We start from the raw sequence: 55300 nt of genomic DNA, 5'->3' as shown, positions 1-55300 counted from the left end.
CGGCATGCGCGAGCGCGTCCGCGACCTGCGGCACGGCGGGCAACGACGGCATCCCGAGCAGGACCGTCGTGCCACGCGAGGTCAGTGCGGACAGGGCGGCGAGCTGCCCGCTGTCGAGCGAGGTCGGGCTGTCGATGGCGACCAGCGCCGGCATACGCCGAGCGCCCACGAGCCGGAGCGCCTCCGCGACGTCGCCGACGAGAGCGGCCCGGGCGCGTACCGCGCCCGCCTCCTCCGGCAGCAGCCGGTCGAGCACGACGAGCTGACCGGCGAAACCGAGCCGCCCGGTGAGCGCCGCGAGCGCAGCAGATCGCGCGACCGGGTCAGCCCCGTGGACGATCCCGAGCCCTCCCGGCCGCAGGTGAAGATCGAGCGGCGCGAGCGCCCCCGACACCTCGACCTGCCGCGCGCGGACCGCGACCTCACCGTTCGAGGCGACGTAGTCGGCGTGCTCGAGGTGGTGGATGAGCGCCTCACCCTCGATGTCGAGGACCGGCATCCGCCGGTCCAGCCAGCCCGGCAGCCACCAGGCACCCCGCCCGAGCAGGGCGAGCACCGCCGGCACCAGCGTCATCCGCACGAGGAACGCGTCCACGAGCACACCGACGGTGAGCCCCAGCGCCATCGGCTTCACGATCGGGTCGCCGTTGGGCACGAAGGCCGCGAAGACGGCGATCATGATGATCGCAGCGGCGGTGACGACGCGGGCGCTGGCGGCGAAGCCGGTGTCCACGGAACGCCGGGCGTCGCCGGTGTGGACGAAGTCCTCCCGCATCCGGGAGACCAGGAACACCTCGTAGTCCATCGCGAGCCCGAAGAGCACGCCCATCAGGATGATCGGGAAGAACGCGATCACCGGGCCGACCTTGGCGACGTTGAACAGGTCGGCGCCCCAGCCCCACTCGAAGACCGCGGCGACCACCCCGAACGAGGCCGCCACCGACAGCACGTAGCCCAACGTCGCCTTCAGCGGGACCGCGATCGAGCGGAACACGATCGTCAGCAGGATCAGCGACAGCCCGACGACGACGGCCCCGAACGGCAGGATCGCGCCGGACAGACGAGCGCTGACGTCGATCGCGACCGCGGTCTGCCCGGTGACCATGACGTCCTCGATCCCGAACCGCTTCTCCAGGTCGGCCGAGTCCGCGCGGATCTCCTTGACCAGCGAGGCGGTCGCCGGGTCGCTCTTCTCGGTGGTCGGGTAGATCACCACGAGCCCGAGGTCGGCGGTCCGGTTCGGTGTGGCCAGCGCGACCTTCTGCACCCCGTCATAGGTCCCCAGCGCCTTGCCCAGAGAGTCCATCACCCCGATCGGGTCGGTGGTGTCGATGATGTCCGCGGTCACGAACAGCGGCGCGTTGTAGCCCGGCCCGAAGTCGCGGCTGATCAGGTCGTACGTCTCCCGCGGAGCACTCCCAGGCTCGGCGCTGCCGTTGTCGTTGAGCCCCAGCGCGAGGTCGCGCGCGGGGATCGCCAGGACGGCGATCACCAGCAGCGAGACCACGACGGTGAGGACCGGCACCTTGGTCACCAGCCGCACCCAGCGTGCCCCGAGAGTGGTGGCGTGAGGCCGCCCCTCCGCGACAGCCTCACGCCGATGGGCCCGAGACCCAGGTTTCGGACGCAGTCGCTCGCCCGCGATCGCGAGGAGAGCCGGCACGGCGGTGAGCGCGACGAGCACGGCGACCAGCACGGCCGAGGCGGCTGCGTACCCCATCACCGCCAGGAACGGGATGCCCGCGACCACGAGGCCGCACAGCGCGATGATCACGGTGACACCCGCGAAGATGACCGCACTGCCGGCCGTCGCGACCGCCCGAGCGATCGACTCCTCCACTCCGAGACCGGTGGCGAGCTGGCTGCGGTGCCGGGCGATCACGAACAGCGCGTAGTCGATCCCGACCGCGAGCCCGATCATCAGCGCGAGGGTGGGGGTGGTGGCCGAGATCGTGGTGACCGCGGCGACCGAGAAGATCCCCGCCATCGCGATCGCCACCCCGAGCAGCGCGGTCAGGATCGGCAGGCCGGCGGCCAGCAGCGACCCGAACGTGATCGCCAGGACCAGCAGGGCGATGAGGATGCCGATCCCCTCGGTCGCGCTGACGTGCACCCCGGTGACGGAGTACGCATCCCCACCGACATGAAGCTCGAGGGAAGACCCTGACGGCAGTTCCGCAGCTTCTTCCAGATCCGACGTCACACCCTCGGGGACCTCGTCGAGACCGAGGTCGAACTGCACCGTCGCCAGCGCGTCCCGGCCGTTGTCGCTGACGGTCCTGCTCTCCGAGGCCAGCGGGTCGGTGACCGTCGCGACGTGGTCCACCTTCTCGACCTGCGCGAGCACCTTCTCGATCTCTTGGCGGTGGTCGTCGATCTTCTCCCCCTCAGGGGCGACGAAGACCAGCTGGGCGGAGGTTCCGGAGACCTCGGGGAAGCGCTGCGTGAGCGCGTCCAGGCCCTGCTGGGACTCGGTGCCGGGGATCGTGAAGTCGTTCTGCAGCTTGCCGCCGAGGGAGACGGTCAGCGCACCCAGGAGCACCGCGAGCAGGAGCCAGAGCGCCAGCACGGTCTTGGCGTGGCGGGCGACCTGTCGGCCGAGTCGGTAGAGATAGGAGGACACGTTCAATACATTAACGCATTCAATACAAAAGTGTATCGTTGGCGTATGTGAGGATTACTACATGACCGAGGTGAAGGCCCCCAGGCGACGTACGAACACCCGCGCCCGGCTGCTGTCCGCGGCCGTCGACGTCTTCGTTGAGCGCGGGGCGCGCCGGGTCACCGTCGACGACCTGGTCAGCGCCGCCGGCTACACGCGCGGAGCGTTCTACTCCAACTTCGGCAGCGTCGAAGAGGTGCTGCTCGAGGCGTTCAAGGAGGAGTCGGAGAGGCTGATCGAGGCCGTACGCACCGCCGTCGGCGAGCACAGCGACGCCGACTCGAGCGGATCACTGATCGGCGCGGCCTTCGACGCGATCCGCCCCCTCCAGGACCACTGGTTCGTCCTGCAGAGCGAGGTGGTGCTGCAGAGCCTGCGCGACGCCGACGCGCGCGAGATCAGCTCGGCGACGTTCACGGCGCTCAGCGAGCAGCTCGTCGAGGTCGTCGACCTGGCCCTGGACCGCCTCGACCGCACCTCCACGATGCCGACCGACCTCCTCGCCCAGACGATGATGGGCGTGTTCCTCCACAGCGTCACGATGCGTACGATCCGCCCCGACGACCCCCGTGCCGACCGGCTTCTCGAAGACGCGCTCCCCCAGATCATCGATGGGCTGTCGATCCCGAGGACCTCCGCCTAGGCTGAGGCCGATCCCAGGTCTCGGGTCGACTCTCAGGGGGTTTGTCACTATGGGCGCACCGACATGGGTGTGGCTGGTCACCGTCGTCGCGATCGTCGGCCTGCTCGCGTTCGACTACGTCTTCCACGTACGCAAGGCCCACACGCCCACGCTGAAGGAGGCGGCCATATGGTCGGCGATCTACGTTGGGATCGCGCTCCTGTTCGGCGTCGGCGTGCTGGTCTTCGGCGGCGGCGCGATGGGCGGAGAGTACTTCGCCGGCTACATCACCGAGAAGGCGCTCTCGGTCGACAACCTGTTCGTCTTCCTGATCATCATCACCAGCTTCCGGGTCCCCCGCGATGACCAGCAGAAGGTGCTGCTGTTCGGGATCACGTTCTCGCTGATCGCCCGCACCGGGTTCATCTTCGTGGGCGCCGCACTGATCAACACTTTCGCCTGGGTGTTCTACCTGTTCGGGCTGATCCTGCTGATGACGGCAGGCAACATGCTGAAGCCCGACGACGATTCCGACAAGGAGAACTTCGTCGTCCGGCTGGCCCGCAGGCTGTTCCACGTCAGCGAGCACTACGACGGCGACAAGCTCTTCACGATGGAGAACGGCAAGCGCATCCTGACGCCGATGCTGCTGGTGATGGTGGCCATCGGCGGCACCGACATCCTCTTCGCCCTCGACTCGATCCCGGCGATCTTCGGCCTCACCCAGAACGTCTACCTCGTCTTCACCGCGACCGCGTTCTCGCTGCTGGGCCTACGCCAGCTCTACTTCCTGCTCGACGGCCTGCTCGATCGGCTCATCTTCCTGTCCTACGGGCTGGCCGCGATCCTCGCCTTCATCGGCGTGAAGCTGATCCTGCACGCGCTCCACGAGAACAACGTCCCGTTCATCAACGACGGCGAGTCCGTGCACGTGGTCGAGATCAGCACCGGCCTCTCCCTGACCGTCATCCTCGGCGTACTCGTCGTGACCGTCGTCGCCTCACTCTTCAGCAAGCGCGGCCGCGCGAAGAACGCGATCGGCAACGCCCGCCGGCACGCCGCCGCCTACCTCGACTCCGAATACACCGCCGACCCGGCCGAGCGCGAGCGCATCCACAACGCCCTCCTCGCCGAGCGCGACCTCATCGTCTCCCTCGGGCCGAAGTACCTGCAGATCGCCCGAGAGGAGACCCCGCTCATGGAACTCCTCGAACGCGCCCTCGCCAGCCACAACGCAGCCGTCGAGCGCGGCGAGGCCACCCCGGCAGGCCCCCCGAAGATCCTCCGCGAGGAGTAGGGCGACCTCTTCCCGGCTAGCAGCAGACGACCTGCTGCACCTTGAACAGAGTGTCTTCCTGGCGCTGCATGTTGACGTAGCCCTGGTCCACCCAGACCACCCGGAAGAGCCCGTCCCCGAGGTCCTCGACCCGTCGCTCGCCGTCGGCGTCGAGTTCGTCGAGGATGTGGTAATAGAAGCCGTCGCCGCCGTTGGCGTCATCGGTGCAGTCCCAGGCGGCCGGGTCATCGAGGTCGGGCATGTAGAGGCCCGCGGCTTCGCAATCACCCGCCTGGAGCGCGTCGACGAACCGAACGGCCGCGGTCTCCGCGCCGCTGACCGGCTGCCCCGCGGCGGTCTCTGCGCCGCTGGCCGGCTCCTCGGCCGGACCGCGCGCCACGAACCAGGTCGCGGCGCCGCCCAGCACAAGGGCGACGACGACGGCAGCCGCGACGAGGACGGCGTTGCGCCGGCCGCGCGCGGGCGGCTGCGGCTGCGGCTGCGGCGATGTTGGCGACGGCGAGCGAAGCACGGTCTGCGCGTCCGAAGGGGGAGGTACGGCCACCGCCCGCCCCTCGGCCGCGGCGGTGAGTGCCGTGGCAAAGCTCGCCGCGTCCGGCCAGCGGTCCTCGGCCCTCGGCTCCAGAGCCCGCATGATCACCGCAGACACCGTTGCCGGCACGGGCGCGACCGTGCCGAGCTCGGGAACCCGGGACACCACCGTCAACGCCGGCGCGGGCGAGCGGCCCGCGAACATCGCCCACGCGACCGCGCCCAGGCTGCGTACGTCCGCGCGATGGTCGATCGGCAGGGACTCGTCGAACTGCTCAGGCGCCATGTAGGCGGGCGTGCCGATCTGCCGGGTCACCTCCGAGTGCTGATCGAGCGCGCGGGCCACGCCGAGGTCGGCGACCATCGCGCGCAGCCGCCCGTCGGAACCGCCGGTGAGCAGGATGTTGGCCGGCTTCACGTCGCGGTGGATGACCGAGCGCACGTGCAGTGCGTCGAGGCCGGACGCGGCCTGTGCCACCAGGTCGGCCACCAGCTGCGGCGGCATCCCCTGAGGGTGCTGGGTGATCAGCTCCGCGACGCTGCCCCCGTCGGCGTACGACATCACGAAGTAGGGCGCACCCGTCGGGGTCTCGCCGATGTCGTGGACCGAGACGACATGGGGCGAGTCCACCGACCGGAGGAAGCGCGCCTCCTGCAGGAACCGCTCCCGGATGTCGGCCGCCTGAGTCCATTGGGCACTGAGCACCTTCACGGCAACGGGCGAGTCGAGGTCGGGGTCGTGGTAGAGCCACACCTCGGCGAATCCGCCGGAACCGAGCGGCTTGACCTGGCGCAGGCGCCCGAGGGTCTGGGGAAGGGTCACCGGGACATTATGAGGCCGGGCTCCAGCCGACACGCGCGACCCGCGGATCTCGCCGGCCCCACTCCTGCTGCACCGGACTGGAAGCAGGTCACGACTGGCGCATGCCTGATCACCTTCTTCCGTTCGCGGCCGAGCGGCGTTCCTGGTCCCGGAACTTCGCAGGCGATGAGCCGACCACGCGGCGGAACGCGGTGCTGAACGCGCTCTCGGACTGGTAGCCGGTGGCTCGTGCGAGCTCAGAGATCGACAGCGCGTCGCGGGCGAGGGCGTCGCGAGCGAGGCTCATACGCCACTGAATGAGGTACTCCAGGGGCGGGACCCCGACGTGGCTCTTGAATGCCTGGGCGAACGCGGAGCGCGACATGTGGCTGATCTCGGCGAGCTCGTTGAGGTTCCAGGAGTGGGCCACGTCCGCGTGCACTGCACGTAGCGCGGCGCCGATGCCGTCCTCGTTCAAGGCGCCGAGCCAGCCGGTGGGCCGGTCTGTCCGGCCGGCGTGAGCACGCAGCATGTGAACCAGCAGGATCTGTGCGAGGTGGTTCTGCACCAACGGGCCGCCGGCGGCGGGGACCCCGACCTCGGTGGCCAGGAGATCGATCAGTTGCGCAAGCCGGCTTCCATGAGGATCGGAAGCGCGGACGATCACGAGCGGCGGCAGCAGATCAGTCAGGAGTGCCGCGTTCTGGTCGTCGAACGCGATGTGCCCGACGCAGAGGTAGAGGTCGTCCTCGGCCTCCGGGCCGATCCGAACGAACCCGTCCTCGGCCCCCGCCCACACCGCCTCCGCCGAGCGCGGGCTGACGTCGGGCGTGCTGGCCAGTACGTACGGTGGCGGGTTGCCCAGCATGAACGTGTCGCCTTCCTGCAGACGCACCGGCTCATGCCCTTTGAGGATCAGCCAGCACTTGCCGCGTACCAGACCGCCGATCCGCACATGCAGGAACGTGTCGAAGCTCAACGCCCACTCACCCACGGCCCGAAGGCTGGGCGCGATCACCGTGTGGGGCTTGAGCAGGCCGATCGCGTCGGCCACTGGATCCTGGAAGCCGAGCACCACCCGGCACCTCCTGGACGATACGTAAAGGATCGCGGACTTTGGATTATGGATCTTACTGCAATGGCGTCGCAGTATCGATGTCGTAGGTAGATCACCGGCACACGAATACAGATCGGCAACTAGCGAAGTGATGGAGAAGACTCACATGGGACATATGGACGGCAAGACGGCGGTAGTCACCGGCGGAAGCAGCGGGATCGGCCTCGCCGCCGCCGTGCGACTGGCGGACGAGGGTGCGTATGTGTTCGTCACCGGGCGGCGTGAGGCCGAGCTGGAGGCCGCCGTCAAGACCATCGGATCGGACCGGGCTACGGGTGTGACGGGCGACATCTCCAAGTTGGCCGACCTGGACCGGCTCTACGACGCGGTCCGGGCCCGCGGCAACGGGTTGGACGTGCTCGTGGCGAACGCGGCCGTCGGCACATTCGTGACGTTGGAGCAGACCACCGAGGAGCACTTCGACCAGACCTTCGGAGTCAACACCCGAGGCACTCTGTTCACCGTGCAGAAGGCGCTCCCGCTGCTCAACGACGGCGCCTCGGTCATCCTGACCGGCTCCACGGCGGCCGATCGTGGCATGGAGGCGTTCGGCGCGTACGCGGCATCGAAGGCGGCGGTGCGCTCCTTCGCGCGGACCTGGTCGACCGAGCTGAAAGGTCGTGGCATCCGGGTCAACGTGGTCTCGCCGGCATGGATCGAGACTCCTGGGGGCACCGCGGCTTTCGGCGACGAGGAGACCGCCCGGGCGATGAAGGAACATGTCGCAGCGACCGTGGCCAAGGGCCGCATGGGTCAGCCCGAGGAGGCTGCCGCGGTCGTGGCGTTCCTGGCCTCGGAGCAGAGTAGCTACGTCGTCGGCTCGAACCTCTACGTCGACGGCGGAGAGAACCAGACCTGAGCCCAGACCTGAGAAGGTCGCGAGCCGTTCCACCGATGAGACCATCGACGGCGTCGCCCGGTCGCTGCTCACAGCGCCCGGGCGACGGCTCGTCAGCGCTCTCTTGGAGGCCGCCGCGCTCACAGCGCCGCTGATCACCTACGGAGGAACTCCATGAGGGCAGCGTTGACCTCGTCCGCATGGGTCCACAGGAGGCCGTGGGGAGCACCCTCGACCTCGACGTAGTCGGCGTCAGGGACCGCCTCGTGGAAACGGCGTGCCGTAGCGTCGATGGGAAGGATGTTGTCCTTCGTTCCGTGCAGGATCAGCGTCGGCTTGCCAGCCGCGCGAACCGCGTCGACATCGCTGCGGAAGTCCTCGATCCAGGTCGGGACGACTGCGTACGCGGCCACAGGCGCACTGCCGATCGCGACGTTCCAGCTGCCGGTGACGGCCTCCTGGCTGATCCGAGAGCCGAGGTTCTCGTCCAGGTTGTAGAAGTCCTTGAAGAACTGCGTGTACCAGGCGTAACGGTCGTCCTTGGCGGCCGCGGCGATGCCGTCGAACACGTCCTGCGGGACGCCCCCGGGATTGTCGTCGCGCTGGACGAGGAACGGCTCGAGGGACGCGAGGAACGCGAGCTTTGCGACGCGCTCATGCCCGTATCGGGCGACGTACCGCGCGAGTTCACCGGTGCCCATCGAGAAGCCCACGAGTACGACGTCGCTCAGGTCGAGGGTCTCGAGGACCGTGTTCAGGTCGGCGGCGAAGGTGTCGTAGTCGTAGCCGCTGCCGACCTTGGACGACTGCCCGAAGCCGCGGCGATCGTAGGTGATCACCCGGTAGCCCGCCGCGAGCAGCTCGCGCGTCTGCTTCTCCCAGCTGTGGCCGTTCAGCGGATACCCGTGGACGAGCACCACCGGCTGTCCGGTTCCCTGATCCTCGTAGTACAGCTCGACTGGCGTGCTGTTCTCCTGCCCAACAGTGATGAAAGCCATCATCTTTCCTTTCTGTCTGCGTGGGGGATATCGATATAGGGGGACATTCGAGGCGGGGTCAGAGCTGTTCCGGCGGCGCCATGCGGTAGACGAACTCGCCGAGGCCTGACTGCGAGATCGCGAAGATCGTGCCGGCGAGGCCCTCTTGAGTGGCGGCCATGCTCAAGTCGCCCAGGCGGACCGCCTCGAACCCGGCATCGTGGCTGAGCCGGCTGACGACGTCGTGGGCTTCGTCGTCGCCGGACCACAGGTTGCTCGGTCGTACGCGCGCACTGGCGACCCGGCCGAAGAGCGAGGCGAAGTTGGTGCTGAACGCCTTGGCCGTCGTCCCGCCGGTCACCGACTTGACGTACTCGGCGTTGGAGGCGAACCCGGCCGGAGGCCGCGCGCCGCCGTAGAGGTTGGTGGCGTCGAGCACGGTCTTGCCCTCGATCCCGACGACCGATGACAGCGCTGCCTCTACCGCGACTCCTGGGACCGCGAGCAGAACAGCTTCGGAGCCGCTGACGTCACCACCGTCTCGCCCCAGCCGGAGCACGTGGTGGCCGGCGTTCTCCCAGAGATCGGCCAGTCCACCGCCGATGTTGCCGCGCCCGATCACGGTGATGTTCATGCCGACCACGACCCCTCAGGGTGCTCGACGACAAGAAGGGCGCCGGAGGGGCAGCGCCCGATCACCTCTCGCAGGGTCTGAGCGGTTCCCTCCGAACCGGCTTGCGTGGGGTCGATCCACGGCCTAGCGGAGGGATCGAAGACGGCGGGCATCCCACGTACGCACTCGGCCGCGTGCTGACACACATCACCGTCGAACGAGACGTCGACCACGGGCCCGGTGTAGGTCTTGCGCGTCATGGTCAGTCCTTCGCCGTCGACGGGGGCACGCGCTTCACGAGTGCGACGTACTCGCGGTGGTTCCCGATCCAGCCCTTGATGAACGGGCACAGCGGCATCACCTTGCGCTCGCTGGTGTCGCGGACGTCGTCGAGAGCGAACCTGGCGATCGCCGAGCCGACGCCCTTCCCCTCGTACGCCGGGTCGACCTCGGTGTGGGTGAACACGATCAGGTCGGTGGCGAGGATGTACTCCGCGAACCCCACCACGGTTCCGTCCACACGCGCTTCGTAGCGCAGACGTTCTGGGGCATGTGCGACCTCAATATCGATGTCTGTCATCTCTCGTCCTTGCTCGGTGTCCGCGTATTTGTTTGCGCGCACAAGTATCCTACCCGCGCAGGCAAGTTGCTCCTTCGACCGTTAGGACCACGCATCATGCAGTTCGGGATCTTCAGCGTCGGGGACGTCACCCGGGACCCGACCACCGGCTACACGCAGAGCGAGGCGGAGCGCATCCGCAACATCGTCCGCCTCGCGCAGCGAGCCGACGAGGTGGGCCTGGACGTCTTCGCCATCGGGGAGCACCACAACCCGCCGTTCATCCCTTCGTCGCCCACGACCCTGCTGGGCCACATCGCGGCGCTGACGGAGCGCATCATCCTCAGCACATCGGTGACGCTGATGACGACCAACGACCCCGTCAAGGTCGCCGAGGACTACGCGATGCTCCAGCACGTCGCCGACGGCCGGCTCGACGTGATGCTCGGAAGGGGCAACACCGTCCCGGTCTACCCCTGGTTCGGGAAGGACATCCGCCAAGGCGTTGCCCTGGCGCTGGAGAACTACAACCTGCTCCACCGGCTGTGGCGGGAGGACGTCGTGGATTGGGAGGGCAAGTTCAGGACTCCATTGCAGGGTTTCACCTCGACACCGCGACCGCTGGACGATGTCGCGCCGTTCGTCTGGCACGGCTCGATCCGAACTCCCGAGATCGCCGAGCAGGCGGCGTACTACGGCAACGGCTTCTTCGCCAATCACATCCTGGCCCCCAATCTCGCCTTCAAGCCGCTCGTCGACCTCTACCGCAAGCGGTTCGAGCACTACGGCCACGGCACCGCGGACCAGGCGATCGTCGGCCTCGGCGGGCAGGCGTTCATCGCCCGCCGGTCGCAGGATGCGGTCGAACGATTCCGCCCGTACTTCGAAGCCTTCCCCGTCTTCCGCGGAGCGCGCTTGGAGGATTGGATGACAGGTACGCCGCTGACGGTCGGCAGTCCGCAGGAGGTCATCGACAAGACGCTGACGTTCCAGGAAGGCTTCGGTGACTACCAGCGCCAGCTCTTCTCGGTCGACAGCATGGGCCTGCCTGTCGAGGTCGCACTGGAGCAGGTCGAGATCCTCGGAACCGAGGTCGTTCCAGTTCTGCGCAAGGAGATGGAGTCGCGCCGCGCGGCAGGCGTTCCCGAGGCACCGACCCATGCCTCGTTGGTCGCAGCCAAGTACGGCGACGGCGAGCCCCGCCAGCCGCGGCCGAACCCCAATCGTGGCGACAACCTGTCCGGCCCGTCCCCCTACGAGGACAGCGACCCGACCGTCGCCGCCCAGTTCCCGGCGGCGCTGTGATGAGCGACGTGACCATCGCCGTCCTCACCGCCGGCGTGAGCGACCCGTCCTCGACCCGGCTCCTCGCCGACCGAGCGGCCCAACGCACCGCCGACGCCCTGGCTGCCTCCGACCTGAGCCCGACGTTCCGCTCGATCGATCTGTCGACGATCGCGGTCGACATCGCCCAGGCACTGGTCTCCGGCATGCCGAGTCGAAAGGTCACCGCCGCCATCGAGGATCTCGCGGAGTCCGACGCGATCATCGCGAGCACCCCGGTCTACAAGGCCGGGATCAGCGGGCTGTTCAAGTCCTTCGCGGACCTTCTCGACAACGACCTGCTCATCGCCAAGCCCGTCCTCCTGGCCGCCACCGGAGGCACGAGCCGGCACGCAATGGTCGTCGACGAGCAGCTCCGGCCACTGTTCGCGTTCCTGCGTGCGATCCCGATGCCGACATCCCTGTACGCCGCCCCGGAGGACTGGGGCTCACCGGACCTGGGCGACCGGACCTCCCGAGCGGCCGGCGAGCTGGCCATCTTCCTGCGGAATGGCACCGGCCCCCAGATCGCTGAACAGAACTGGGGCCGCCATCGACATCAGTTCGGCGGCACCGCTGCGGGCGCGCCGCAATCGGTCGACGATGTCGACTTCTCGACCGACCTGATGCGTCTCGCGGCCGGCGGCGAAAGGGAGCAAGGAACGTGAAGGTACTCATTCTCGGCATCAGCGGCGCGATCGGCGCTCTGCTGGCCGACAAGCTGACCGCGGGAGGGACCGAGGTTCACGGGCTGGTCAGAAAACCGGCACAGCAAGTCGACCTCGCTGCGCGCGGCGTCGAGACCACGCTCGGCGAGCTGAGCACGATGTCAGCCACGGAACTGGCACGCGCCGCAAACGGTTCCGATGCGATCGTCTACACCGCAGGCTCCAACGGCGGCGCTCGCGAAGTCACCAAGGCGATCGATGGCGACGGCGTCGCCAAGGCTTTGGAGGCAGCACGCCTGGCGGGGGTCAGACGGTTCGTACTGGTCTCTGTCCTCCCCGAGTCGTGGCGCGAGCGCGACAACCCGGACGAGGTCGAGTACTACTTCGCCGTCAAGAAGCAGGCCGACATCGCCGTCACCCGCAGCGACCTCGACTGGGTGATCCTCCGCCCCTCGCTACTGATCGATGACCCTGCCCTCGGCACGATCTCACTCGGCCCTGCCGAGGCCCACGGCGAGATCGCTCGCGCGGACGTCGCCGAGACCCTCACCGAACTACTCCTCGAGCCACGCATCCGACGGCAGATCCTCGAGCTCAACACCGGCACCACCCCGATCCGTGAGGCCGTCCGGGCCAACGTCTACTGATCAGCGGCCGCGGCGACGAACCGGCGGTCCGATCTCGGCCTGAGCGATCGCCGCGAGCGCATCGGCGAACGCGGCCAGATCGACGTTCTGGAGATGATCCACCACGTGGCGCCGGACACTCTCCAGGTGCACCGGCCAAGCCTTCTTCAGACACTTCAGTCCGGCCGGGGTCAAGCGCGCCAGCTGGCCGCGACCGTCCGTCGTCGAACGGATCCGCTCGACCAAGCCCGCACGCTCCAACCGCTCCACGACACGGGTCAGCCCGCTGACCGAGATCGCTACGTAGTTGGCGAGCTCGCTCATGCGCAACGAGCGCTCAGGAGCCTCGGACAGGTTCATCAGCACGGTGTACTCCGTGAGACTCAGGCCCTCCGACTGCATGAGATCGGAGTCGAGCACCCGCGGAATCACCACGACTGCCCGCCCCAACGCACGCCAGGCAGTCTCCTCCTCGGGCGACAGTGGGGCCACCTCCCCAGTTGCTGCACTCCGACCATCCATACCGATGAGGCTAGCGGGTAGTTGCTTGACGTAATAACGATCCCTTGGGCGGCCGAAGTCACCCAGGGCTCAGGCGACGTGGCGGCTCCGGAAGGAGGTCGGCGAGGTGCCGTGCAGACGCTTGAAGGCAGCGCTGAGGGCGAACGCGTTGGCGTAGCCGACGCGAGCGGCGATCGCCGACAGGGTCAGGTCGGTGCCGATCAGCAGGTCGGCGGCCAGGGCGAGCCGCCACCGGGTCAGGTACGCCAACGGCGGCTCGCCGACATGCTCGGTGAAGCGCCGAGCCAGAGCGGCTCGCGAGAGACCGACCTGCTCACCGAGGCCGGCGACCGTCCACGGCAGCTGTGGGTGCTGTTCCATGGCGCGCAGCACCGCGGCCACCGCGTCATCGGCGGGAAGGGCCGGGGAGGCCGCGAGCACCTCACGCACGGCTTTGACCACGAGTACGTCCAGCAATCGGTCGAGCAGGGCCGCCTGGCCGGCCTCCTCGCGCACCAACTCTGTGGACAGGAGGTCGAGAACGGCGGTGTCGAAGCCGCGCAGCACCACGCTGGTCGGCAGCCGGGACAGCAGCAGCGAGCCCACCGAGGTCTCGCGCTCATAGGTCCCGATGAGCATCACGGTCGCCTCCGGCGAGCGACTGTTCCCCCAGGTGCGTACGCCCAAGGCCAGCTCCTCGGCCAGCAGAGCCCCGCTCGGGTCGACGCAGACCTGGCCGGGCAGGATCCGGATGTCGGCGGGGCGATCGGCCGAGTCGGCGATGACATAGGTCGCCGGCCCGCGGCACACGATCACGTCACCTGCCGCCACCTCCTGCGGCCCCTCGCAGCCGGTGAAGACCGCCCGGCCGCGTGCGATCGCGATGACCGTGAGCGGCACGTCGTCCTCAGCGGTGATCGACCACTCCCCGGCGAACACGGCCTTCAACAGGAAGGCGGCCTGGGCCCGTGGCCCGTCCATGAGCAGATCCAGCGACGACATGGTGAGACGATAACGCATGCTGCCTGGAGCCGAACGTATTCCGTCGTCGCTCCCGGCGGGCCAGATTAGAGGCATGACAACTCTCATCACCGGCGCCACCGGCAAGACCGGCCAGCGCGTCGCCCGCCGCCTCGAGACCCTCGACCACGACGTACGGGCGGTCACGCGCCACTCGGCAACCCGGTTCGACTGGCACGACCGGACCAGCTGGTCGGAGGCCCTCGACGGTTGCGAGTCGGCCTACCTGACCTTCCAGCCCGACCTCGGCCTGCCGGGTGCCGACGAGATCATCGGTGCGTTCGCCGCCCAGGCGGTCGCCGCCGGCTGCAGCCGGCTCGTACTGCTCTCCGGCCGCGGCGAGGCGGGTGCCCAGCGAGCCGAGCAGGCCATGATGGCCTCGGGCGCTGAGTGGACGATCCTGCGTTCGGCCTTCTTCCTGCAGAACTTCACCGAAGGTGCGTTCGCGGACGAGCTCGCGGCCGGGTCGCTCACCATGGTCGAGCACACCGTCGCCGAACCGTTCGTCGACGCCGACGACATCGCCGCCGTCGCCGTCGCAGCCCTCCTCGACAAGGGCTATGTCGGCCGGGTCCTGGAGCTCACCGGCCCGCAGCTGCTCACCTTCGAGGAGGCCGCGCACGCCATCGGCGGGCCCGCCGTCACGTACCGCTCCATGCCCACCGAGGACTACGTCGCGGTCCTGACCGCGGCCGGGTTGCCGGCGCCCGACGCGGCCGGCCTGGCGTACCTCTTCGAGGAGGTTCTCGACGGACGCAACGCGTACGTGACCAGCGACGTCGATGCGGTCCTGGGCCGCGCAGCTCGAAGCATCGATGACGTCGACCGGGGTGAGCAGTCATGAGCGAGCTCGTACTCACCGGCGCGAGACTGCTCAACGGCGTCACCGCCGGCATCTACATCGCCTTCCTCGTCGCCTTCATGCCGGCGCTGCACGGCCAGCCGGACGAGGTCTACGCACGGGTCATGAACCGGCTCAACGTGGTCATCGTCAACCCGGTGTTCCTGGCCTTCTTCCTGGGCGCCCCGCTCCTGGCCCTGATCCTCCTCGGATGGCACCGGACCCCGCTCTCCATCACCGCCGCCTGCCTCGCCGTCGCCGCCGTCGTCATCACCTTCGCGGCGAACCTGCCGCTGAACGACGCCCTGGCGAACGGCGGCGCCGTGTCCTCGTTCGAGAAGCCCTGGCTGATCTTCCACACCCTACGAACCCTCACCGCCACCGGCGCCTTCGTCCTTCTCAGCCTGCCCGGAACGATCACGGATCGGGCCTAGGCGCCCGAGCAACGTGACGTCAGCCGCAGTGCGGCAGATCGGCTGCGAGCCGAGGGCACCGCGGCGTACCTTCGTTCACGACGGATCGTCGGGGAACCAAGCAGGTCGGCAGGGGGCCGGGCTGCGGCGGTGGACGTCATGGCGTGAGGGGTTGGGATGACGTCGTCGCAGGTGGATCGACGGGTGCCTGTGGAACACAGGTGGCTGGGGCTGGACCGGAGGTCGATCCCGTACGCATTGGTTGCGTTCGCGGTCTTAGCCCTCTGGGCGTGGGTGATGCCGTGGGTCGACGACCAGGTGACATGGGACGACTCGACACGTACGGGTGAGGCATTCCAGGTGACCGAGGACGTGACGATGGCGGTCCCGCCCGGGTGGGGAGTGGTCGCCGGTCTGCGGACGACGGACGACCCGCGCGGGGGTGAGGATGCGGCCGATCAGGTCGTGCTGGTCAAGAACGGGGTGGCGTTCTCGATCCTGCAGGGCCCGTTCGACGAGAGCCCGGTGCGGCTGCTCGACCAGGCCGAGCGGATCACCGGAGCGTCGACGGAGGGATACCACGTCTCGAGCGAGACACGTGATGTCACGACGGCTGCAGGGCTGCGCGGGGTTGCCTCAGAGTTCACCACCCCCGAGGGCGCGGGAGTCGTGACCGCGTTCGTCGTCGATGGCCGCGGCATCGAGATCCAGACCGTGGGCCCGCAGTCCCAGCTCACTGCGATGAGGACGGAGACCGACGCGATGATCGACTCCCTTGCCAAGAGCGGAGACGAGTCTTGATGAGCACCACGACCGACGATGCCAGCACGCCGGACATCCCCGCGACCCCTGAACTGCTAGCCCGGCGTACGGCGGCGATCGCGGAGTCCGGCTGGGGAGCCAGCTTCCACCTCTTCCAGCCCCGCAACCTGTGTCTGTGGGTCTACCTGCTGCTCGTCGTCATCGGCGCTCACCAGCTCTATCAGATCGCAGTCCCCACGGCGGGGGTGTTCGCGGAGGCCGACATCGCCGGGGTCGCGTCGGCCGGCGTCTTCTGTCTGGTGTTCCTGCTGTTCCTCCATTACTTCGACCGCTATGAGCGCACCCCGGCACTGCTGGCAGCGACCGCGTTCATCGGTGGCGGGATCGGCGCCCCGTGGGCGATGGCTCTACCCGGCAATGCTGCGTTGATGGACATCTACACCAAGACCTTCGGCCAAGCCTGGGCAACAGACTGGGAGGCCGGCCTCACAGCGCCCTTCGTGGAGGAGACCGCCAAGGGCGCGGTGTTTCTGCTGATGCTCGGTCTCGCGCCGGTGGTCATCCGCACGGTCTACGACGCACTCATCGTCGGTGCCTACGTCGGCCTGGGCTTCCAGGTCCTCGAGGACATGCTCTACGGCCAGAACAGCGCCTACCAGAACTTCGGGGTCGACCAGGTTGGATCGGTGCTGCACACCTTCGTCCTCCGGTCCGCAAGCGGGGTCGCCTCCCACGCGATGTACACCGCGATCTTCGCGGCCGGCATCCTCTACCTCGTCGGCACCCGCGCCCAGCCACGCCGTGTCGGCCGCGGGCTACTGCTGATGGCTGCAGCCGTGCTCGTCCACGGCCTCTGGGACTCGATGCTCGCCCTCAGCAACGCCAACGGTTTCGTCATGGCTGCCCTGATGATCGGCATCACCCTCACCAGCGTCGGGGCGCTCTTGGTGGCACTTCGCTGGGGCGCGCACCGCGAGCGCGGCTGGCTGCGCGACGTGCTGGCACCGGAGGTCACCAACGGCACCATCACCGAGCTCGAGCTCACCGCCCTTGCCGGTGAGCCGTCGCGCCGACGCAAGGACCGCAAAGCGGCTATCGAAGGCCGCGCCGACGGCATCAGCAGGCGCCGCCAGAAACACGTCCTCGCCGCCAGCCTCGATCTAGCCCACGATCTCTCCGAGAGCAACGGCAAGGACACCTCGTCCGTGCAGCACTCTCGCGCCGAGGTCCAACGGCTGCGGACTCATTGAGTTTCGCTCACGGGCCGCGTCCTCGACCCCACCCCGACCTTGGCGTGCGGCGGAAGAGAGCGACGTGGAGCCGGGTGCGCAAGCCGGGAAAGAAGAACCGCCTCACCCCGGCGATCTGGCTGGGATGAGGCGGTTCTGAGGTGCTGCGCGCCTGTAGGGATTCGAACCCCAAACCTTCTGATCCGTAGTCAGATGCTCTATCCGTTGAGCTACAGGCGCAGTGTTACCGAAGCAACGTGTAGAAGATTAGCGGAAGATGGTCCGTGACCAGAAATCGCCACGTGTGAGAAGATCTGGCGCTAGCCACAGCATCGGGGAGGTGGAGCGTGAGCAAGCGTCAGCCCACGCCGTCAGGCGAGGAGAAGAACGTGAACGACGAGGGACGAACGCCCAGGACGCGTGCACTGCTCGAGGCCAAAGGCATCGAGCTCTTTGAGCTGATCGCGGAGAAAGGGCCGCTGCCCTCGTCCGACGCGAGGATCACAGAGGGCGGTGAGTTCGCAGAGGCGCTGACAGCGCTGGTCGAGCTCGGGCTCGTACGACGGCCTGACGAGGACCCCACGACGTGGACCACGGTTGACCCAGCCACCGTCCAGGCGCAGGTCGTGACCCCCATGACCCAAGAAGGCATCCGCCTTCTGCAGGAGTCGGCGGAGTGGGCGAACGACTTCGCTGCGCTACGCAGCGCGTGGCGTCGGTCTGCGCCGGCTGACGAACTGGGCCCGTTCGCCTACATGCACGGACCCGCGATCCAGCGCTACATCGATTCCTTGGTCGCGGAGTGTGAGTTCGAGGCGCTCACCGCTCAGCCGCAGGAAGGCCGGGACACCGGCACCATTCTCGCGAACGCCATCGAGAAGGACACCCAGCTCATCCAACGAGGGGTCAAGCTCCGCACGCTCTATCAGCACTCCGCCCGAAGAAACAGCGGAACTCGAGAGTACGTCGCCGCCGTCACCGCGGCAGGAGCAGAGGTGCGCACCCTGGACGAGTTCTTCAACCGCACGATGATCTTCGACAGGAACGTAGCGATCATCCCTGGTCCCGAGGGTCTCGGGGCCGCGGTAGCGATCCGCGAGCCCGCCATCGTCAACTACTTGGTCGACGTCTTCGAGCGGGCTTGGGAGCGCGGGCGACCGTTCTCGTCGGCAGACTCGACAACCCTCAAGGACATCGCCGGCGAGCAGCGCACGATGACCCTGCGCATGCTCATCGAGGGCCACTCCGACCCTGCAGCGTCGAAGCGGCTGGGCGTCAGCCCGCGGACCTACGCGGGATACGTCGCCGATCTCAAGGAAGAGTACGACGCGGAGACGCGGTTCCAACTCGGTTACGAGATCGGACGAGCCGGCGCCGGGATCGAAGGAGGGGTTTCCGAGTGAGGTCGAGACCGATCCTCACTCGGAACCAGCGCTTCTAGCCACTGCCAGAAGCGTCTTGCCTCAGTGCGCTACCAGCCTCACGGCCAGGTAGTGTCGCTAGCAACCTTGATGGGCTTGATGGGCCACGTGGTGTCAGCCTGTGCAGATGCCGTGGCACCAAACATGCTGACCGCGATGACGGCCGCCGAGGCCAACGCAAGAGCGGCAACGCGTGCGAACTTCATGCTCGTTCCTTCCTGATCGCGAGGCCGATGCTGGTGCCGAGAGGCCTACGGATTGATTATTGTGCAGGTCGAGACGTTTCGGGTAACCCAAGTTCCGGCGTACGGACTTTTGCATTGCTTAAAATTGCAGGTCAGAATGCAGTTTGGCCCCCTCATGAAGGGGGCCAAACACATTTAAACTGGCGGAGGCGGAGGGATTTGAACCCTCGATGGGGTTTAAGCCCCAAACTCGATTAGCAGTCGAGCGCCATAGACCGGACTAGGCGACGCCTCCATACCGCTCGAACAGGCTACAAGACCTGCACTCCTGGGACCAATCAGGGCGCGTCGGACGATCCCGCGGTGGTGTCGAGCGGCTTGATGGTGGCCTTCAGATAGACTTGGAGCTCGCGCACGAACTGCTCTCGGTCGACGCTGAGGATGGTCACCGGGATCGTGGTGGCGCCACCCTTCTTGAGCCGCAGCTCCAGGCACGGCGTGCCGCCAGGCATGGTGGTCACCGCCTCCTGGATGTCGACCCAGCGAGCCTCGCGCACACCGGCGCCTCGCACGAACGCGACCCGGTAGCCCTGGGCGCTGGCGCGCAGGACGTACGCCTTGTTGCGAAGCCACCAGCCGAACCCGATCACCGCGGCGACGCCGACGAAGAGCGGGATGAAGAGCCATGCGAAGTCGATCCGGGCCGCGATCACGACGGCCGTGCCGGCGAAGACCAGGAGCGCCAGGCCGACCATGGCGGCGCCGACGAGGCGGGCCTGCACGGATGGCGCGAGGCGGTAGTAGGTGAGCTCAGCAGATGACACGTTCTCCATTGTGGCCGACACGGGAGCCGAGAGCCGCATCGGCTTGCTCCTTTACGTGACCTAGGTCACAATCAGCTCATGACAGGTGTGCTTCCCAATATGTCGGATGCTCTTCGGGCCCTGGATACCGCTATCGCCGCTCCCCGTCCGGGGGCCAACGTCGGTCTCTGGCGCTGGTCGGTGCGCCAGCGCCTCGGAGGCGTACGTGAGGCGTTGCTGGTCCTCGACACCGGTCAGGAGTGGCATGCCCTCACCGATGTCAGCGCGCTCCGCGACCGCGGCACGCTGCTGAGCAGGCTCGCCGTCCTCGCGGACGACGTGCTCGACCGCACCGACCTCGAGGATCTGCTCCTCGAGCTGCGGCGGTTGATGATCGACGTGGATCGCCACCTGCAAGAGGTCTAGCTCTGGCAGGGCCACACCCTTGCCAACGCCCCCTCAGCCAGCTTTCGCTGGCGCTCAATCTGGCAGAGAGGGCGGGATTCGAACCCGCGGTAGGTCTCCCTACGACCGCTTTCAAGGCGGTTCCGATCGGCCACTCCGGCACCTCTCCATGCGCCCGTAGGCGCGTGGCCGAGTCTAGTGCGCCTGAGCCTCAGGCGCTCAACTCGACGAGAACGTCGCCTTCCTGGACGACGTCTCCGGAGGCGACCTTGACCGCCACCACGGTGCCCGGGGCCTCGGCGAGGACCGGGATCTCCATCTTCATCGACTCCAGGAGCATGACGGTGTCTCCGACGGCCACCTTGTCCCCCGGTTGCACTCCGACGCTCATGACGTTCGCGACCATCTCGGCAGCGATCGTGGTGGGGGTTCTGCGGCTCATACCCCAGAACCTATGGGTTACCGCGTGGTAGCCCTAGCTAGAGAGCGCCTCAGAGCAGGGCGTGCGTACGGCCCGGCTCGGGGCGGACGGCGCTGGCCTCGTCGGCCTCACGGGCCGCCCTGCGACCGCTGCCGGCGGCCGTCGAGCCGGTGAGCGCGAGGTCGATGCGGATGATGACGAACGCGATCACCAGACCGATGAGGATGCTGTAGACGACCGAAAGAGCAGCCTCGGCGAGCCCGACATCGGGGTTGAGGAACGTGCTGGCGACCGGCGCGGTGAGCGCGACACCGAAGAGGCAGACCCACCAGCCCTGGCGGCGCCGGGAGCGCATGTGGGTGCCCCAGACCAGCGCCGGGACCCCGAAGAGCGCCTGGATCGGGTGCGGGTAGCCACCGATGTGGATGCGGCACCAGCGCTGCATGTCGTCGACCGAGTCCATCAGGCCGGTGCTGCCGTAGCGGCGCAGCATCTCGGCGTAGATCAGGGTGAGCGCGAGCATCAGGCCACCGATGCCGACGATGATCGCGCCGCGACGACCGAGGCCGTGCAGGCCGGCACCGAGGCGGTAGACCGCGAAGAAGGCGATCGCGAGCGAGCAGGCCAGCGTTGCGTACTCGAATCGGGAGACCATCACCACCGGCTCGAAGCCGAGCGCGGCGAAGCTGCCCAGCGCGGCGATGCCGACAGCGATGAACGTCTCCCGGATCGTCTTCGGGAAGCGACGCGACGGGACGGTGGCCATCACCGCGAGGACCGCCGCCACCGATGCGACGAGAACCGCCGCACCCGTACGCAGCGCCTCGTTGTCCATGAGCACCACGACGAGCCCGGCAACCCCTGCCAGGGAGCCGAAGATCAGCGGGCGGCCACCGGTGCGGTGAGCCAGCGCGAAGGTGTAGGCGGTGCCGACCACGACGGCGCCGAGGCTGCCGAAGATCTCCGGGCCCAGGTCGAAGGCACTGACCACGAGGCCGAGCACGCCAACAGCGAGCGCGACCAGCCAGATCGCCCGGACGGTGCCGGCGGTCAGGCTCTCGATGATGCCGAGTCCCGCGCGGGCAGCGCCAGCTCCGGGGACCCGCGGCTGCGCGAGGAACGAGGTCACCTTGGCGGCGGTCGTCGGCCGACCGGGCGTCTCGGTTTCGTAGGGGCCTGCGGGCTCGTGGACCGGCTCGAGATGGCCGGACTGGTAAGGGTCGGGCTGATAGGCGGGTTGCTGGACGTGGGGCGGCGTCTGCGGCGCCTGGGCCAGGCCGGTCGTGCTGAGGTAGGGAGCAGGCGTGGAGTAGGCCGGCGCCTGCCAGGCACTCGGCGGCGGTGCGGTCGGCCCGCTCAGGGCGGGCTCGGGCTCGGCCCGGTAATCCGGCGCGGGGTAGCCGCCGTAGGAGGGCTCCTCCGGTGCGGTCCGCGCGGCACGCTTGCCCGTGTAGCCGTTCGGCTCGTCGAACTGCTCGGGCTCGGCACGGCCGGCGATCCGGCGACCACCGCCCGTGGAGGGAGGCTCCTGAGCCTGCTGGCGCTCGTCGTACCACGTCTCGTCGGTCCAGCCGTTCTCGCTCCAGGCCGGGCCGTTGCTCTGCCCGCCGAAGGTCTGACCGGTGTCCTGATAGCCGTTCCAGTCGTCCTCCGCCCACTGGTCATACGCCAGCGCCTCGCTCGAGGTCGGCTCCACGTAGGCGGGTGTGGGCTCGCTGCGACCGGCTGCACGACGGCCACGCTTGCTCTTGTCAGCGCGACGGCGGGGGGCTCGGTCCATAACAGGCGAGGATACCGGGGAAGGGGTGAACCTAACGAGTCATCGATATCCGTTTACCGCTGTGACGGGGAGTTGTTGACCGAGGTCACATTCTGCGGTTGACCAGGGAGGGGTTGGTGCGACGCGCCTCCTCGAGCACGGCTCGATCGATCGTCGCGGAGACGATCTCGTCGCCGTCGCCGGCCTCGGCCAGAACGTCCCCGAGAGGGTCGACGACCATCGAGTGACCGCAGTAGCGAGGGGCCGACTGGGCGGCCGCCGCGATGAAGGCGGTGTTCTCGATCGCGCGTGCTCGCACGAGGGTGCGCCAGTGGTCGACCTTGCGCGGGCCGGCGACCCACGCGGCCGGCAGCACGATCAGCTCGGCTCCTCGGTCGACCAGACGCCGGGCGAGCTCGGGGAAGCGCAGGTCGTAGCAGGTCATCAGCCCCGTCGGCACCCCGTCGATGTCGACCACGACCGGCTCGATCTCGCCCGCGACCAGCGCGTCTGACTCCTTGTAGCCGAAGGAGTCGTAGAGATGGATCTTCCGGTACGCCGCCTCCGCACCGCCCCGCACGAGCAGGGTGTTGAACGGCCGGCCGTCGGGATCGCCGCTGGTCTCGAGCATCCCGGCCACCACCGTGGCGCCGCGCTTCTCAGCCACCCGGGACAGCTCGGTCCCGAAGGGCCCGTCCTGGGCCTCGGCGTACGGACTCAGGTCGGATCCCGGCTTGCCGAAGTCCCTGGCGAAGACCTCGGGGAAGACGACCAGATCGCTGTCGCTCGGTGTCAGCTCGGCCAGGAGCGACCGATTGGCGTCGGGCTCGAGACCCGAGGCCTGCTGCACGAGACTGATCCGGAGGCTGTTCCAGGTGGTCACCTCTCCAGACTAGGGTCTGTCGTGTGACTGCTTGGGACGAATGGGAGCCGTACGCAGCCGTGCTGCTCGCCGGAGGACGCAGCTCCCGCCTCGACGGGATCGACAAGTCCGGCATCGAGCTCGGCGGTCGGACGATGCTGGCCTGGGCGCTGGACGCCGTTGTCGACGCGATGGAGGTCGTCGTCGTGGGCGACCCGGTGCACACCGAGCGCCCGGTGACCTTCGTCCGCGAGGACCCCCGCTTCGGCGGCCCGGTCGCCGCCCTGCTGACCGGCGTGGACGCGTTGCTGACCCCGCGGGCGTACGTCGGGGTGATCGCCGTCGACATGCCCTTCCTGCGGCCGCGGACACTGTCGCGGCTCCGGGAGGCGGCCTTCGGTCGCGACGGTGCCGTGCTCGTCGGGCCCGACGAGCGTCGCCAGCTGGCCCTGGTCCTCTCCACCGAGCGGCTCGCCGAGGTCCGCCCGGACCACGAGGGGCAGCACGGGATGCCGTTGCGCAAGCTGCTGGCCGACCTCGATCTCGTCGAGGTCCCCTCCGAGGGCGACGAGCATCGCGACATCGACACCTGGACGGACTTGAAGACGCTCTAACGTGTAGGCATGCGAGCCGTCGTAGCCGAGCAGCCCGGAGGGCCCGAGGTCCTCACCGTCACCGACCGTCCCGACCCGGAGCCGGCAGCTGGTGAGGTCGTGATCGACGTCGCCGCCGCGGGCCTCAACCGGGCCGACCTGCTGCAGCGGCAGGGCTTTTACCCGCCGCCGAAGGGCGCCAGCGACATCATCGGGATGGAGTGCAGCGGCGTGATCTCCGCGGTCGGCGAGGGCGTCGAGGGGTGGCAGGAGGGCGACGAGGTTTGCGCACTCCTGGCCGGCGGCGGCTACGCGACGAAGGTCGCCGTCCCGGCCGGACAGGTGATGCCGGTGCCCGAGGGGGTCGACCTGGTCACCGCCGCGGCGCTCCCCGAGGTCACCACCACCGTGTGGTCCAACGTGTTCATGGTCGGCGGACTGACCCCCGACGAGACCTTCCTGGTCCACGGTGGTGCCGGCGGGATCGGCACGATGGCGATCCAGCTCGCTGGCCAGATCGGCGCCCGGGTGATCACCACGGTCGGCTCGGCCGAGAAGGCCGAGCTCGTCAAGTCGCTCGGCGCCGAGGTGGCCATCAACTACAAGGACCAGGACTTCGTCGAGGTCGCCAAGGTCTACGGCGGCGCCGACGTCATCCTCGACAACATGGGCGCGAAGTACCTCGCCCGCAACATCGACGCCCTCAACCCCGAGGGCCGTCTGGTCATCATCGGCATGCAGGGCGGCACCAAGGCCGAGCTCGACATCAACGCCCTGCTCCGCAAGCGGGCCGCGGTGATCGCCACCAACCTCCGCGGCCGCCCGGTCGAGCAGAAGACGACGATCTGCGCCGAGGTCGTCGAGCGCATCTGGCCGATGGTCGAGGCCGGTGAGGTGAAGGCGGTCGTGCAGGACGTACTTCCTCTTGCGGAGGCCGCCGAGGCACACCGGCTCATGGAGTCCGGCACGCACACCGGCAAGATCCTGCTGACCACCGGACGCTAGGTAGGGTTGAGCGCATGACGCAGGAGCAGACCGGGGAAGTCGTGGTCATCGGACCCGACGGGCAGCCGATCGCGGTGCCCGCCGACGTACTCAAGGGCGCCACCGCGCCGGAGGCCGACGGGGACGAAGAGCGCGATGTGACCGACCTCGTGGAGCAGCCCGCGAAGGTGATGCGGATCGGTTCGATGATCCGTCAGCTGCTCGAGGAGGTGAAGGCCGCCCCGCTCGACGAGGCCTCCCGCAACCGGCTCCGCGAGATCCACCAGGCCTCGATAAAGGAGCTCGAGTCCGGGCTCGCGCCCGAGCTGGTCGAGGAGCTGGAGCGGCTCTCGCTGCCGTTCGCCGAGCAGCAGACGCCGTCCGAGGGTGAGCTGCGGATCGCGCAGGCGCAGCTGGTCGGCTGGCTCGAGGGTCTCTTCCACGGCATCCAGACCGCCATCTACGCCCAGCAGGTCGCCGCGCGCGCCCAGTTCGAGCAGATCCGCAAGGGCCTGCCGCCGGGCGTGAGCCTCTCCCCCGAGGGTCAGCCGACCCCCGGCCAGGGCGGGCCGCAGCAGGGCGGCCAGCACGACCACGGCGACTCCTCCGGCGGGCTCTACCTCTAAGGAAGCGGCCCACCGGCGAGAGCCACGACGACCCCGACCCCTGCCGCGAGCAGGAGCGTGAGCACCACCCCACGCTTGAGCAGCAGCAGGAGTACGCCGGCGGCAGCCAGCACCACCCACTGCCACCATTCGCTCGTCGCCAGTGCCAGCGGGACCGCGGACCCGAGGATGGCACCGATCGCAGCCGGCCCAGCGCCGTCGAGGAACGCGCGGGCGAGCGGCGAGGAGCGCAGCGCCTCGAAGTGCCGTCCGCCCGCGATGATCATCACGAACGACGGCCCGAACGCGATCACGGCAGCGCCCAGCGCCCCGAGGAGTCCGGCCGCCGCGAACCCGACGACTGCGACGGTGTGGACGACCGGGCCCGGGGTGATCTGCCCGAGCGCGACCGCGTTGAGGAACTCGGCGTCGCTCATCCAGCCGTAGCGGTCGACCGCATCGGACTGCATCAGCGGGATGATCACGAACCCGCCGCCGTACGACAGCGCGCCGACCTTGAAGGCCGTCCACGCCAGCGGCGCTGCGACCGCGGCGGTGAGCGCTCCCTGGGCCAGGACGGGCACCGTGAGGACGGACTGGAAGGAGTTCGTACGCCACGGCCTCCGCATCGCCACCTCGATGAGCCCGGCGCCCACGAGCACGAGAACGACCCAGGCCCCGGTGGTCGCGGCGGCGACGGTGCCGACGACGGCGTAGAGGATCCATCGCGAACGCGACGGGGTCCGCTCGTAGGAGGACGGCACCAGCGCCCAGCCGGCCGCGACCGCGACCGCGGCGACCGCCGCACCGGCACCGGCGCCCGCGCCCAGCACCCACGCGGGCGGGTCGCCCAGGAACAGCGCGGCCAGGGCGACGATCAGCACCAGCCCCGGCAGGATGAACGCGAGCCCGCCGACGAGCGCGCCGAGCGCTCCCCGGACCCGCCAGGCGGTGAAGATCGCAAGCTGTGTCGAGGAGGGTCCGGGGAGCAGGTTGCAGGTCGCGATCGCGTCCTCGAACTCCTCCGGCTCCACCCAGCCACGGCGCTCGACGACGGTCTCGCGCAGCAGGCGGATGTGTGCGGGCGGACCGCCGAACCCGATGACACCGATCCGGCCCCACTCCCGAGTGATCTCCACCAGCGTCGTGGTCATGACGCGCAGCGTACGGGCTCGGCCTGATGTTTCTCAGTTGTGGGTCTTATGTAACTCCAAAGTGGCGAAAAGCTGCGTCATGACCTGGTCGCAACCCCGTTTCTCTCACGTGAAGGCCGCCGGACAACGTGCGGCCAGCGCCGTCCGCCGAGAAGAGGAACACCATGGCTACCACCACGATCACCGCACGTCACCGCAGTGACCTGACCGCCGTCGAGTCGCTCCGCAACAACGTCGTCGACGCCGTCCGCAGCCTCCGCAAGCCCGACCCGTCCGAGCACAAGCACCGCGGCGGGATGCCGCCGGCCGTCGGCACCACGATGTTCGGCGTCGCCGCCGTGGCAGCCACCGGCATCGTCGCGCTCGGCGTCTTCCGCTGACCATGCGCCTACATCTTCGGTCCGTCGTACACAGCCTGATGCTGTGGGTGGACGCCCTGGGCCTACTGAGGGGGAGGGCCAGGGCGCGGTCGGGGGGCCGCACCACGGACTGAGTGCCGTCGCACGAGCGGGATCGGGGGATTCACGCTCGAGCGGACGGCACACGCGAGAGATCTCGTCGCACCGAGGGATATCGACAGATCTCGCAAGACCGCAGCCGACCATCGAGGGGGATGGTCGGCTGCGGCGTTTCCAGAGGCCGTAGGTCAGGCCGGGACCGTCGACTCCTCCACCCATCCGCCATCGGCAGGATCGGAGGCGGCCGCGTCGCGGCGTACGTCGGCGTCCTTCCACAGGTCGAGCAGCACCGCCGGCCAGATCTCCTCGTCGGTCGCCGCGAGCTCCTCGCGCGTCCACCAGCGGTGCTCGGCCATGGTGAGGAGTTCCTCCTCGGTGTGGCCGGCGGTGGAGACCTCGAAGGCCGGCACCCAGCACGCGTAGAAGACGTCGTCCTGGTCGATGACCACGTCGCTGTAGCCGTGCACCACGGTGCGCCGCATCGTCGGCCCGAACAGGTCGGCCTCGGTGACCCGGAGGCCGGTCTCCTCCTCGAGCTCGCGCACCGCAGCGACTCGCTCGCTCTCGCCCGGATCGATGCCGCCGCCGGGGGTGATCCACCAGCGCGCTCCCGGGATGCCCGGGTCGGAGTCGGCGAAAAGCAGGATCCGGTCGCGGTCGTCGATCAGGAGCACCCGGACCGTGCTCCGGGTGCGGCGTGGCCGCTCCTCCGGAGGTACCGGGACGAAGGTGCGTGGGGAGTCTTCCTCGGAGGCCATGGCGCCATCTTCACCCACGCGGCGCGTACATGATCACGCCCATCCCGGCGAGACACATCGCAGCACCGGCGATGTCCCAGCGGTCGGGCCGGTAGCCGTCCATCGCCATCCCCCAGGCGATCGAGCCGACGACGAAGACACCGCCATACGCAGCCAGGATCCGCCCGAAGTGGGCATCGGGCTGCAGCGTGGCGACGACGCCGTAGAGGCCGAGCGCGATGAATCCGGCGCCCACCCAGAGCCACCCACGATGCTCCCGCAGCCCTTGCCAGACCAACCAGGCGCCACCGATCTCGGCGATCGCGGCCAGCACGAACAGCAGGAGCGAGCGGAGGATCAAAAGCCGTCGCCGATCAGGTGCGCACCGCCCAGCGGGTCGTTGTTCCAGGAGATCGTCGTCCAGCCCTCCTCCAGGCTGCCCTCGACGACCGCGAGGCCGGTGTTGCGGATCCGGTTGTCGTCGCCGAAGGCGGGCGACCGCGTGGTGCGCAGCCCGGTCCACATCCGGATCGCTGCACCGTGCGAGACGATCGCGACGGTGTCATCGGGATCGTGCTGCTTGACCACGGACTGCACCGCGGCGTCGTAGCGCGCCAGGAACTCGTGGCCGGCCTCGCCGCCCGGGACCGGCGTCTCGAGCGTGCCGCGGATCCAGTCTCCGAGCGCCTCGAGATAGGCCGTCACCGACTCCTTGTCGGTAGCCATCTCCAGGTGGCCGGCACTGATCTCCTCGAACCCCTCCTGCACGACGACCGGTATCCCGAGCCGGTTGGCGAGCGGCTCGGCGGTCAGCTGCGTACGCAGCAACCGGGAGGCGTACAGACCCGCGATCCGCTCCCCCGCCAGCGCATCCGGCACCGCCGCGGCCTGGGAGAGTCCGAGCTCGGTCAACCCCGCCCCCGGGAAGGCAGTGTCGAGCGCCCCCGAGACGTTGCTCGGGGTCTGGCCGTGTCTGATCAGCAGAAGTCTCATATGCCGGTAAGGGTACGGCGCCCCAGCCCCGCCGAGAAGTCACTTTGGACGGCCGAGACGTCGCTCACGTCGGCCGAGGCGTCACCGACTACGCTGATTCCGGACGAACTACTTCCGGGAGCCGCCACGATGGGACACGACGAGAGCCCGACCGCTCGGGCGCTGCTCACCCTCGAGCTGCTGCAGTCCTCCCCCGGCATCACCGCCGAACGGCTGGGCGAGAGGCTGCGGGTGACCGAGCGCGCCGCCCGTCGCTATGTCGCGATCCTGCGGGAGGCGGGGATCCCGGTCGAGTCCGAGCGCGGTCCCTACGGTGGCTATCGGCTCGGCCGAGGGATGCGTACGCCGCTCATCTTCACCACCGCGGAGGCGCTCGGTCTGGTGATGGCCCTGCTCGACGGTCACCACGACATCGCCGACGCCACCGGCCCGGTCGGGAGCGCGGTCGGCAAGATCGGCCGGGTCCTGCCCGAGTCGCTGTCCCAGACGGTGGCCGCGGTGCGGCGTACGATCTCGGCCGTCCCCGATCAGAGCGCCGTCTCACCCGATCCCGACGTCACCACGAGCCTGGTCCAGGCCTGCGACTCCCGGCGTCGCACCACCATCGCCTACACGACCGAGAACGGCAACGAGCGCAAGATGGTCGTCGACCCCTGGGCGGTCGTCGTGCGCCACGCCCGCTGGTACCTCCTCTGCTGGTCGCACACCGCCGACGCGCGCCGGGTGCTTCGGGTTGACCGGATGGGCGCCGTCGACATCGAGGAGACCAGCTTCGTACGTCCCGAGATCGACCCGGTCACCGAGGTCGAGGAGCACCTCGGCGAGGGCTGGGCCTATGCGGTCGAAGTCGTCTTCGACGCCCCGTTCGCGCAGGTCGACCGCTACCTTCCGCGCGTCCTGGGCCGCCTCGAGCCGATCGACGACGGCCACTGCCGTCTCGTCGGAAGCACCAACAGCCCGGACTGGTACGCCCAGGAGCTAGCCCGCCGCGCCGTCCCCTTCCGGGTGGTCGAAGGCGACGAGGTACGCCGCTGTGTCGCCGTCCTCGGCCAGCGACTCCTCGACGCCGCCGCGCGCTGACCGCCGAGACGTCACCGGCGTCGGCCGAGGTGGCACAGAGGTGCCGTCTCGGCCGACGGGAGTGACGTCTCGACCGACGTACCTGACCTCTCGGCGGGTCAGCTGAGGCGGGCGGGGAGGTGGGAGTAGCCGCGGAGGATGCGGGTGGGGTGGCGCTCGCGGTCGCCGACGAGCTCGAGACCGGGGAAGCGCTCGAAGAGGAGGCGGAGGCCGATCTCGCCCTCCATCCGGGCCAGAGCGGCACCGAGGCAGAAGTGGCGGCCGCTGGAGAAGGAGAGGTGGTCGCGGGCGTTCTCGCGCGTGACGTCGAACGTGTGCGGGTCGGTGAAGACGGCGGGGTCGCGGTTGGCTGCGGCCAGCACGGTGTTGATGATCGTGCCGCGTGGGATCGCCTGGCCGGCGATGGTGGAGTCGCGCCGGGCGACCCGGCCGGTGAGCAGCACCGGCGGGTCGAGCCGCAGGATCTCGTCGGAGGCGTTCGACCACAGGTCGGGCTGCGCCTTGAGCACCTCGAGCTGATCGGGGTTGTCGTGGAGCAGCGCGATGCCGTTGCCGATCAGGTTCACGGTGGTCTCGAAGCCGGCCGCGAAGACCAGCCCGGCAATCGCCCGCAGCTCCCGCTCGCTGAGCCGGTCGCCGTCGTCGCGGAGGGCGACGAGCTGGCTGAGCAGGTCGTCACCGGGGTGCTCGGCGAGATACTCCAGGTGGCCGCGGAGCCAGGTGTCGAACTCCTCCAGGGAGGCCTCCATGTCGCGGAACGTGCGCCAGCCGAGTCCGATGTCGAGGCTCAGCGCCGCGCCCTTGCCGAGCTCGAGCATGCGTTCGCGCAGTTCGACCGGGACGCCGAGCACCTCGGAGATCACCGTGATCGGCAGCAGCCCGCAGTAGCGGGTGACCAGGTCGACGTCAGCCCCCGACGAGGCCTCCTTCTCCAGGTCGTCGAGCAGCTCGCCGGCGATCTCCTCGGTGCGAGCGCGCAGCTTCTCGACCGCGCGCACCGTGAAGACTCGGGTGACCAGCTTGCGGTAGCGGGTGTGCTCCGGCGGCTCGGTCGCCAGCAGCGACGGCGGCTGGAGCGGGGCGAAGACGTCGCTGGCCGACCAGTTCGCCGCCCTCGCCAGCAGGCCGGTGCCCGACTCGTCGGGCGCGAAGAACCCGGTGATGAAGTCGTTGCTGGTCAGCACCTCCTTGATGACCTCGTGGTCGACCGCGAGGTGGCTGAACCCGCCCTGGTAGAGCGGCCCGCGCGCACGGAACTCCTCGAACAGGTCGACCAGATCGAAGGTGTGCGAACCCGGGCCGCTGAGGATCAGGTCGCCCTGGAGATCGCCCTTCCGGGCGGACCGGACGATGGCCGTACGCGGCAACCCGTGGCCCAGCGCCCAGCGCACGCCCTGCTTGGCGGTGCGCTCCACCGTGCCCAGCGTCCAGCCCAGCGTCCGGCCGGCAATCGTGCGGGTGCCGGCGGGCGGCGTGATCTTGAGCGGCATGCGAGACCTCCGAGGCGCAGGAACACGTTCTCATGCAGCGTACGCCGCACCGGAGGCCGCCACATCCGACCGTGGTAGCAATTCGGCCCAGGCAAATCAGCGCCGTACGAACTCGCGATCGCCCTTGGGCCAGGAGTGGGTGTAGCCGGTGACCTTCTTGGCACCGTCGACCCGGACGCTCCACTCCGCGTGCCCGGAGGCGACCGGCTTGACCACGACGAGCTGATTGGGCTCCGTGATCGTGACCGTACGCGTGAACCGCTCCGGCGCACCCCACGGATCCATCGCGATCGTGGCCGTCACCGGCAGCCTGCTGGCGTCGATCCGCAGCCCGATGGCCTCGGTCATCGCGATCGCCTCAACCGACAGCGTCCTGGTCGGCTCGGGCGCCGGCTTCTTGGTCGGCTTGGGCGTCAGGGTGGGCTTTGGGGTGGGCGTCGGCTCGACGCGGACCGAGGATGCTGTGGCGCTCGGCGAGGGTGTCTCGGACGGCGCCTCGCTGCCCTCGTCGCTGGCCCCCGCGCTCGGCTCCGACTGCTGGCTCTGCGGCTCCTTCTGGTCGGAGGAGTCCGGGTCGGAACCGGTCACGACGCCGCGTACGACCTCGTAGATCAGGATCAGCAGCAGGATGGCGAGGACGACCAGCACCACCCGGCCGCGACGCGTCATCCGCGACCGCCGATAGGAGGTCGATTCCAGGTGGTGCAGCGGCACCAACGGGCCGGCGACGGCCCGCCTGGCGGGCGGTCCGGCCTTTGGCCCGGCCATTGGTTCAGCCTCTGGCTCAGGTTCGGCTTCTGGCTCAGGCACCGGCGCAGGCACTGGCACCGGCGGCGGTTCGGGCTCGGGCTCGGGTTCCGGCTCGGGCGCCGGAGGCGGCACTGGAGGCGGTGCCGGCGGCGGCGCTGGCTCTGGTTCCGGCTCGGGTTCCGGCGCGGGCTCAGGCGGCTCGACAGCGGGTGCCGGAACGGCCAGGACAGGCGGGACGTACGGCTCGGGGGGCTCGGGCTCAGGCTCGGGGTCAGGCTCGACGATGCCCTGGATGACCACGGGCCCAGCGCCGGTGGGAAGCCAAGCCGCACCGGGTACGTCGTCGGGCGAGCCGTAGCTCCCGAAGACCTCGAGGGTCTCGACGTCGGTGACCTGCCCGTCGGGATGGACGACCATCCGGACGCGGGCCTCGTCGTCGGTGGCGACGACCTGGACGGGCTTGCGGCTCGGGCCGGCGAGCTGTTCCCGTACGGCACGGATGCCTGCCTGGTGCGGGTCCTCCCCCCACGGACGATCCACCACCAGGCCGTTGAGCGTCGTGACCCCGCGGGTGACGGAGAGGATGGCTGTCTGCTTCCGGGCCATCAGCGGCCTCCGGAAGGGTCAATGCACACGTGTGGGGTCCTCGCGGTGGGGAAGCGGGCAACGGGCTCGGAAAGTGTGTCGTTCAAGCCTCAACAGGGCAACTCACACGCGCAAGCCCTACCCACCAGTTACCGACTTGTCAGCCTGCCTTGTCAGGCGGGCTCGCGAACCCTGTCCTCGAGGAAGTCGTCGAGCATCTCCACGGCGACCGCGTTCGCGGCTTGGATCTTGTCCTGGCTGACACCGCAGATCCGCAGGCACGAGGAAGCGATCGCCCACGCCTCCGGGCACGTGATCCTCCGGACCGTGTCCTTGGTGATCATCTCGGCGCGCATGCTGATGACGCCTTCGACCTGCTGGATGAGCATGTTGCCCAGCTGCTTCAGACCGACACCCTCGAGCACCTTCTCCGAGGCGACCTTGCTCGCCAGATCGGCGTAGGCAGCAGCGAGCTCTTCGTGCTCCTGGCGGAACTCGGTGTAGACCTCGCCGTTGGTCACGTCCGGCAGCATGTAGAGCATTCCGACGTTGTGATCCACGTCGGCAAGCGTGCGTACGTCGACCAGAACCAGCAGATAAAGAGCCGTCTCATAATCGAGCGGTGGCACCTGGTTGCGGATCTTGTCGACCTTGTCCGTGGTCGGCCGAACCGACTTACGGAGCAGCTCGACGAGGATCTCGTCCTTGCCTGCGAAGTGGTAGTAGAGAGAGGCCTGACGGATGCCGACCTGGTCGGCGATCTCGCGGGTGGACGTCGCCGCGAAGCCCTGGGACACAAAGAGTCGCGCAGCGGCATCGAGGATCTGGTCGCGGGGTGAGGCGGTACCCGAATCGGGCACATGCCTGGGGCGGCCGGGCCGAGAACGCCTAGTTGTCATGTACGCCATCTAAGCGGCCTCCCGAGTTTCGGGGAAGACTTGAAAGAGTCTTCTTCCCCTAAAGAACAGAGTCGAAAGTCCCACAGGAGGGTTGAATTCCCTGTCAACAAAGTGTATGGCAGGAAGAACCGATAAGCGCGGCACAGCATCCTCCCGGGGCGATAATGCTGGCGGATTCTGCCCAGTGTGACGGGAGATCAGGCCCCTGAACAGAGTCGTGTGCCACCTGGAGGAATGACCCCAGTCCCGTAACCGATATCCACGCAGAACGTTAAAGGCCCTGCTCAGACCGGTAACGACGCCAACCACCGTGCGCAGAGATATCGGCAGCCCTTTCGACAGCAAATGGCTCGACGAGAAATCCCGAAACCGAGGAGCCGTCCGCCAGCGTCACCTTTCCGATGACCATCGGAGCAGGTACGCCACCCACGAACGTCCCGAAGCCCGCGGCCGGGACGCGCCACAGCTCGCCCTCGATCGGTACCCCGTTCCCGGCGGCACCCGCCCGGACCAGTCCGGGCTTGCGTGGCACCGTCTCGAGCGCGAACAGCCGGTAGTCGGCCGAGGTCGACACCGGGCGCAGCAGCGTCGCGCCGGCCTCGACCAGCTGGTGGTTGAGCGGCTGTCCCGACAGGTGCGCGCCGACCACGAAGAGATCGACACAGGGACTGAGCAGCGTGTGGCCGAGCGCGGCCAGGGTGCGGTCGCTGCCGGCGGCCCCGGTCAGCATCACCCCGAAGGGCAGCCCGCCGATCTGGCCGGCCGGGACCGCGAGCGAGGCCATGTCGAGCAGGTTCGCGAAGTTCGTGTAGCGGCCCAGGCGCGCGTTCGCGCCGACCGGATCCGCGGCCACCTCGGCCAGCGTCGGATGCCACGTCGTCGTCGGCGTCAGCAACGCCGAGCAGCCCGCGAGGGCCTCTCTCCCCGCCGCCCCGAGGCGCGCCAGGTGAGCCACGTCGCGTGCCCAGTCGGCTGCGCTGGCCGATGCCCCGGCGAGCACGATCGCGGCGACCGTCGGGTCGAGGTCGGTCCCGATGAGGTCGCGGTTGGCTTCGAGGTGGGAGCCCACCGCGGCGTACCTCTCGGCGACGAAGGCGCCGTCGTAGAGCAGCCTGGCGGCCTCGAGCAACGGCGAGATGTCGGTCTCGACGATCTCGACTCCGGCGTGGGCCAGCCGCGCGACCACGGCCCGGAAGGCGTCGGTCCACCCCGGAGCGAGTCCGTCGAGATGCTCGCCCGTCGGCACCGCGACCCTCGGCGCAGGCGGCAGTCCGGCGTCCGCCGGCAACGTACGCGACAACGGGTCCGACGGGTCAGGGCCGGCCATCAGCTCCGCGGCTGCCCGGGCAGATCCGAGATCCCGGGCGAAGACGGTGACGCAGTCGAGCGTGTAGCAGGCGGGCACGACGCCGGTGACCGGCACCAGCCCGCGCGACGGCTTCACCCCGACGATGCCGTTGAGCGCCGCCGGCACCCGGCCGGAGCCCGCGGTGTCGGTTCCCAGCGCGAGATCGACCAGGCCGAGGGCGACCGCTACCGCCGAGCCCGACGAGGACCCGCCCGAGATCCGGCTCGGGTCCCAGGCGTTGCGGACCGCTCCGTACGGGCTACGGGTGCCGACCAGGCCGGTCGCGAACTGGTCCAGGTTGGTCTTTCCCACGACCAGCGCCCCGGCCGCCCGCAGCCGGGCCACGGCGGTGGCGTCAGCAGTAGGCGGGTAGGCGTACGAGGGCGCTCCGGCGGTCGTCGGCAGGCCGCGGACGTCGATGTTGTCCTTGACGGCCAGCAGGCGTCCGGCCAGCGGCAGGACCTCTCCGCTGGTTACCTTCGCGTCGATGGCGGCGGCCTCCTCGAGCAGGTCGTCACGCGTACGCAGCGAGATCCAGATCTCCGGACGATCCGAAGCCTCGATGCGGTCGAGGGCCTCGGTGGCACGGGCGACCGCACCGCCTGGCAGTGAATGGATCAAGAGCCGAGCCCGTCGAGCGGTCGCACCGCGGCGATGACCTGGCCCGGGACGATCTGCTCGCCCGGCTTCACGTAGACCTCGACCACCTCGCCGGCGACGGGAACCGGGACGCTCGCCTCCATCTTCATCGCCTCGACCACCATCAGCGGGGCGTCCTGGGTCAACCGCGCACCGCGACTCGCGACGACCTTCCAGACGGTCGAGGTGAACGGGGCGGTCACCTGCACGCACCCGTCCGGCACCTCGACCTCCGACGGTTCGCCCCGCGCGTCGATGCGGTCGCAGATGTCGAACTCCCCGGCGGCCTTCCAGCGCTCGCGCTCCTCCTCGAAGGCGGCGGACTGCTGGTCACGGAAGGCTGCGATCGAGTCGGCGTTGGCGTTCAGGAAGCGGTCGTACTCCTTGATCGAGAAGGAGCCCTCCTCGGTCTCGGCTGCGCTTATCGCGGGGCCACGCCCGGCGTCGACCTCCGCGCGAAGCTCCAGGAGCTCCTCGGCGGAGACTGGATACCACTCGATCCGGTCGAAGAACCGCAGCGCCCACGGGTCGTCGCGGAACAGTCCGCCCGCGGTCGTCGACCGCCGGAATCGGTTGAACACCTGAGTGGTTCGACCGACGAGCTGATATCCGCCCGGCCCCTCCATCCCGTAGATGCACATGTACGCACCGCCGATGCCGACGGAGTTCTCCGCCGTCCAGGTCCGGGCCGGGTTGTACTTCGTCGTCACCAGCCGGTGCCGCGGGTCCAACGGCGTCGCGACCGGCGCGCCCAGATAGACGTCGCCCAGCCCCAGCACCAGGTACGTCGCGTCGAACACGGTCCGATGGACCTCCTCGACCGAGGCGAGCCCGTTGATCCGGCGGATGAACTCGATGTTCCACGGCGCCCACGGCGCGTCGTCGCGTACGCCGGCGGTGTAGCGCTCGATCGCCTCCCGGGTCGCCGGGTCGTCCCAGGAGAGCGGCAGCCGCACCCGCCGCGAGGGCACGGTCAGCTCCGAGGTGGCCGGGAGGTCCTCCTCCAGCTCCCGCAGCAGCCCCGCGACCTGGCCGGCCCGCAGGACCGAGGAGTCCGTGTGCACCTGCAGCGACCGGATCCCCGGGGTGACGTCGATGATGCCGGCGGGCGCGTGCTCGGCCAGGGCCGACTGCAGCGCGTGCACCCGCATCCGGAGCCCCAGGTCGAGGGTCATCGGCCCGTACTCCACCAGCAGTGAGTTGTCCCCGCTGCGCCGATAGGTGACCTCCGGGCGCGCCGACGTCTCGGGCAGCCTGCCCAGCACACCGTCGTCGCCGTCGCCGCCCGCACCGCCGGCCACCGTCAGGGAGGCCCGGTGGTTGACCAGGCCGGCGGCTTTGCCCTCCCGAACCGGCACGAACCGAACGGTGTCGCCCGGCCGCAGCTGCCCGATCTTCCAGAGCTCGCCGCTGGCGACGACCGCCGGGCAGACGAAGCCACCCAGCGACGGACCGTCGGGGCCGAGGATGATCGGGGTGTCGCCGGTGAAGTCGAGCGACCCCACCGTGTAGGGGGTGTCATGGATGTTCGAGGGATGCAGTCCGGCCTCGCCACCGTCGGCACGCGCCCAGGTCGGCTTCGGCCCGATCAGGCGTACGCCGGTGCGAGCCGAGTTGTGGTGCACCCGGTAGCTCGCCGTGTAGAGCTGGTCCAGGTCTTCGCGCGTGAAGAACTCCGGGGCGCCGTGCGGGCCCTCGGTGACGCCGATCTCCCAGGTGTTGGTCAGCGCCGGCCGCCGTGACACCGGGGTCGCGGCGGGCTGCGCCTCCGGGTCGACCGCGGTTCCGGGGCGGAGCACGTCACCGCGCTGGAGCGTACGCCCGGCGTGACCGCCGAACCCGCCGAGCGTGAACGTCGAAGCGCTGCCCAGGTAGTCGGGTACGTCCAGGCCCCCTCGGACCGCGATGTAGGTCCGCAGGCCCGGCCCGTCGGTGCGACCCAGCGTCAACGTCGCCCCCGCGGGGAGCTCGATCGGCTCCCACTGCGGGACAGGGGCGCCGTCGACGCTGACCGGCATGGGGGCACCGGTCACGCAGACGACGGCGGGATCGGAGAAGACCAGCGTCGGCCCCACGGCCGTCGCCCGGCCGGTTGCCAGCGGCACCGTGACCTCGAGGCCCGGGGCACCCCGGTGGTTGCCGACGGCCAGGTTGGCCTCGGCGAAGGAGACCGGGTCGAACGGACCCGACGGAGGTACGCCGACCTGCCAGTAGCCGACCCGGCCGGGAAGGTCCTGGACGGTCGTGAGCACGCCCGGGTCGAGCACGTCGATGCGCGGATCGGGGTCCGCGCCGCGACCAGCCTTGGCACGTTCGGGCAAGGTCGAGGTCGAGTGGGTGGCCGAGCGGAGCTCGTCGTACGTCGTCATCGCGCGCAACGCGGAGACGTTGGTGACGATCCCGTCGATCCGGGTGCTGGCGAGCGCCTCACCCAGCCTGTCCAGCGCCTCGTCGCGGGTCGCGCCGGTGGCGATCACCTTGGCGAGCAACGGGTCGTAGTGGGGCGAGACCTCGAGCCCGGTCTCGATCCAGGAGTCGACCCGGACGCCAAGAGCTTCGGTCGGCAACACCGCGCGCGTGACCAGGCCCGACGAAGGCATCGAGTCCTTGGCAGGGTCCTCGGCGTAGACGCGTGCTTCGACGGCGTACGCCTTGGGTGCGGGGCACTTGCGAAACAGCTCGTCGGGCAGGGCGGTGACGCCGTCGCGGGCGAGGCGCAGCATGAGCTCGACGATGTCGATGCCCATCACCTGTTCGGTGACCGCGTGCTCGACCTGGAGGCGGGTGTTCATCTCCAAGAAGGAGATCAGCTCGCGGCCCGGGTCGTAGACGAACTCCACGGTCCCGGCCGAGCGGTAGGAGACCGACTTGGCGAGCTGGCGCGCGGAGTCGTGCAGGACGGTCCGTACGTGCTCGGGCAGCGCCGGCGCGGGCGCCTCCTCGATCACCTTCTGGTTGCGGCGCTGCAGCGAGCAGTCGCGGTCGCCGAGCACGGCGACCTGACCCTCCCCGTCGCCGAAGATCTGCACCTCGACGTGGCGGGCGGGCCGCACCAGGTGCTCCAGGAACACACCGGCGCTGCCGAAGCTGGTCTGGGCGAGCCGGGCGACCCGCTCGAATGCGACCCGTACGTCCTCCTCCGAGCTGCACGCGGTCATCCCGATGCCGCCACCGCCGCCGGTCGCCTTGACCATCACCGGCAGCCCGATCCGACCGGCCTCCTCGGCGGCCTCGTCCGGCCCGGAGAGCAACCCCGTGCCGGCCAGCATCGGCACGCCGGCGTTCTCGGCGAGCCGGCGGGCCGAGTGCTTCTCGCCGAAGGCGCTGATCTGCTCGGGAGTCGGGCCGACGAACCGAAGCCCCGCCGCCTCCACCTCACGGGCGAAGGCGGCGCTCTCGGAGAGGAAGCCGTAGCCGGGATGGAGCAGCCCCGCGCCGGTGCGCAGGGCTGCCGCGATGATCAGATCGCCACGGAGGTAGGAGTCCCGTGCGGGCGCGGAGCCCAGACAGACGGCCTCGTCGGCCTCGCGCACGTGTGGTGCCGCTCGGTCGGCCTCGGAGAAGACCGCGACCGTACGCATCCCGAGCTCGCGCGCGGTGCGCATCACCCGGCGGGCGATCTCCCCTCGGTTGGCGACCAGGACGGTGTCGAAGGACAGTCCAGCTTCAGAACCAAAGGTCATGCGTTGGCCTCGTAGTCGACATCCGGCTCGGACACGATCATCCGCAGCGGCGTCGGGTTGAAGTCGTTGCAGGGGTTGTTCATCTGCGGGCAGTTGGAGATCAGCACGAGCGTGTCGATCTCCGCGCGCAGCGCGACCCGCTTCCCGGGCGCCGACATGCCGTCGACGATGCCGAGGGCACCGTCCTCCTCGACGGGCACGTTCATGAACCAGTTGATGTTGGAGACGATGTCGCGCATGCCGAGCCCGTGCTTGGCACCCTCGGTCAGGAAGTTCTCCCGGCAGCCGTGGTGATACATCACGTGGTGGCCGTAGCGCAGCGTGTTGGACTCGCGCGAGCACGCGCCGCCGATGGTGTCCTGGCGGTCGATCTCGTTCTCGACGACGGTCATCAGGGCACGACCGAGGTTGCTGCGCAGCACGGTCCCGGTGCGGATGTAGGCGTTGTCCTGCCACGCGAGCGTGTCCTGAGCGCTGTAGCGCTCGTCGGTGTGGTGCGCGTTGTAGAGCAGGCAGTCGCCCGACTGGTTGCCGCCTACATCGACGATCGTCAACACCTGCCCGGCACGTACGACACCCGACCACGAGGCCCGCGGAGCCACCTGCTCGTCCAGCACGACGGCACCCGGCACCAGCGGGTCACCCCACTCCAGGTGAGTGTTGTCGGCGTACGACGCCCCGACCGGGACGCTGGAGACCAGCTGCCCGTCGGGCGTCAGATAGGTGGTCACAGGGACGGGAATGGTCGTCACAGGCCTCATCACCGGGTTGTCGATCGTGGTAGTCACAGGCCCCGAGCCTCCGCATAGTCGAGTGTGTTCAGATACGCCCGCCGCACCTCGGGAGAGGCGTCGAAACGCTCGTCCGCCGGGGTCGTGGGATGGGTTTCCGGCGTACGCCAGGCGTGCACGCGCAGTGGCCCGACGACGTACTCCGGACGCGGGTCGCGCGGGTGCGGGACGTTGGCGATCAGCACGAGAAGGGGCAGCTCGGCCACGAGCTCGACCGACGTCCCCGCTCCTGACGAGCCGAACCAGTCGAAGCTCCCGTCCGAGGCGACCCGGACTCCTTGGAAGAACGAGACCGACGGAGGTACGTCGGCCGGCCCGAGCCCGTGCTTGGCGGCCGCCTTCACGAAGAGATCACGGCCGGCGGGCGCCGGACCCTCGGGCAGCGCGGTGCCGTAGCGCAGCGCGTTCCAGGCGGCGGTGCTCGTCCCGCAGAACGCGTCGTGCCGGCCCGAGGAATCGGCGATGATCGTGGCGAGCACGCGGCCGTCACCGGAGAGCAGCGGGTGGCCGGCGCCGAGATAGGCCTGCCATGGGATCTTCTGGGTGTCGGCGACGTTGAGCCGCTCGGTCGGCTCCAGCGCGTTGTAGACGAGGGTGTGGGCGCAGGCCTCACCGGTCGGGTCCTCGAGCCGGAACCGCGTACCGCGGGCGAGGACCTTGTGGGTGTAGCTCCCTGGTGCGACCGTCTCGGCCCACGTCAGGGTGTCCGGGTCGACGTCGTCCGGACAGAACGGGCTCGACGAAGCCGGTAGGTACGGCATCCAGTCGCTGACCTGCCCCCCTTGCGCGCGAGCATCTGCCCGTGCGTTCAGCACCGTGTCCGTGCTGTGGTCTGCAGCTAGCGCCACCCGGGTCCTCCTTGAAGCATGATTAACCTGTCGACTGACAGGTAAGCATGTAGGTCAAGGGCGTCGGGGGCAAACCAAGACTGTTGGAAACCTGAGTCCGAAATGTGGGGTCGGAGTCGGAGAAAATCTTCCCTGTCGGTCGATCGATTCTTACCGTTTTCGGTCGGAACTCGCTAGGGGGGAAGGGCCATTTGCTGCCGATTTCCCGCGTGCGGTGCCGCCTGATGGAGCGATCGCATCGCAGACGGGATCAGCCAGACGGACGCCCAACCTGTCAGAAGACAGGTAACAGGTCCGGGGTGATATCGGACACCGTTCCGACGGCGCTCCGGCACCGTGCCGAGGAGCGGACCGAATGGACGACGGATACCGGATTCGGCTGACATCGACCCTCAGAAGTGGGACCCTGACCCACGCTGGACAGTCGTCAAGAGATGCCGACGCATCGGTCGCCCGCCTCGACCGAGGATCAGCGGGACGATCTCTTCGAACCCCACGGCACCACATTGCCGGAGACGAACGTCCGCGATTCGGACCCTTCACGTGGCACCGGGATCCCGATCATCCCGACGAGCTCGCCCAGGTCGCTGATCGTCGGCCCGCTCCAGTCGGGATCCAGGTCGAAGGTGGTCTCCTCGTCGAGCTCTTCGAGCGCCTTGGGACCGAACCGCACCGCCCGCATCCCGACCGCCTCGGCCCCGCTGAGCTCGTGGTCGGCACCGTCACCGACGTAGACACACTCGCCGGTGCGCACCTCCAGGGCCGCCGCGGCGACGAGGTAGGCGCCCGAGTCCGGCTTGCGTACGCCGGTCTGGCAGGAGAACGAGACGGCGTCCAGATGGTCCGCGAGCGGGCTCTGCGGCCAGATCGCGACCGTCGCCGCCCCGCAGTCGGCGACGAGGCCGAGCTTGAACCCTCGTTTCCGTAGCGACTTGAGCGTCGGCAGCGCCCAGGTCGCGGCATGCAGGGAGAGCGAGTAGTTCAGCCTCCGCGTGATCGCGCTCTCCACCTGGGACTCGGTCGGCGACCCGCCGACCCGTCGGGCCAGGTAGCGCACGGTGTGGTGCACATCGGCCATCAGGCCGCGTACGCGCTCGTCGAAGGTGTCCGCGACCGCGGCCGCAAACGCATCGGGGTCGACTCCGAGATCCGCGCCCATCCCCCTGGCCACCGCGGCGTGCTCGGCGGGGTGGCCGCTCGGGACGAGCGTGTCGTGCAGGTCGAAGAGGACCGCGCGCACTCCGGCCTCGTCCATGAAGTCAGCCTAACCAGGATCGGATCCTTGCTGAGGGAATTCGGTGAACAGCCCGCCGGCCTCCCGAGTGCGACTGGGTGAGGCCTCTGCCCTAGACTGAAGCCGCGAAGGGGAGTAGTCCTCAACAGTCGCGTCGACACACTGGCCTCAGGGCCCGGCGCGATCGGCCACCAAGTGGCGGACGAGACCTTCGACCATGCATCCGTATCAACATGACGGTGCTGGTCGAAGGACGATCAACCCCTCATGGGACTCCTCCGGCCGGCGCCGGAGAGGAACCCTGTGTACGCCTTCCTGCTTTCGACCGCGGTCATCTTCGTCGCCGAGCTCGGCGACAAGAGCCAGCTCATGGCGATGACCTTCGCGACCCGTTACCGGGCTCGAGACGTGATCATCGGGATCACGGCCGCCACCGCGATCGTCCATCTGGCCTCGGTCGCCATCGGCGCCCTCATCGGAGACGCCTTCGCCGAGCAGCAGCACTACATCACCATCGTCGCGGGAGTCGCGTTCCTGTTCTTCGCCGGGTGGACCCTGCGGGGCGACGAGCTCACCGAGGACGAGGCGAAGAAGGCCCGCAACAGCCGGGGTATGGCGATCATCGCCGTCGGCATCGCGTTCTTCCTGGCCGAGCTCGGCGACAAGACGATGCTCGCGACGATCACCCTGGCCACTCAGGAGGGCTGGCTCGGCACCTGGATCGGCTCCACGGTCGGGATGGTCGCCGCCGACGCGCTCGCCATCGGTGTCGGCGCGCTCCTGGGCCGCAAGCTCCCCGAGAACGTGATCAGGTACGGCGCCGCCGCGCTGTTCGCGATCTTCGGGATCATCCTCGTCATCGACGGCGCCCTACAGATGTAATCAGCCAGATGTGAGCAGTCACGCCTGGTCGAGCGACTCGACCCGGCGGTTCAGGTAGCGCTGCTCCGGCACGCTCTGGGTCAGCCGGGCCGCCAGCACATAGTGCTCCCGAGCCGTCGCGACATCACCGGACTGCTCGAGCAGGTGCGCCAGCACGGCATGGGCGCGGTGGTGACGCTGCATCGCCGGATGCTCCAGCAGGTCGCGTACGATCTCGATCCCGTGTTCTGGGCCGAGACTCATCGCCACGGCGACGGCCCGGTTGAGCGTGACCGCCGGCGAGGGCGCGACCTGCGCGAGCATCCCGTAGAGCAGGTTGATCTGGAGCCAGTCGGTGGCCTCGTACGACTCCGCCTCGGCGTGGACCGCGGCGATCGCCGCCTGCAGCTGGTAGCGGCCCACCGGCCCCTCGGGGAGTACGTCCTCCAGCAGTGCCACACCCTCGCGGATCAGCTCCCGATCCCACTGCGAGCGATCTTGATCCTTGAGCGGGATCAGGTCGCCGAGGTGGTCGACGCGACCGCGCGAGCGAGCCTGCGTCAGCAGCATGAGCGCGAGCAGGCCGGTGGCCTCGTCGTGCTCCGGGAGCACCCCGCGCACGATCCGGGTCAGCCGGATCGCCTCGTCGGTGAGCTCGATCCCCTGCAGCTCGGGGCCGCTGGTGCGGGTGTGGCCCTCGTTGAAGATCAGGTGGCAGACGTCGAGCACGCAGGCGATCCGCTCGGGCAGCTCGTCAGGCGCCGGCGAGCAGAACTCCTCGTCCTTCAGCGTCGCCCGCGCCCGGCTGAGGCGCTGCCCCATGGTCGCCTCCGGAACGAGGTACGCAGCCGCGATCTCGGACGTCGTCAGACCGCCCACGCACCGCAGCGTGATCGCCACCTGCGAGGGGCGGCGCAACGCGGGATGGGCGCACATCATCATCAGCCTCAGCGAGTCGTCGTACGCCGAGCCGATCTCCACGGCCGCCGGGTCCGGCTCGTCGAGCCGCCGGGCGATCCCGTCGGCGACCTCGCGCCGGGTTCGAGCCGTGTCCGCACGCATCTGGTCGATCAGCCGCCGATGAGCCACCCGGATCAGCCATGCCCGCGGATCAGCCGGCAGCCCATCGCACGGCCACTTCTGGCTGGCCGCGATCAGCGCCTCCTGGGCGGCGTCCTCGCAGTCGGGGAGGTCAGGATGGACCCGCAGCAGGGCGCCGAGGACGTGGGCGGACTCCTGCCGCCACACGTCCTCGACTCCCGTGACCGTCATGTCAGTAGGTTGCCACCGGCCGTAGCTCGACCGTCTCACCGGGGCCACTGAAGCTGCGTACGACCTCTTCGGCTCGCTCCTGGGACTCGACGTCGATCAGGAAGAACCCGGCCAGATGCTCCTTCGCCTCGGAGTAGGGGCCGTCGGTGGCGATCGGCTCGCCGGCCTCCCACCGGTAGAGCTTGGCCGAGGCCGGATCCGCGAGCGCCTGCCCGCCGATGAGCTCACCGTTGGCCGAGAGCTCCTCCATGATCCCCTCGAAGGCAGCGTTGAGCTTCTCCCTGGAGGCCTGCGGCAGCGACTGGAACTCGGGGATGAAGTCACCCGTCGGGTGACCCCACGGCTGCGGGTTGGAGTGGATCAGGATGACGTACTTCATGGCTCTTCCCTTTCGTCGGCGCCTTCCGTAGGCGTGCTTACGGGGATACGTCGGAGCCGAGTGGCGTAGTTCTACATCGTCCCAGAAGCGAGTCGCCGGTTCCCACGATTGACCGAACCGCCACCGGGTGCAGTGTCGATGTGGAATGGTTCTCATCGTGGATTCGGGCGCGGTCGATGTCAGTGCGGTCGATCGGGTGCTGATCTCGACTCTGGAGGATCTCCTCGAACAGCCGTCGCTGGAGCCCGGGATCGTCGTGAACGCTCTATTCAACCGGTTGGTGACTGCGGTGTTGAGTGTGCCCGAGTCGGAGGCCGAGACCGTGCTGGCCGCGCTGCCGCCGTCACGTCCACCGGCTCTCTTCCGATCTGTCGCCTCCGCCGGCGAGCACGCGCTCGAGCGGGTCTGGGCCCGCCAGGTTTCGCGCGCCCCCGATCCCGCCGCGGCGTTCGCCCGCTTCCCCTACCGCGAGAACTACCGGCTCCTCGTGGAGATGGAGCTGGAAGCCGTACGCCGCCAGGGCACCGTCCCACGGCACGTGCTGCTCCTCGGCTCGGGACCGCTCCCCCTGACCGCGCTCTGCCTGGCCGATCAGGGCATCGCGGTGCACTGCGTCGACCACGACGCCGAGGCGATCCGGCTCTCCTCCGCCGCGTTCGGACGCCTGGGTGCCGTCGGCGTGACCTTCGAGCACGCTGAAGCGGCCGCCGCCACGCCACCGCACCCCGCGGACCTCGTGCTCCTCGCCGGCCTGGTCGGGTCCGACGATGCTGCCAAGGCCGCGGTGCTCGACAAGGCGGTCACCGCTCTCGCCCCGGGCGGGCTGGTCCTGGCGCGGAGCGCCAGAGGGCTGCGTACGCTGCTCTACCCGCAGGTCGGTCCGCAGGCTCTCGCCGGCCTCGACGTGGTTGCCGAGGCCAACCCCGAGATCGACGCTCCGGGGACCGACGTGATCAACAGCGCGATCCTCGCCCGCGCGAACTAGAGCGCGGGGTCGAGGACCTCGGCCTTGAGCTGTGCCGCCCGCTCGATCCGCTCGGCACCGGTCTCACCGAGATTCCACGTCGGCAGGATGAACTCGTCGAATCCGGCCGCGACATAGCGGCCGATCAGGTCCTGCAGCTCACCGGCCGAGCCGGTCTGGGTCCGAGCAAAGCCCGGGTTCGCACCGTCGAGGTCGAGCATGAGGTTGGTGGTCGTCTTGATCGTCCCGGGATCGCGACCCACCTGCTCGCACGCCTCCAGGAGCTTGGCCCGTACCGCGCCGGCACTCTCGGGCGTGCCCCAGGTGTTCCACTCGTCAGCGAACCGGGCGACGACCCGCAGCATCCGCGGGCCCTTGGCACCGACCAGGATCGGCAGCGGCGAGGCCACCGGCTTCGGCTCGCACGGAGCGTCGGTGAGCTGGAAGTGAGTCCCCTCGAAGGTCGTTCGCGGCTTGTCGAGCAGCGACCGGGTGATCTCGATCGCCTCCTCGAACCGGTCGACCAGCACCTTCGCGCTCGGCAGGTCGATGCCGTACGCCTTGTGCTCGTTGATCTGCCAGCCGGCACCCATGCCGAGCACGAACCGCCCGCCGGCGATGTGGTCGATCGTCGCGGACCGGTTCGCGAGCAGCGCCGGGTGATGGATCGTCGTCGGGGAGACGAGGGGCCCGATGCGTACGTTCTCGGTGGTCGCGGCCAGCGCCGGGAGAACTCCCCACACCTCGTGCATCGGCCCGTCGTCGATGTCCTCGGAGCCGGTGTTGGGCATGTAGTGGTCGGCGAACCAGACTCCGTACCAACCAGCCTGGTCAGCCGCCTGCGCCTCGGCAAGGATGTCGGCAGTGGAAACGGCGGGACTGGGCCACAGCGAGATCTTCACGTCCCCAACCTACCCACCCGCAGAACAGGGTTCCGAAAATATTCTTGGCAGCGTTGTCGATCCCGCGTAGACCTCGTTCGACCAAGGGGTGAACGGGCCGGCAAGACGGCCCGACGACACAGGAGAAACCGAGATGCCGAAGTACATGCTGATCTGGCGCACCATCGACGAAGACAAGCAGAACGCCGCGATGGCCGAGATCCCCTTCGAGCAGATGCTCGAGAAGATGGGGAAGCTCAACGACGAGCTCATCAAGGCGGGCGTCGTGCTCGCCATGGAGGGTCTCGACCCTGAGGAGCACACCGTCGTCACCTACGCCGATGCGGGCGAGCCGCCGGTGGTCACCGACGGTCCGTACGGCGAGACCAAGGAGCTCTTCGGGGGCTTCTACCTGATCTCGGTCGGCTCGAAGGAGGAGGCGGTCGAGTGGGCCAAGCGCCTCAGCTACTTCCCCGGTTCCGCCGTCGAGATCCGCCGGGTGCCGACGATCGACGAGTTTCCGCAGGACAACCCGTGGATCCAGAAGGAGCTCGACTGGCGCACCAAGACCGGGCAGCTCTGAGGGCCGAAACCACCCGGGGAGACACCGATGAGTGACGCGACGCGCGCCGTCGAGGCGATCTGGCGTATCGAGTCCGCCCGCATCGTCGGCGCGCTCGCGCGCTACACCGGCGACTTCACGCTCGCCGAGGACGCGGCCCAGGAGGCCCTCGCGGAGGCGCTGGTCTCCTGGCCACGCGACGGCCAGCCGGCCAACCCGGTCGGCTGGCTGATGACCACTGCCAAGCGGCGGGCGATCGACACGATCCGCCGCGCCGGCGTCCAGCGCGAGAAGTACGAGGCGATCGCCCACGACCAGGACGAGGCGTACGACGACGAGCTGGACATCGAGCGGATCGATGACGACGTCCTCGCGCTGATGTTCGTCTCCTGCCACCCGGTGCTGTCCAAGGAGGCCCGGGTGGCGCTCACCCTCCGGGTCGTCGGCGGCCTCAGCAGCGAGGAGATCGCCCGGGCGTTCCTGGTGCCGGTGCCGACGATCCAGGCCCGGATCACCCGCGCCAAGAAGACGATCGCGGCCGCGAAGGTCCCTTTCGAGGTGCCCTCGCCCGACGAGCGCCGGCAGCGTCTGGCCGGCGTGCTCAACGTCCTCTACCTGATCTTCACCGAGGGCTCCACCGCCACCTCCGGCGAGGACCTGATCCGCACCGACCTCGCCGGCGAGGCACGCAGACTGACCCGGGTGCTGATCGGCGTGCTGCCCGACGAGCCGGAGGCGTACGGACTGCTCGCGCTCATGGAGCTGACCGCCTCTCGCTTCCCGGCGCGCACCGATGCCGCCGGCGACCCGGTCCTCCTCGAGGACCAGGACCGCACCAGATGGGACCAAGGTGCCGTACGCCGCGGCCTGGCCGCCCTCGAGCAGGCGACCCCACGGGGCCTCGGTCCCTATGGGCTCCAGGCCGCGATCGCCGCCACCCACGCGGTCGCCGACTCGGTCGAGACCACCGACTGGGAGCGGATCATCGTCCTCTATGAGGCCCTGGGCCGCATCGCACCCAACCCGATCGTCGACCTCAACCGGGCCGTGGCGGTCGCGATGGCCCACGGACCGCTGCGAGCCCTGGAGATCGTCGACCGGATCGCCGAGGACAAGCGGCTCGACCACACCCATCTCCTCCCGACCGTACGCGGAGAGCTGCTGCGCAGGCTGGGCCGAACCGTCGAGGCACGCAAGGAGCTGGAGCGGGCGGCAGGGATGTGCACGAACGACCGGGAGCGTGCCGTCCTTCGGCAAAAAGTCGCTGATCTTCCCTAAAACGGGGTATACCTGTCGCCCATGTCACACGCAGCGAGGACAGAGACAGCCGAAGCCCCTCGATGGCGGATCCTGGGACCCGGCCTCGTGGTGGCCGCGACCGGTGTCGGTGCCGCCGACCTGGTCGCCACCCTGATCGCCGGCAGCAAGTACGGCTACGCCCTGCTGTGGGCCGTCGTCGTCGGCTGTGTCCTGAAGGTGGTCCTGGTCGAGGGCGCCGGGCGCTACAGCCTGGCGACCGGCGAGACGATCTTCCAGGGCTGGCGGCGTCTGGGCATCTGGACGACGATCTACTTCGGCCCCTACATCGTGATCTGGGGCTTCGTCTACGGTGCCGCGGCGATGGCCGGCACCGGCCTAGCCCTGACCGCGCTGTTCTCGTTCGCGTCGGTGAAGGTCTGGGGCATCGTCTCCGGCCTGATCGGTCTCGCCATCGTGTGGGCTGGCCGCTACGGCCTCTTCGAGAAGTTCCTCGCGGTCCTGGTCGGCATCATGTTCGTGACGATGGTCGGCGCGGCGCTCGTCACCCTGCCCAACCTCCCCGACCTCCTCGTCGGCCTGGTCCCGACGATCCCCGAGGGCTCCCTGGTCAACATCCTCTCGGTCGCCGGCGGCGTCGGCGGCACGATCACCCTGGCCGCCTACGGCTACTGGCTGCGGGAGAAGGGCTGGCACACCCCGCAGTTCATGCGCGTGATGCGGATCGACAACACCACGGCGTACGTCGTGACCGGCATCTTCGTGGTCGCGACCCTCATCGTGGGTGCCGAGCTGCTCTACTCGGCCAACATCGCCATCGGCACCGGTGACCAGGGCATGCTCGACCTGTCCAGGGTGCTCGCCGATCGCTACGGCGACTGGTTCGGCAAGCTCTTCCTGATCGGTTTCTGGGCTGCGGCGATGTCCTCGCTCGTCGGCGTCTGGAACGGCGTCAGCCTGATGTTCGCGGACTTCATGGGGACCATTCGTGGAAAGGCCGACGAGCCCGAGGCAAAGAGCGGCGGCATCTGGTACCGCTCCTACATCCTCTGGCTCACCTTCCCGCCGATGATCTGGCTCCTGCTCGCCGAGGAGCCCACCTGGCTGATCCTCACCTACGGAGTCCTGGGCGCCTTCTTCATGCCGTTCCTGGCCGTCACCCTGCTCTGGCTCCTCAACACCAGCCACACCCCCACGGAGTGGCGCAACAAGTGGGTCTCCAACATCGGCCTCATCATCTGCGCCCTGCTCTTCGCCTGGCTCGCCTTCGACCAGATCCGCACTTCCATCGAGGGCCTGCTCAACTGAGGTCGAGGCACCCGGCGGATCGGCGAGCGCCAGGCTCTACGCCTGCGCCTTGCCGATCCGCCAGTAGCCGACGAAGGTGATCCGCGACTTGGGCACCCCGAGCGATACCAGATGTCGCCGTCCCTCGGCCGGGATCGTCCGCTCACCGACGAGGTACGCCGAGAGCGTGGCCGGCGCCTCGGGCGTGAACGCCTTCACCTCGGCGATCGCCAGCGCCCCGGGCTGTCCGGCGGAGTCACCTCGAGCCAGCCACCGCACCTCGACCCCCTCGGGCCCGGAGACGTCCTGGACGTCGGCCATGTCCGGGATCTCGATGATCGCCAGGCCGCGCGCGTCGCGGGGCATGTCTCGGAGGATTCCGACGATCGCCGGGAGCGCCGATTCGTCCCCGACGAGCAGGTGGAACGAAGCGTCCGAAGCGTTGTCGAAGCCCGTGCCCTGGTCCATGAGCACGACCCGCTCTCCGGGCTGTGCGGTACGCGCCCACGGGCCCGCGATCCCGAGATCCCCGTGGACCACGAAGTCGACGTCGATCTCACCAAGGTCGGGCCGGTGCTCGCGCACGGTGTAGTTGCGCAGCGGCGGCCGGTCGCCATGCCTCAGGTACTTGAGGTAGTCGACCGTCCCGAGCTTCTCGGGCACCGCGTCGAAGTTGGTGGACTCTCCGTTCGGTCGCGGCAGGAAGAGCCGGAACCACTGGTCGAAGCCGCGCTGCGGGAAGCGTCGCAGATCATCGCCACCGAAGGTGAGCCGCACCATGTGCGGCGTGACCTGCTTGTTGTGCAGCACCTCGGCCGCGTACACGCCCTTCAGCTTGCGGCCGTCGTCGAATCCCATGCCAAGCTCCATCCAGATCAGGTAAGGCTTACCTTGCTTTCGGCGACACTAGCGGCATCTCCCACCCTCTGCCGAGGGTTACGCGGCAAACTCATGCGACATCGCCCCACTGCCTGATAATCTCCGGCCGCCCGCCTTCGCGGCATGAACCTGCCACGGCCCCTCAACCACATCCTCAGGCGCCGTCGGCCAAAGCCTGGAGCCTCGATGACCCTCACTTCCCGCCGTCGACTTCGCCTGGCCGCGGCGACCGCCGTCGCCATGCTCGCGGCGCTCGCGCCTGTCACCGCCGCGTCGGCAACCAGCACCGACATCACAGCGCCGAAGATCACCGCGACGTCGTACAAGCAGTGGCTCGTCCCAGGTGACATGAAATGGCGCGGCGCCTTCTGGAGCGCTACCCCCGCCTACACCTGGTCCAGCTCGGACAACGTCGGGGTCGCCTCCCACGAGGTCCAGACGTGGATCGGGAACGGCAAGGGATCGCGCCTCGGGGTGAGCACCTGGTCGAGCATCGCGAAGTACGTCAAGACCTACTCGGGCACTCGGCGGTCACTCCACACCGAGGTCGGGGAAGGCGAGCAGGCATGCCAGCGCGTGCGCGCAAAGGACGCTGCCGGCAATCGCAGCCCCTGGTCAGCGTGGAGGTGCACCCACGCTCCCTTCGGAGAACGCACTGTAGACGGCGCTTGGGATCCGACGTCATTCAGCTTCAAGCTGCGCAACACCGGGGCAGCCAACGACCGCGTCGCGACGGTCCCGGTCCGGGCTACCGGCGTCCGAGTCCGCGTCGCCACCGGTCCGACGAGGGGCACCGCGAAGATCTACATCGGCTCCACCTACCTCGGGACGGTCTCCGCAGCGGCGAAGAGGTCCGGAAGCAAGTACGTCACGTTCCGCAAGGCTTCCACGCTGTCCGGTTGGATCCGAGTCCGCACCACCTCGACGTCGTCCAAGTCCTTCCTCCTCACCGGCCTATGGGCGATCCGGCCGACCGCGGGCCTGTCCACCGCCACGATCGGATATCCCGGCAGCCAGGGCGAGACGGACTCTGGAAACCCGCCGGCGCCGGTCACGTCCGCGGACGGGACGAGCCCGAGGATCACCAAGTTCAGCTTCACGCCCGCGTGGCCGACGAAGCGCGCCGCGAACGGCATGTATCGAGCGGTGGCAACCTGGGCCGCGACGGACAACGTGAAGGTGACTGGCTACCTCTACCAGGAGAAGTTCGCATCGGGCGGAACCTCCCTGTTCGCCAACGGCACCCGGTACACCACGAGCACCTCGTTGACGGAGATGCCCGACTACAGGGGCGACACGACTTGTCTCCGGGTTCGCGCCCGCGACGCCGCCGGCAATGTCTCCCCCTGGTCGGGCTGGAGGTGCTCGACCGCACCGATCACCGTCCTGGGCGGCAACTGGGCAAGCGGTGGCTTTCCAGAGATCGCTGGCGATCCCTGGGTGTACGCCGCCGTCTCCCCACGGACCTCCGACCAGACGATCGATCGCTACACGGCGAAGTCATTGCGCCTCAAGGTGCGCACAGGCCCGACCCGCGGCAAGGTCAACATCTACGTCGGCGGAGTCCGTTTCGGCACGATCAACACCTACGCCCGGACGAACGGCTCGAGGTGGGTCGTACTGCACCACGATCGGGAGGCACGAGGCCGGATCCGCGTGGTCGCAGTCACCAAGAAGGCGTACGTCGGGCCCGTGTACCTCGTGAAGGACACCGCCAAGGCGGTCCGCAGCGACATCGGGTGACCACCTCTCCGGCACCCGGCTGAGGCACGCTCATGAGGTCGGAGGATCCTGAACGCATGACCCTCTCCGCGCTCTTCCGCGACCACTTCGGCCACGAGGAGCACCTCTACGGCTGGCTGCTCAACCGGTTCGCGGACGACCTCGATGCAGGTGGTCCCATCGCTGAGATCTGCCGGGATCACCTCGACGCCTCCCGCGCCGATGCCGTGCAGCTGCGCCTCTTGGCGGCTCTTCACCGCATCGTCCTCCGCGGCGACGCTCCCGAGGTCGAACGCTTCTATCCCAACCTCGGAGGCGACGACGCGTACGTCACCGCTTGGCCATTGTTCGAGGAGGTGCTCACAGCTCACGTCGACGAGCTCCGCGCAGGTCTGGAGGTGGCGCCCCAGACCAACGAGGTCGGCCGCTCCGCCTGTCTCCTCATCGGCATCTTCGAGGCCGTACGCCGCACCGGCCTGCACCGCATCCGGCTGCTCGAGCCGGGCGCTTCGGCGGGGCTCAACCTGCTCGTCGACCGCTACCACTTCTATGGCGAGGACTGGGCGTACGGCCCCACGGACAGCCCGCTGACGATCGACACCCAGAGCGCCGGGGTGCGTCCGGTTCCGTTCGAGGTCGTGGCGCGCCGTGGCTGCGACCTCGCCCCTGTCGATGTCTCCACCGCTGCCGGCCGCGAGTACCTGACGTCGTTCGTATGGCCGCACCAGGTCGATCGTCACGCCCGGCTCGCCGGTGCTCTGCAGGCCGCGGCCGGCGACCCGCCCGTCGTCGACGTCGGTTCGGCCGACACCTGGCTGAAGGAACAGCTCACCCAACCGACCGACGCCGATGTGCTCACGATCGTCTGGCAGTCGATCACCGAGCAGTACTGGCCGATCGAGGTACGCACCGGCGTACGCGCGGCCGTCGCCGACGCCCGTGGTCGCCTGCCCATCGCCCACGTCAGCATGGAAGGCGTACCGCCGGCGCAGACGGCCTCGGGCTGGGACATCTGCACCGACGGTCCCGCGCTCAGCCTCGACGGCGACGAGCTCGCCCGCTCGACCCACCACGGCCCGCCGCTGATCCTGGCGTAGCCGCGCGAGACCAAAGTCGGTTGACGCGTTCTGCGTCCGGGTTGAGGCTGGTCGGCATGCCCGCCGACGAGCTTTCCGGCTGGAGGCGCAACGCAGCGATCTTCCTCGCCGGCCAAACGGTCTCCCTGCTCGGCTCGATGCTGGTGATGTACGCCGTGATGTGGCACCTCACCATCGAGACCCGGTCCGGGTCAGTGCTGATGCTGAGCCTCGTCTTCGGGATGCTCCCGCAGGCGTTCATGTCGATCTTCGGCGGTGTCTGGGCCGACCGACATCACCGCAAGTTCCTGATCATGGGCTCCGACGCCACGATCGCGGTCGCCACGCTGATCCTGGCCGGCCTGATGGTCAGTGGGATCGACGACCTCTGGATCATCTATCTCGCCCTGGCCATCCGCTCGGTCTTCGCCGGCATCCAGATGCCTGCGGTCACCGCGATGATCCCGCAGATCGCGCCGGAGTCCCAGCTGCTCCGGATCAACGGAGCCTTCCAGACCATCCAGTCCGCGATGACGCTCCTCGCCCCGGCACTCGCCGCGGTGATCTACGCCAGCATGGACATCGTCGCCGTCTTCTTCATCGACGCGATCACGGCCCTCATCGGCGTCGGCCTGCTCGCGCTCGTCCCGGTCGCCCGTCTCGTACGCCCCGACCAGGGGAAGGTCTCCTACTTCGGGGACCTCCGCGCCGGCCTCAAGTACGTCTCCACCCATGCGCACGTGCGTTGGATCCTCGTGCTCTTCACGCTGGTCATGGTGATGGTTGGAGCCCCCTCCTACCTCACCCCGCTCATGGTCACGCGTACCTTCGGCGACGAGGTCTGGAAGCTCACCGCGAACGAGCTGTTCTGGGGCTTCGGCATGCTGGCCGGCGGCGCCGCCATGGCCGCGTTCGGACCCAAGATCGTTCACCGCATGCGCCTGATGGTCAGCTCCGTCGTCCTCATCGGGCTGTTCGTCGTGGGGCTCGGAGTCTCCACGAACATGTGGGTCTTCTTCGTCTTCGGCCTGCTGATCGGGGTCGCCTTCTCGGCCCTGAGCGCACCCGCGTTCACCATCCTCCAGGAGCGCGTCGAACCAGAGATGCAGGGGCGAGTCTTCGGCATCGTCGGGATCGTCATGTCCGTTGCCATGCCGCTCTCCATGGTGGTCTTCGGCCCGCTCGCAGATCAGTTCTCGGTCGAGTCCCTGCTCGTCCTCGCCGGCCTGCTGCTCTTCCTCATGGTCGGCGGCATCCTCGCCATTCCCGGCGCTCGCCGGTCACTGGCTGAGGTCGACGTCCCGAAGGAAGAGGCCATCGCTCCTGCTGCCTCGGTCACTCCGGACGAAGAAGCCTCACAGGGCACCTAATGCGATGTATCGAGCTTGTCGAGATGACAGCTGCCCGGCACCTCGAGGGCACCGGGCAGCTGGAGAAGCTCTGAATCAGCGGCTGGTGACCAGCTTGATGGCCACGCCGAGACCCGCGGCAACGACGGCGGCGATGAGCAGCTTCTTGACCATGGGAACTCCTTGTTCGAGGTGTTGTTGGTACGGACTGCAACTATGACATTGGACCTCGCATGGCAGCCCACGTCAACCGGGCGTGGCGCGAAGAGGCCCCCATAATGATCTCGGCAAGCTCGATACACCGCATCTCGACAGCTCGACACAGCGCGTCGAAAATGGGTACAAATGGCAGCAGGGCCACCTCCGAAGAGGTGGCCCTGCGCAAAGACATGTCCGGCGGCGTCCTACTCTCCCACAGCCTCTCGGTTGCAGTACCATCGGCGCTGAAGGGCTTGACTTCCGGGTTCGGGATGGGACCGGGTATTTCCCCTTCGCTATGGCCGCCGTAACTCTAGAGATCACCACTATCGGGTGACCAAACCTGTGTTACAACAGTTGGTTGTGGACGCGAGACTTGACGGTCTTCGTTTGTTGTTTTTGTTGAGGGTTTATGAAAGATAAGCCCTCGGCCTATTAGTACCGGTCGGCTGGGCATCACTGCTGTACACCTCCGGCCTATCAAC

Annotated in this window: 55 protein-coding genes, 3 tRNA genes and 1 rRNA gene (1 of these 59 cut by a window edge); 25 read left to right on the top strand and 34 right to left on the bottom strand. The window is 68.8% G+C overall.

Annotated elements, in window-relative coordinates; all coding sequences use genetic code 11:
- Positions 1–2623, bottom strand: partial view of an MMPL family transporter gene (locus ABZY89_RS23275; protein WP_355231035.1) — the 5' portion only. The gene continues 77 nt to the left of window position 1, outside the view; 2623 of the gene's 2700 nt are visible here — the first part of the coding sequence; the start codon lies at positions 2621–2623; its stop codon lies off the left edge, out of view.
- A gap of 61 nt (positions 2624–2684) precedes the next feature.
- Between ABZY89_RS23275 and ABZY89_RS23270 the strand changes: the two genes are divergently transcribed.
- Together ABZY89_RS23270 and ABZY89_RS23265 are read left to right on the top strand one after the other, a co-directional pair.
- Positions 2685–3305, top strand: a complete 621-nt coding sequence (locus ABZY89_RS23270; protein WP_355231033.1) for a TetR/AcrR family transcriptional regulator — start codon at positions 2685–2687, stop codon at positions 3303–3305.
- Positions 3306–3354: 49 nt separating this feature from the next.
- Positions 3355–4581: a TerC family protein gene (locus ABZY89_RS23265; protein WP_355231031.1), complete on the top strand. Its 1227-nt coding sequence runs from the start codon at positions 3355–3357 to the stop codon at positions 4579–4581.
- 16 nt (positions 4582–4597) lie between these two features.
- Here ABZY89_RS23265 and ABZY89_RS23260 read toward each other — a convergent pair whose 3' ends face one another.
- Both ABZY89_RS23260 and ABZY89_RS23255 read right to left on the bottom strand, forming a co-directional pair.
- Entirely contained in the window at positions 4598–5935 is a 1338-nt protein-coding gene (locus ABZY89_RS23260; protein ID WP_355231029.1) for a serine/threonine-protein kinase, read from the bottom strand.
- Positions 5936–6044: 109 nt separating this feature from the next.
- Positions 6045–6992, bottom strand: a complete 948-nt coding sequence (locus ABZY89_RS23255; protein ID WP_355231028.1) for an AraC family transcriptional regulator — start codon at positions 6990–6992, stop codon at positions 6045–6047.
- 145 nt (positions 6993–7137) lie between these two features.
- Here ABZY89_RS23255 and ABZY89_RS23250 point away from each other — a divergent pair, with 145 nt between their 5' ends.
- Positions 7138–7890: an SDR family oxidoreductase gene (locus ABZY89_RS23250; protein ID WP_355231026.1), complete on the top strand. Its 753-nt coding sequence runs from the start codon at positions 7138–7140 to the stop codon at positions 7888–7890.
- Positions 7891–8024: 134 nt separating this feature from the next.
- Here ABZY89_RS23250 and ABZY89_RS23245 read toward each other — a convergent pair whose 3' ends face one another.
- Genes ABZY89_RS23245 through ABZY89_RS23230 form a run of 4 tightly spaced genes read right to left on the bottom strand, consistent with a single transcriptional unit; the run spans position 8025 to position 10039 of the window.
- Positions 8025–8867: an alpha/beta hydrolase gene (locus ABZY89_RS23245; RefSeq protein WP_355231025.1), complete on the bottom strand. Its 843-nt coding sequence runs from the start codon at positions 8865–8867 to the stop codon at positions 8025–8027.
- 58 nt (positions 8868–8925) lie between these two features.
- Positions 8926–9480 (bottom strand): hypothetical protein, encoded by a 555-nt coding sequence (locus ABZY89_RS23240; RefSeq protein ID WP_355231023.1) that lies wholly within the window; start codon positions 9478–9480, stop codon positions 8926–8928.
- Positions 9477–9719 carry a (4Fe-4S)-binding protein gene (locus ABZY89_RS23235; protein WP_355231022.1) on the bottom strand — a complete coding sequence of 81 codons (243 nt, stop codon included), beginning with the start codon at positions 9717–9719 and terminating at the stop codon, positions 9477–9479. Before ABZY89_RS23235 ends, ABZY89_RS23240 begins: the two co-directional genes overlap by 4 nt.
- A 2-nt stretch (positions 9720–9721) precedes the next feature.
- Positions 9722–10039 carry a GNAT family N-acetyltransferase gene (locus tag ABZY89_RS23230; protein ID WP_355231020.1) on the bottom strand — a complete coding sequence of 106 codons (318 nt, stop codon included), beginning with the start codon at positions 10037–10039 and terminating at the stop codon, positions 9722–9724.
- 96 nt (positions 10040–10135) lie between these two features.
- On the opposite strand from ABZY89_RS23230, the gene ABZY89_RS23225 reads away from it, so the two are divergent.
- The 3 genes from ABZY89_RS23225 to ABZY89_RS23215 are packed head-to-tail and all read left to right on the top strand — an operon-like array spanning position 10136 to position 12656.
- Entirely contained in the window at positions 10136–11323 is a 1188-nt protein-coding gene (locus tag ABZY89_RS23225) for a CE1758 family FMN-dependent luciferase-like monooxygenase (RefSeq protein ID WP_355231018.1), read from the top strand.
- Positions 11323–12009, top strand: coding sequence for a CE1759 family FMN reductase (locus tag ABZY89_RS23220; protein WP_355231016.1), 687 nt, complete (start codon positions 11323–11325; stop codon positions 12007–12009). Before ABZY89_RS23225 ends, ABZY89_RS23220 begins: the two co-directional genes overlap by 1 nt.
- Positions 12006–12656 carry an NAD(P)H-binding protein gene (locus ABZY89_RS23215; protein WP_355231014.1) on the top strand — a complete coding sequence of 217 codons (651 nt, stop codon included), beginning with the start codon at positions 12006–12008 and terminating at the stop codon, positions 12654–12656. Before ABZY89_RS23220 ends, ABZY89_RS23215 begins: the two co-directional genes overlap by 4 nt.
- Here ABZY89_RS23215 and ABZY89_RS23210 read toward each other — a convergent pair whose 3' ends face one another.
- Positions 12657–13157: a MarR family transcriptional regulator gene (locus ABZY89_RS23210; RefSeq protein ID WP_355231012.1), complete on the bottom strand. Its 501-nt coding sequence runs from the start codon at positions 13155–13157 to the stop codon at positions 12657–12659.
- A 69-nt stretch (positions 13158–13226) separates the two neighbouring features.
- Complete coding sequence (locus ABZY89_RS23205; RefSeq protein WP_355231010.1) at positions 13227–14138, bottom strand: AraC family transcriptional regulator; 912 nt, start codon at positions 14136–14138, stop codon at positions 13227–13229.
- A 73-nt stretch (positions 14139–14211) separates the two neighbouring features.
- Here ABZY89_RS23205 and ABZY89_RS23200 point away from each other — a divergent pair, with 73 nt between their 5' ends.
- From ABZY89_RS23200 to ABZY89_RS23185, 4 genes are all read left to right on the top strand, one after another.
- Positions 14212–15000, top strand: coding sequence for an NAD(P)H-binding protein (locus tag ABZY89_RS23200; protein ID WP_355231009.1), 789 nt, complete (start codon positions 14212–14214; stop codon positions 14998–15000).
- Positions 14997–15431 (top strand): anthrone oxygenase family protein, encoded by a 435-nt coding sequence (locus ABZY89_RS23195; protein ID WP_355231007.1) that lies wholly within the window; start codon positions 14997–14999, stop codon positions 15429–15431. Before ABZY89_RS23200 ends, ABZY89_RS23195 begins: the two co-directional genes overlap by 4 nt.
- Before the next feature lie 276 nt (positions 15432–15707).
- A complete protein-coding gene (locus ABZY89_RS23190) occupies positions 15708–16211 on the top strand; it encodes a hypothetical protein (RefSeq protein ID WP_355231005.1) in 504 nt (167 codons plus the stop codon).
- Complete coding sequence (locus tag ABZY89_RS23185; protein ID WP_355231004.1) at positions 16211–17422, top strand: PrsW family intramembrane metalloprotease; 1212 nt, start codon at positions 16211–16213, stop codon at positions 17420–17422. Before ABZY89_RS23190 ends, ABZY89_RS23185 begins: the two co-directional genes overlap by 1 nt.
- A gap of 146 nt (positions 17423–17568) precedes the next feature.
- Here the strand turns inward: ABZY89_RS23185 and ABZY89_RS23180 are convergent.
- Positions 17569–17641: transfer RNA gene (locus ABZY89_RS23180), tRNA-Arg, on the bottom strand.
- A 107-nt stretch (positions 17642–17748) separates the two neighbouring features.
- Between ABZY89_RS23180 and ABZY89_RS23175 the strand changes: the two genes are divergently transcribed.
- Positions 17749–18804, top strand: a complete 1056-nt coding sequence (locus ABZY89_RS23175; RefSeq protein ID WP_355231002.1) for a LuxR family transcriptional regulator — start codon at positions 17749–17751, stop codon at positions 18802–18804.
- A gap of 77 nt (positions 18805–18881) precedes the next feature.
- Here the strand turns inward: ABZY89_RS23175 and ABZY89_RS23170 are convergent, their stop codons facing one another.
- The 3 genes from ABZY89_RS23170 to ABZY89_RS23160 form a co-directional block, all read right to left on the bottom strand.
- The gene (locus ABZY89_RS23170) at positions 18882–19028 is read right to left on the bottom strand and encodes a hypothetical protein (RefSeq protein WP_355231000.1); all 147 of its coding nucleotides are present in this window, start codon (positions 19026–19028) and stop codon (positions 18882–18884) included.
- A 180-nt stretch (positions 19029–19208) separates the two neighbouring features.
- A tRNA-Ser gene (locus ABZY89_RS23165) sits at positions 19209–19302 on the bottom strand.
- Positions 19303–19345: 43 nt separating this feature from the next.
- Positions 19346–19840 (bottom strand): hypothetical protein, encoded by a 495-nt coding sequence (locus tag ABZY89_RS23160; protein WP_355231040.1) that lies wholly within the window; start codon positions 19838–19840, stop codon positions 19346–19348.
- 90 nt (positions 19841–19930) lie between these two features.
- Here ABZY89_RS23160 and ABZY89_RS23155 point away from each other — a divergent pair, with 90 nt between their 5' ends.
- The gene (locus ABZY89_RS23155) at positions 19931–20236 is read left to right on the top strand and encodes a hypothetical protein (RefSeq protein WP_160026227.1); all 306 of its coding nucleotides are present in this window, start codon (positions 19931–19933) and stop codon (positions 20234–20236) included.
- A gap of 60 nt (positions 20237–20296) precedes the next feature.
- Here the strand turns inward: ABZY89_RS23155 and ABZY89_RS23150 are convergent.
- From ABZY89_RS23150 to ABZY89_RS23135, 4 genes are all read right to left on the bottom strand, one after another.
- Positions 20297–20384, bottom strand: a tRNA-Ser gene (locus tag ABZY89_RS23150).
- A gap of 42 nt (positions 20385–20426) precedes the next feature.
- Positions 20427–20657 carry a biotin/lipoyl-binding carrier protein gene (locus ABZY89_RS23145; protein WP_355021828.1) on the bottom strand — a complete coding sequence of 77 codons (231 nt, stop codon included), beginning with the start codon at positions 20655–20657 and terminating at the stop codon, positions 20427–20429.
- 49 nt (positions 20658–20706) lie between these two features.
- Positions 20707–22416: a hypothetical protein gene (locus ABZY89_RS23140; protein ID WP_355230998.1), complete on the bottom strand. Its 1710-nt coding sequence runs from the start codon at positions 22414–22416 to the stop codon at positions 20707–20709.
- Between the two features lie 85 nt (positions 22417–22501).
- Complete coding sequence (locus ABZY89_RS23135) at positions 22502–23278, bottom strand: carbon-nitrogen hydrolase family protein (RefSeq protein ID WP_355230996.1); 777 nt, start codon at positions 23276–23278, stop codon at positions 22502–22504.
- A gap of 23 nt (positions 23279–23301) precedes the next feature.
- Here ABZY89_RS23135 and ABZY89_RS23130 point away from each other — a divergent pair, with 23 nt between their 5' ends.
- Genes ABZY89_RS23130 through ABZY89_RS23120 form a run of 3 tightly spaced genes read left to right on the top strand, consistent with a single transcriptional unit; the run spans position 23302 to position 25460 of the window.
- A complete protein-coding gene (locus tag ABZY89_RS23130) occupies positions 23302–23871 on the top strand; it encodes an NTP transferase domain-containing protein (protein WP_355230995.1) in 570 nt (189 codons plus the stop codon).
- 9 nt (positions 23872–23880) lie between these two features.
- Positions 23881–24855 (top strand): NAD(P)H-quinone oxidoreductase, encoded by a 975-nt coding sequence (locus ABZY89_RS23125; protein WP_355230993.1) that lies wholly within the window; start codon positions 23881–23883, stop codon positions 24853–24855.
- Positions 24856–24869: 14 nt separating this feature from the next.
- Positions 24870–25460 carry a bacterial proteasome activator family protein gene (locus tag ABZY89_RS23120; protein WP_355021820.1) on the top strand — a complete coding sequence of 197 codons (591 nt, stop codon included), beginning with the start codon at positions 24870–24872 and terminating at the stop codon, positions 25458–25460.
- Here ABZY89_RS23120 and chrA read toward each other — a convergent pair.
- Positions 25457–26593: a chromate efflux transporter gene (gene chrA, locus ABZY89_RS23115; RefSeq protein ID WP_355230991.1), complete on the bottom strand. Its 1137-nt coding sequence runs from the start codon at positions 26591–26593 to the stop codon at positions 25457–25459. The genes ABZY89_RS23120 and chrA overlap by 4 nt on opposite strands.
- Before the next feature lie 164 nt (positions 26594–26757).
- On the opposite strand from chrA, the gene ABZY89_RS23110 reads away from it, so the two are divergent.
- Positions 26758–26973 (top strand): hypothetical protein, encoded by a 216-nt coding sequence (locus ABZY89_RS23110; RefSeq protein ID WP_355230990.1) that lies wholly within the window; start codon positions 26758–26760, stop codon positions 26971–26973.
- Positions 26974–27239: 266 nt separating this feature from the next.
- Here the strand turns inward: ABZY89_RS23110 and ABZY89_RS23105 are convergent, their stop codons facing one another.
- Genes ABZY89_RS23105 through ABZY89_RS23095 form a run of 3 tightly spaced genes read right to left on the bottom strand, consistent with a single transcriptional unit; the run spans position 27240 to position 28781 of the window.
- A complete protein-coding gene (locus ABZY89_RS23105; protein WP_355230988.1) occupies positions 27240–27809 on the bottom strand; it encodes an NUDIX domain-containing protein in 570 nt (189 codons plus the stop codon).
- A 10-nt stretch (positions 27810–27819) separates the two neighbouring features.
- Entirely contained in the window at positions 27820–28149 is a 330-nt protein-coding gene (locus ABZY89_RS23100; RefSeq protein ID WP_355230986.1) for a YnfA family protein, read from the bottom strand.
- Positions 28146–28781 carry a histidine phosphatase family protein gene (locus tag ABZY89_RS23095; RefSeq protein WP_355230984.1) on the bottom strand — a complete coding sequence of 212 codons (636 nt, stop codon included), beginning with the start codon at positions 28779–28781 and terminating at the stop codon, positions 28146–28148. Before ABZY89_RS23095 ends, ABZY89_RS23100 begins: the two co-directional genes overlap by 4 nt.
- Before the next feature lie 129 nt (positions 28782–28910).
- On the opposite strand from ABZY89_RS23095, the gene ABZY89_RS23090 reads away from it, so the two are divergent.
- Positions 28911–29861, top strand: a complete 951-nt coding sequence (locus ABZY89_RS23090; protein WP_355230982.1) for a WYL domain-containing protein — start codon at positions 28911–28913, stop codon at positions 29859–29861.
- A gap of 98 nt (positions 29862–29959) precedes the next feature.
- On the opposite strand, the gene ABZY89_RS23085 is transcribed toward ABZY89_RS23090, so the two are convergent.
- The 8 genes from ABZY89_RS23085 to ABZY89_RS23050 all read right to left on the bottom strand — a co-directional run bounded on the left by ABZY89_RS23085 (position 29960) and on the right by ABZY89_RS23050 (position 42149).
- Positions 29960–31351: a cytochrome P450 gene (locus ABZY89_RS23085; protein ID WP_355230980.1), complete on the bottom strand. Its 1392-nt coding sequence runs from the start codon at positions 31349–31351 to the stop codon at positions 29960–29962.
- A 96-nt stretch (positions 31352–31447) separates the two neighbouring features.
- Positions 31448–32707: a hypothetical protein gene (locus ABZY89_RS23080; protein WP_355230978.1), complete on the bottom strand. Its 1260-nt coding sequence runs from the start codon at positions 32705–32707 to the stop codon at positions 31448–31450.
- A 152-nt stretch (positions 32708–32859) separates the two neighbouring features.
- Entirely contained in the window at positions 32860–33546 is a 687-nt protein-coding gene (locus tag ABZY89_RS23075) for a helix-turn-helix domain-containing protein (protein WP_355021961.1), read from the bottom strand.
- Between the two features lie 310 nt (positions 33547–33856).
- Entirely contained in the window at positions 33857–35554 is a 1698-nt protein-coding gene (atzF, locus tag ABZY89_RS23070) for an allophanate hydrolase (protein WP_355230976.1), read from the bottom strand.
- Positions 35551–39255, bottom strand: a complete 3705-nt coding sequence (gene uca / locus ABZY89_RS23065) for an urea carboxylase (protein ID WP_355230974.1) — start codon at positions 39253–39255, stop codon at positions 35551–35553. Before uca ends, atzF begins: the two co-directional genes overlap by 4 nt.
- Positions 39252–40043, bottom strand: a complete 792-nt coding sequence (locus tag ABZY89_RS23060; protein ID WP_355230972.1) for an urea amidolyase associated protein UAAP2 — start codon at positions 40041–40043, stop codon at positions 39252–39254. The genes uca and ABZY89_RS23060 overlap by 4 nt, the downstream gene beginning before the upstream one ends.
- On the bottom strand, positions 40040–40894 hold the full coding sequence (locus ABZY89_RS23055) for an urea amidolyase associated protein UAAP1 (RefSeq protein WP_355230970.1): 855 nt from the start codon (positions 40892–40894) through the stop codon (positions 40040–40042). Before ABZY89_RS23055 ends, ABZY89_RS23060 begins: the two co-directional genes overlap by 4 nt.
- Positions 40895–41363: 469 nt before the next feature.
- The gene (locus ABZY89_RS23050; RefSeq protein WP_355230968.1) at positions 41364–42149 is read right to left on the bottom strand and encodes an HAD family hydrolase; all 786 of its coding nucleotides are present in this window, start codon (positions 42147–42149) and stop codon (positions 41364–41366) included.
- A gap of 246 nt (positions 42150–42395) precedes the next feature.
- Here ABZY89_RS23050 and ABZY89_RS23045 point away from each other — a divergent pair, with 246 nt between their 5' ends.
- Positions 42396–43010 carry a TMEM165/GDT1 family protein gene (locus ABZY89_RS23045; RefSeq protein WP_355230966.1) on the top strand — a complete coding sequence of 205 codons (615 nt, stop codon included), beginning with the start codon at positions 42396–42398 and terminating at the stop codon, positions 43008–43010.
- A gap of 18 nt (positions 43011–43028) precedes the next feature.
- Here ABZY89_RS23045 and ABZY89_RS23040 read toward each other — a convergent pair whose 3' ends face one another.
- Positions 43029–44261: a sigma-70 family RNA polymerase sigma factor gene (locus tag ABZY89_RS23040; RefSeq protein WP_355230964.1), complete on the bottom strand. Its 1233-nt coding sequence runs from the start codon at positions 44259–44261 to the stop codon at positions 43029–43031.
- 1 nt (position 44262) lies between these two features.
- Entirely contained in the window at positions 44263–44640 is a 378-nt protein-coding gene (locus tag ABZY89_RS23035; protein WP_160026209.1) for a YciI family protein, read from the bottom strand.
- Positions 44641–44785: 145 nt separating this feature from the next.
- Here ABZY89_RS23035 and ABZY89_RS23030 point away from each other — a divergent pair, with 145 nt between their 5' ends.
- Positions 44786–45625 (top strand): nicotianamine synthase family protein, encoded by an 840-nt coding sequence (locus ABZY89_RS23030; protein WP_355230962.1) that lies wholly within the window; start codon positions 44786–44788, stop codon positions 45623–45625.
- Here the strand turns inward: ABZY89_RS23030 and ABZY89_RS23025 are convergent.
- The gene (locus ABZY89_RS23025; RefSeq protein WP_355230960.1) at positions 45622–46506 is read right to left on the bottom strand and encodes an LLM class flavin-dependent oxidoreductase; all 885 of its coding nucleotides are present in this window, start codon (positions 46504–46506) and stop codon (positions 45622–45624) included. The genes ABZY89_RS23030 and ABZY89_RS23025 overlap by 4 nt on opposite strands.
- Before the next feature lie 133 nt (positions 46507–46639).
- Between ABZY89_RS23025 and ABZY89_RS23020 the strand changes: the two genes are divergently transcribed.
- From ABZY89_RS23020 to ABZY89_RS23010, 3 genes are read left to right on the top strand one after another with little or no spacing between them, the layout of a single operon-like run.
- Positions 46640–47068, top strand: a complete 429-nt coding sequence (locus ABZY89_RS23020) for a YciI family protein (RefSeq protein ID WP_355230958.1) — start codon at positions 46640–46642, stop codon at positions 47066–47068.
- 27 nt (positions 47069–47095) lie between these two features.
- Positions 47096–48325, top strand: a complete 1230-nt coding sequence (locus ABZY89_RS23015) for an RNA polymerase sigma factor (RefSeq protein WP_355230956.1) — start codon at positions 47096–47098, stop codon at positions 48323–48325.
- Positions 48326–48346: 21 nt separating this feature from the next.
- Entirely contained in the window at positions 48347–49612 is a 1266-nt protein-coding gene (locus ABZY89_RS23010; RefSeq protein WP_355230954.1) for an Nramp family divalent metal transporter, read from the top strand.
- A gap of 36 nt (positions 49613–49648) precedes the next feature.
- Here ABZY89_RS23010 and ABZY89_RS23005 read toward each other — a convergent pair whose 3' ends face one another.
- Entirely contained in the window at positions 49649–50449 is an 801-nt protein-coding gene (locus tag ABZY89_RS23005; RefSeq protein ID WP_355230952.1) for a siderophore-interacting protein, read from the bottom strand.
- Positions 50450–50656: 207 nt separating this feature from the next.
- Here ABZY89_RS23005 and ABZY89_RS23000 point away from each other — a divergent pair, with 207 nt between their 5' ends.
- From ABZY89_RS23000 to ABZY89_RS22990, 3 genes are read left to right on the top strand one after another with little or no spacing between them, the layout of a single operon-like run.
- Positions 50657–52213, top strand: a complete 1557-nt coding sequence (locus ABZY89_RS23000) for a hypothetical protein (RefSeq protein ID WP_355230950.1) — start codon at positions 50657–50659, stop codon at positions 52211–52213.
- Between the two features lie 56 nt (positions 52214–52269).
- Positions 52270–53289 carry a DUF2332 domain-containing protein gene (locus ABZY89_RS22995; RefSeq protein WP_355230948.1) on the top strand — a complete coding sequence of 340 codons (1020 nt, stop codon included), beginning with the start codon at positions 52270–52272 and terminating at the stop codon, positions 53287–53289.
- 56 nt (positions 53290–53345) lie between these two features.
- Positions 53346–54638: an MFS transporter gene (locus ABZY89_RS22990; protein WP_355230946.1), complete on the top strand. Its 1293-nt coding sequence runs from the start codon at positions 53346–53348 to the stop codon at positions 54636–54638.
- Between the two features lie 370 nt (positions 54639–55008).
- On the opposite strand, the gene rrf is transcribed toward ABZY89_RS22990, so the two are convergent.
- Positions 55009–55125 (bottom strand): 5S ribosomal RNA (gene rrf / locus ABZY89_RS22985).
- Positions 55126–55300 lie beyond the last annotated feature (175 nt).

The organism is Nocardioides sp. NPDC006303, from assembly GCF_040613175.1.
Classification (GTDB): domain Bacteria; phylum Actinomycetota; class Actinomycetes; order Propionibacteriales; family Nocardioidaceae; genus Nocardioides.
This window is presented reverse-complemented; position numbering and strand designations above follow the sequence as displayed.

Coding starts and splice junctions, on each gene's coding strand:
- ABZY89_RS23110 (WP_355230990.1), top strand. CDS start 26,758: ATGGCTACCACCACGATCACCGCACGTCACCGCAGTGACCTGACCGCC.
- ABZY89_RS23050 (WP_355230968.1), bottom strand. CDS start 42,149: ATGGACGAGGCCGGAGTGCGCGCGGTCCTCTTCGACCTGCACGACACG.
- uca (WP_355230974.1), bottom strand. CDS start 39,255: ATGACCTTTGGTTCTGAAGCTGGACTGTCCTTCGACACCGTCCTGGTC.
- ABZY89_RS23020 (WP_355230958.1), top strand. CDS start 46,640: ATGCCGAAGTACATGCTGATCTGGCGCACCATCGACGAAGACAAGCAG.
- ABZY89_RS23200 (WP_355231009.1), top strand. CDS start 14,212: ATGACAACTCTCATCACCGGCGCCACCGGCAAGACCGGCCAGCGCGTC.
- chrA (WP_355230991.1), bottom strand. CDS start 26,593: ATGACCACGACGCTGGTGGAGATCACTCGGGAGTGGGGCCGGATCGGT.
- ABZY89_RS23030 (WP_355230962.1), top strand. CDS start 44,786: ATGGTTCTCATCGTGGATTCGGGCGCGGTCGATGTCAGTGCGGTCGAT.
- ABZY89_RS23250 (WP_355231026.1), top strand. CDS start 7,138: ATGGGACATATGGACGGCAAGACGGCGGTAGTCACCGGCGGAAGCAGC.
- ABZY89_RS23145 (WP_355021828.1), bottom strand. CDS start 20,657: ATGAGCCGCAGAACCCCCACCACGATCGCTGCCGAGATGGTCGCGAAC.
- ABZY89_RS23240 (WP_355231023.1), bottom strand. CDS start 9,480: ATGAACATCACCGTGATCGGGCGCGGCAACATCGGCGGTGGACTGGCC.
- ABZY89_RS23185 (WP_355231004.1), top strand. CDS start 16,211: ATGAGCACCACGACCGACGATGCCAGCACGCCGGACATCCCCGCGACC.
- ABZY89_RS23120 (WP_355021820.1), top strand. CDS start 24,870: ATGACGCAGGAGCAGACCGGGGAAGTCGTGGTCATCGGACCCGACGGG.
- ABZY89_RS23080 (WP_355230978.1), bottom strand. CDS start 32,707: ATGGCCCGGAAGCAGACAGCCATCCTCTCCGTCACCCGCGGGGTCACG.
- ABZY89_RS22995 (WP_355230948.1), top strand. CDS start 52,270: ATGACCCTCTCCGCGCTCTTCCGCGACCACTTCGGCCACGAGGAGCAC.
- ABZY89_RS23160 (WP_355231040.1), bottom strand. CDS start 19,840: ATGGAGAACGTGTCATCTGCTGAGCTCACCTACTACCGCCTCGCGCCA.
- ABZY89_RS23225 (WP_355231018.1), top strand. CDS start 10,136: ATGCAGTTCGGGATCTTCAGCGTCGGGGACGTCACCCGGGACCCGACC.
- ABZY89_RS23085 (WP_355230980.1), bottom strand. CDS start 31,351: ATGCCGCTCAAGATCACGCCGCCCGCCGGCACCCGCACGATTGCCGGC.
- ABZY89_RS23015 (WP_355230956.1), top strand. CDS start 47,096: ATGAGTGACGCGACGCGCGCCGTCGAGGCGATCTGGCGTATCGAGTCC.
- ABZY89_RS22990 (WP_355230946.1), top strand. CDS start 53,346: ATGCCCGCCGACGAGCTTTCCGGCTGGAGGCGCAACGCAGCGATCTTC.
- ABZY89_RS23220 (WP_355231016.1), top strand. CDS start 11,323: ATGAGCGACGTGACCATCGCCGTCCTCACCGCCGGCGTGAGCGACCCG.
- ABZY89_RS23230 (WP_355231020.1), bottom strand. CDS start 10,039: ATGACAGACATCGATATTGAGGTCGCACATGCCCCAGAACGTCTGCGC.
- ABZY89_RS23010 (WP_355230954.1), top strand. CDS start 48,347: ATGTCACACGCAGCGAGGACAGAGACAGCCGAAGCCCCTCGATGGCGG.
- ABZY89_RS23235 (WP_355231022.1), bottom strand. CDS start 9,719: ATGACGCGCAAGACCTACACCGGGCCCGTGGTCGACGTCTCGTTCGAC.
- ABZY89_RS23090 (WP_355230982.1), top strand. CDS start 28,911: ATGGGACACGACGAGAGCCCGACCGCTCGGGCGCTGCTCACCCTCGAG.
- ABZY89_RS23000 (WP_355230950.1), top strand. CDS start 50,657: ATGACCCTCACTTCCCGCCGTCGACTTCGCCTGGCCGCGGCGACCGCC.
- ABZY89_RS23190 (WP_355231005.1), top strand. CDS start 15,708: ATGCCGTGGGTCGACGACCAGGTGACATGGGACGACTCGACACGTACG.
- ABZY89_RS23045 (WP_355230966.1), top strand. CDS start 42,396: ATGGGACTCCTCCGGCCGGCGCCGGAGAGGAACCCTGTGTACGCCTTC.
- ABZY89_RS23195 (WP_355231007.1), top strand. CDS start 14,997: ATGAGCGAGCTCGTACTCACCGGCGCGAGACTGCTCAACGGCGTCACC.
- ABZY89_RS23035 (WP_160026209.1), bottom strand. CDS start 44,640: ATGAAGTACGTCATCCTGATCCACTCCAACCCGCAGCCGTGGGGTCAC.
- ABZY89_RS23105 (WP_355230988.1), bottom strand. CDS start 27,809: ATGGCCTCCGAGGAAGACTCCCCACGCACCTTCGTCCCGGTACCTCCG.
- ABZY89_RS23125 (WP_355230993.1), top strand. CDS start 23,881: ATGCGAGCCGTCGTAGCCGAGCAGCCCGGAGGGCCCGAGGTCCTCACC.
- ABZY89_RS23040 (WP_355230964.1), bottom strand. CDS start 44,261: ATGACGGTCACGGGAGTCGAGGACGTGTGGCGGCAGGAGTCCGCCCAC.
- ABZY89_RS23155 (WP_160026227.1), top strand. CDS start 19,931: ATGTCGGATGCTCTTCGGGCCCTGGATACCGCTATCGCCGCTCCCCGT.
- ABZY89_RS23245 (WP_355231025.1), bottom strand. CDS start 8,867: ATGGCTTTCATCACTGTTGGGCAGGAGAACAGCACGCCAGTCGAGCTG.
- ABZY89_RS23205 (WP_355231010.1), bottom strand. CDS start 14,138: ATGTCGTCGCTGGATCTGCTCATGGACGGGCCACGGGCCCAGGCCGCC.
- ABZY89_RS23140 (WP_355230998.1), bottom strand. CDS start 22,416: ATGGACCGAGCCCCCCGCCGTCGCGCTGACAAGAGCAAGCGTGGCCGT.
- ABZY89_RS23270 (WP_355231033.1), top strand. CDS start 2,685: ATGACCGAGGTGAAGGCCCCCAGGCGACGTACGAACACCCGCGCCCGG.
- ABZY89_RS23095 (WP_355230984.1), bottom strand. CDS start 28,781: ATGAGACTTCTGCTGATCAGACACGGCCAGACCCCGAGCAACGTCTCG.
- ABZY89_RS23170 (WP_355231000.1), bottom strand. CDS start 19,028: ATGAAGTTCGCACGCGTTGCCGCTCTTGCGTTGGCCTCGGCGGCCGTC.
- ABZY89_RS23210 (WP_355231012.1), bottom strand. CDS start 13,157: ATGGATGGTCGGAGTGCAGCAACTGGGGAGGTGGCCCCACTGTCGCCC.
- ABZY89_RS23265 (WP_355231031.1), top strand. CDS start 3,355: ATGGGCGCACCGACATGGGTGTGGCTGGTCACCGTCGTCGCGATCGTC.
- ABZY89_RS23005 (WP_355230952.1), bottom strand. CDS start 50,449: ATGGGATTCGACGACGGCCGCAAGCTGAAGGGCGTGTACGCGGCCGAG.